Below are 57,671 nucleotides of genomic sequence, written 5' to 3' on the forward strand. Positions count from 1 at the left end.
TCTGACCACAAATTATGGGTCAAACAGCGCATACCGCTTTGGCAGCCAGTGTTGGCGCCTTGGCAACGTGTTGCATCAACCGATTCATCAACTGCGGTAATAATGTCACCAACAGAAATAACACCGGCTTCTCGCCCTAGTAAATAGCCGCCACCAGGCCCTCGAACCGAACTTACCAAGCCATTTTTACGCAGCCGAGCAAATAATTGTTCAAGGTATGACAAAGAAATTTCTTGTCTCTGTGAAATATCAGCAAGGGCGACAGGACCAACACCTGTGTGCAGCGCAACATCAAGCATCGCTGTAACGGCATATCGGCCTTTTGATGTTAATTTCATAACGCCCCCTGCACAAAGAGTGCAAATTTTAATTACCAGAGTAAATTAGTCAAGTATTATCACTTGATAAAAATTTGATTTAAAAACATATCGCTCAAAGTGAATGTAGTTAACAAATTTTTAATACCTGACCTGTTTGGTCAAGTATTGTCTCCATTGTAATTACCTGAGTAATTTAGTCAAGTATTAGCCAGTCATTTAAACACCCGTTTATATAACTAATTGCTATACCTTACTTAGGAATCGATTTATTTATAGAGGTAAGAATACCGCGCAAAATATTCATTTCAGCCTCTTCTGGGCGTGCACGGTTAAATAAACGACGAAGCTTTGTCATCACAATGCCTGGGTGCTGTTTGATAATAAAACCTGTGTTATAAAGTGTTTCTTCTAGGTGATCGTAAAATAACTCTGTTTGTTTTGAGTTAGGGTAAACGGTGTCGTCTTGTGCTTCTTGCTTAGGTTGCTTATTTAAAAATGCCATACGTGTTTCGTAAGACAAAGTTTGCACAGCCATAGCAAGATTTAGCGAGCTATATTCTGGGTTAGCTGGAATGCATACATGATAATTACACAGCTGTAGCTCTTCGTTAGTTAAACCACTGTTTTCACGGCCAAACACTAATGCCACAGGACCATTTTCAGCTTCTGCCACCAGCTTTTCACCACACTCGCGAGGCTCAACCATAGGCCATGAAAGCGTGCGCGAACGTGCGCTTGTACCAATGGTTAATGCACAATCAGCAATAGCATCTTCAAGCTTTTCAACAATCACTGCATTACCTAATACATCGCTGGCACCTGCAGATAACGCACTTGCATGGCTATCAATTTCACAAGCAGGATCAACTAAATAGAGTTTTGATAAACCCATTGTTTTCATTGCGCGAGCCGCCGAACCTATATTACCTGAGTGTGATGTGTTAACTAAAACAACGCGAATATCGTCTAAGATCATTGCTGTGCTTCTTACTAATGCCAAAAAATTGCGCGAATTCTAACATAAAAGCTTAAAAAGATCCTAGATCCTTAAACCCGATCAACATACCTGATAAGGGTGTTTAAACCATGGCCGCTTTTACATACACATCAAAACGGTTCTTTTTAGTTTTAATTTGCATACTGGGGGTTTTGTCATTTAAAAACGGGGCGTAATCAGGGCGCTTAACCACCACTCGCTTGCTAGCAAGTGGGTAGGCAAATTCAAGTAAATCATCAGCGTCGGTATCTGCACCTACTAACTCTTGAAATACGCGCATTTCTTTTTTTACTAAGGCTGACTTTTCACGGTGTGGGAACATAGGATCTAGATAAACCACATCGGGCATGCTTTCACATTGGGCAAGTAACGTATGGCTGGAGCCAAACACTAAGCTCATATTGTCTTTCATCCAAGGGCCAATTTCACTGTCGCTGTAAGCTCTGTTTAAACCATCGGCCAGCAGTGCAGCAACCACCGGATGACGCTCATGTAAAATAACCTTGCACCCTAATGATGCTAATACAAAGCCATCGCGGCCCAAACCTGCGGTTGCATCAAGTACTACAGGCGTTGCCCCTTTATTAAGACCAACCGCTTTTGCAATAGCTTGCCCCTTACCGCCACCAAATTTTCGCCTGTGAGCGGCTGCTCCGGTAACAAAATCAACATTAATGGCACCTAACTTAGGTTCATCAGTTTTAAATAAACTCAGCCCTGTATCGTCATAGTGCAGGCTAAAACCTTGGCTATTTTGTTGCCAATTTACTAAACCAAAACGCGTTTCTAATTCATTTAAATACGGGCGACACTCTTTAAAGGCACACTGAATAACCACAATACACTCCGACGATAAAATACCGTCAGAGTATATCAACCAGCGAGCTTAAGCGCACTAAAATAGCTCTATGTCAGGGTCTTGGTTAATTGCAGGCTCAATGTCTTCAACTTTATGGCGTAAACTCTGTAAAAACTCACTGCGGCTTTGTGTTACTTGCTCAAACTGATATTTTATAAACGCTAAATCGCTATTGGCAGACACCAGTAACTGCATAGTATGTTCGAGCTGCGATATACATGAATCAAAATCAGCGGGGTTTAAATTATTCTTTTGAAGCTCAATAGCTGTATTTAATGCCTCTAGTTGTGCACAAAACTGCTCTGCTACAGTACTTTGCGTGATATTTTGAGCATTAAACTGGCTTATTATATCTTCCAGTGCCGTGCTAATTTGTTCAGCTTGCTGGTAATTTTTTTCGTTTCTTTCCATAGTAACGACCTTTTCATTAGTAACCTCTAAAATATGAGGAAACAAATCTTTATAACGCCCATATTTTTCGCTCTCATCGACGGGCATATTTTTAACCAGCAACGATAGTTTTGGGTAATTAATAATAGTGCTCTCGCCTATATCAACAAACCGCTGTGCATCTTTATGTTGCGCCAATAACTCCTGCACTAGTGGGCATACACCACCTTGTAAGCTGTAAAATTCACTTTTATGTTGATACCAAAATACAACCACTACATCCAAATTAAGAGGAGTAAAAAACCCTAAGAAGAACTCACTCAACGTTTGTAAGCTGTTGGCATGATAACTTTGTCCAACGTAGCGCATAATTCGACCCATATCTCCCGACTCGGTCATCGCCATTGCAGCCGTTTTATTGGCTTTGTTTATGTCGCTTTCGAGTTTGACGCACTGCTGACGATACGCATAAAGTATTTTAATACGCGCCATTAGCTCCTGTGCATTAAACGGTTTCATTATGTAGTCAGACGCACCAACGCTGTAACCTTTCACTCGGTCGATAAGCGCTTCTTTTGATGACAAAAACATAACCGGAATATCTTTTGTATCGGCATTTTGTTTTATTTCTTGGCAGACTTGATAACCCGACTTACCCGGCATTTCTATGTCGAGAAGGATAATATCGGGTTTATGTTCGTTTATTAACCTTAGCCCCTCCTCGCCCTCTTTAGCATGAAGAAGTTTACAAAACCCAGCTAGAGACTCTTCAATAATAAGGTGGGTTAATTTATCGTCATCAATGGTAAGTACTAACTTTTCCATACACAAATCCGTTTAGTTGAGTATGCTTAGAGCATAGTACGGCGTGCTGAAATTACTAACGTTTATAACCTATTATCTAAAAACAATAAAAAAGCGCCTAAAAGGCGCTTTTGTTAAATTTAATAAACGACATATTTTTAAGCTGCTATACCACTGTGGCGGAGTAACGCATCAACGCGTGGCTCGCGGCCTCGGAAGTTTTTAAATAATTCCATAGGCTCTTCACTGCCGCCTTTTTCTAGAATATGCTGCATGAAGGCTTGCCCTGTTTGTGGGTTAAAAATTCCTTCCTCCTCAAACTTAGCGTAAGCATCGGCTGATAATACTTCAGCCCATTTGTACGAGTAATAACCGGCGCTATAACCACCCGCAAAAATATGGCTAAATCCATGCTGAAAACGATTGAACTCTGGAGCGTGAACAACCGATGTACGACTGCGCACATCGTTTAATACAGCTTGGATTTGACACGGCTCGCCCGCGACATAATCGTTATGAATTTTAAAATCAAATAACGAAAACTCAATTTGACGCAGCATTTGCATGCCTGAGTTATAGTTTTTAGCGGCCAATAACTTATCAAGCAATTCTTTTGGTAATGGCTCGCCGGTTTCAAAATGGCCCGAAATAAAGCTCAGCGCTTCTTCCTCGTAACACCAGTTCTCTAAAAACTGACTTGGTAGCTCTACGGCATCCCATGCTACGCCATTAATACCTGCTACGGGAGCAGCATCAACTTGAGTCAGCATATGGTGAATACCGTGGCCAAACTCATGGAATAAAGTCGTTACTTCATTATGGGTAAACAAAGCTGGTTTATCACCTACTGCTTTATTAAAGTTACATACTAAATAAGCTACAGGGGTTTGTAACTCGCCATTAGCGCGTACCTTACGACCCATACAATCGTCCATCCACGCGCCACCGCGTTTGCGATCGCGTGCGTAAAGATCTAAGTAAAAACGTCCTCGTAGCGTGTTATTGCTATCAACAATTTCAAAAAAGCGCACATCTTTGTGGTATGTGTCAAAATCGGTTACTTCGTTTACGCTAATGCCAAATAAGCGGTTAACTGTTTCAAATAAGCCACTCAATACTTTATTAGCAGGAAAATAAGGACGTAGTACTTCATCAGAAATTGCGTATTTTTCTTGTTTTAGTTTTTCGCCATAGTAGCCAAAGTCCCACGCTTCTAACTCTGTAATTCCGTGTTTTTGTGCTGCATACGCTCTGAGTTCTGTCACTTCTTGCTCTGCTTGCGGCTTAGATTTAGCGGCTAAATCTTCTAAGAACGAAAACACTTGCTCTGGTGTTTCAGCCATTTTTGTTGCTAATGATTTTTCAGCGTAGCTTTTAAACCCTAATAACTGCGCAAGCTCATGGCGAAGTGCAAGTGCTTCTTTCATAATGTCTGAGTTATCAAACTCACCCGCATTTGGGCCTTGATCAGATGCGCGTGTGCTAAATGCGGTGTAGGTTTCTTTACGAAGTTCACGATTATCAGCGTAAGTCATAATTGGCAAGTAAGATGGAAAATCAAGCGTAAATACCCAACCGTCTAACTCTTTACTTTTGGCTGTGTCAGCAGCAAGCGCTAGTGCAGACTCGGGGAGTCCGGCTAAATCGGCTTCATCAGTAATGTGCTTGTGCCACGCTAAAGTCGCATCCATTACATTGTTACCAAACTTAGATGAAAGCTCAGATAAACGCGCACTAATTTCGCCGTAACGCTTTTGATCTTCGCTCGCTAATGCAATACCCGACAATTTAAAGTCACGCAAGGCGTTAGTAATTGATTTTTGTTGTGCTGTGGTGAGCGTTTTAAATTCGTCACTGTTGTGCAAAGCATTATACGCTTCGTATAAACCTTGATGCTGACCGACAAACGTAGAGTATTCAGAAATAAGCGGTAAACACTGCTCGTATGCTTCACGCAGTTCGTCGTTATTCATAACAGAATTTAAATGAGAAACAGGTGAAAATAGTCGCGATAGTTTATCGTCGGCCTCTTCAAGTGGTAACACTAAGTCATCCCACGTGTATGACTTTTTCGCGAGTACGTCATCGATGGCTTTTCGACAATTTGCTATTCCGTCTTTAAGTGCCGGTACTACAAATTCAGGCTTAATTTTAGAAAATGGTGGTAAGCCTTCAAGGCCAATTAGTGGGTTGCTCATAAATACTCTCTTTGCGTTAATGCATTTCATTTTTAGATTGGGTCTAAAAGTTAAAAAACAACATACTTTTTATTAATCTAGCTATTCAAAAGCCATTAATAACTACTTTTAGGCTCGGTAATAATGAAATGCCTACAGGGAATGCAATCTAAAGCGAGCCCGGTTACGTACTGCAGATATTCTGTTTGGTACTGACTTAACGTATCGTTTTATATCGATAAGGCTGTAAATGTGAATGTTTTTTTACTCAACATAGGTCATCTAAACACTCTTTATTTTTAAAACTTAATGTTATGCTTATGCGCATAAAACTCAACGCCTAAGGACTTAAAATGACACAACACTTTGATTACATTGCAATTGGCGGTGGCAGCGGTGGTATTGCTTCTGCAAACAGAGCTGCAATGCGCGGTGCTAAAGTGGCACTTATTGAAGCAAAACACATGGGTGGTACCTGTGTAAACGTAGGCTGTGTGCCTAAAAAGGTTATGTGGCACGGCGCACAAGTAGCCGAAGCAATTAACTTATATGCACCCGATTACGGTTTTAACGTTGAGGTAAAAGACTTTAATTGGAGCAAGCTAGTAGAAAGTCGTGAAGCCTACATTGGCCGAATTCATAAAGGGTACGACAACGGTTTAGCAAGTAATGGCGTTACCGTTATTAAAGGCTTTGCTACCTTTATTGACAGCAAAACAGTAGAAGTAAATGGTGAACACTACACCGCCGATCATATTTTAGTGGCTGTAGGCGGGCGCCCTACTATTCCAAACATTCCGGGCGCTGAGCATGGTATTGATTCAAATGGCTTTTTTGAACTTAATGAACAGCCTAAACGCGTAGCTGTAATCGGTGCAGGTTACATTGCCGTAGAAATTGCAGGTGTATTACATAGTTTAGGCACAGAAACACATTTATTCGTGCGTAAAAGTAAGCCTCTACGTACATTTGACCCCTACATAATTGACACGCTCGTCGATATTATGGCTAAAGAAGGTCCGACTCTTCATACTGAATGCTCCCCTAAAGAAGTAATCAAAGAAAGTGACGGCAGTTTAACTATTCATTTTGAAAACGGTTACAGCCAAAATGTTGATCAGGTTATTTGGGCCATTGGCCGCACACCTACAACAGACAAGATAAACCTTGCAGCAGCCGGTGTAGAAGTAAATGAAAGCGGTTATGTGAAAGTAGATGAGTACCAAAATACGACTGCTAAAAACGTTTATGCAGTGGGTGATATTATTGAAGGCGGTATTGAGCTTACTCCTGTTGCAGTTAAAGCAGGCCGTACGTTATCAGAACGCTTATTTAATAAAGCACTCCCTGATGATTTAAAAATGGATTACAGCCTAGTACCAACAGTCGTATTTAGTCATCCGCCTATCGGTACCATTGGTTTAACCGAGCAAGAAGCGATTTCTCAGTACGGCGCAGAAAACGTAAAAGTGTATAAATCAAGCTTTGCAGCTATGTACACAGCGGTAACTCAGCACCGACAAGCATGTAACATGATGCTAGTTTGCGCAGGAGAAGACGAAAAAGTAGTTGGCTTACATGGCCTTGGCTTTGCAGTTGATGAAATGATTCAGGGCTTTGCCGTAGCGATGAAAATGGGCGCAACTAAAGCTGACTTTGATGCAGTTGTTGCACTTCATCCAACAGGCTCTGAAGAGTTTGTTACTATGCGCTAAGCTATTTAACCTAAACTCTGGATAATAAATCGCTTAACCAGAGTTCAGGTTATTTACTAATTTAATAACGTTAAGCCCCTTACACATATGTGCTAAGGGGCTTTTTTATTAAGGTTAAATTTGCTTATTAGCTAAATAACTCAATATACTAGCGTGTGTTTATCAACATACCTACAACTGGATATTATGATTACTGATATATTGCTACACCCGTTTCTTGTTTCAATTGTTATGCTTAGTTTTGCACTTGGATTAAAAGTACTTGTTGATAAATTAGCGAGAAACCGCGCAGAAAAAAAAGACAAAGATATTCGCTACATTGCACATAACATTAAGCATTTTATTAATTTTGTGTTGGTGCTGTCGCTGTTGTTTGTGTGGTCGACTGAAATTCAAAATTTTGCGTTATCTATTGCGGCCTTTGCGGTTGCCATTGTTTTAGCTACGCGCGAGTTTATTCAATGTGTTATTGGCTTTTTTTACTTAGTCACCACACGTCCATTTAGAGTCGGCGACTGGGTGCAAGTCGGTGAATATTGCGGTGAAGTAGCAGAAACAGACTGGATAAAAACAACCATGCATGAAATCGACATGCATACTTATCAGTTTTCAAGAAAAACGATTTACATACCTAATAATAAACTCATCACCAGCCCAATTAAAAATCTAAATTATGTAAAACGCTTTGCAACACATAGCTTTTCTATTGTTCGAAAAGAGAGCTTTAACCCTTACCCAATTTACGACACGCTCTCGGTAAAAGCTAAAATGTATTGTGAGGAGTTTGAAGAACTCGCCACTCGTTACAACTCGATTATTGAGCGAAAACTAGATGCAAAAATATCGGGCCCAGCACCAGAAATACATTTTGGAACAACCGAATTGGGTGAGTTTAGAGCCCGCTTTACGCTATTTTGCCCAACCGAGCAGGCACTGGACATAGAGCATAAGCTCACTGAGTGTTTTATGGCGCTGTGGTATGAAGAAGAAATGAAGCATAAAATTGCATTAAGCGAAGTACATAACCAAGTAACTAGCTGATAGAGCGACTAGGCGCGAACGGTTTCGCGCCTAAATTTTAGCAGTTAGACCTCTAAGCTGTTCCACCTACCGTTAGCTGATCAATTTTAAGGCTCGGTTGCCCTACGCCAACCGGCACGCTTTGCCCATCTTTACCACACACGCCAACGCCTTTATCAAGTGCTAAGTCGTTACCTACCATTGAAATATGCTCCATGACTTCAGGGCCATTACCAATGAGGGTTGCACCTTTGATTGGCTGTGTAATTTTACCGTTTTCGATTAAGTAGGCCTCTGATGCACTAAATACAAATTTACCCGAGGTAATATCAACCTGCCCGCCACCAAAGTTAGGTGCAAACACGCCTTTTTTAACGCTACTGATAATATCGGCTTGGCTATGCTCGCCACCTAACATATAGGTATTTGTCATGCGTGGCATAGGTAAATGCGCATACGACTCACGACGTGCATTACCGGTTGGGTTTACCCCCATTAAACGTGCGTTTAGCTTATCTTGCATGTACCCTTTTAAAATACCATTTTCGATAAGCACATTATATGCAGCAGGAGTGCCTTCATCATCTACGTTTAGAGAGCCGCGACGATCGGCCATGGTGCCATCGTCAACGACGGTACATAGCTCAGAAGCCACTTTTTGGCCTACTTTGCCACTAAACGCTGATGCGCCTTTACGGTTAAAGTCGCCTTCAAGGCCATGGCCTACCGCTTCATGTAAAAGTACACCTGGCCAACCATTTCCTAATACCACTTCCATAGTGCCAGCTGGCGCGTCAATAGCTTCTAGGTTGACTTTAGCTTGGCGTACAGCTTCTTGTGCAAACTCCATCCAACGTGGTTTACCGTTTACCAGCTCTTTAAAATAGCCGTAATCTAAACGTGCTCCACCGCCTGCGCCACCGCGCTCACGACGGCCATTTTTTTCAAGCAATACTGAGCAGTTTAAACGAATAAGCGGGCGAATATCGGTAGCAAATGTACCGTCACTGGCCGCAATTAATACTTCTTCGTATACTGCTGACATAGAGCTAATTACTTGCTCAGCGTCGGGAGCGAGCTCTCGAATGTAGTTTTCAAGCTCGCGTAATAAACTCACTTTATCGCTATCGCTCATACTTGAAATTGGTTGATGTGGTGCAAATTGCATTTTTGCTGATACATCACTAAATACTTTAATCGTTTTATCTTCACCTGCATCGGCAATACTGCGAGCTGCTGTAGCGGCTTTGTTGAGCGCTTCTAAGTTGATAGCATCCGAATATGAAAAACCCGTTTTCTCACCGCTTACGGCACGTACGCCAACGCCGCGCTCAACATTGTATGAGCCTTCTTTTACCAAGCCATCTTCCAGTACCCACGACTCGTGATGACTCGATTGAAAGTATAAATCGGCGTAATCTACTTTGTGCTGATGTATGTAAGCGAGCGTTTTTTCGAGCTCTTCTCTATTTAGTTGGCTGTCGTGTAATAAATGCTGTTCAACCGAATTCATAATAAATGCTCTCTAAATCGTTGATGAGACTGCACAGGCATATCTCGTCTAATTTTTTGTAACGGCTCTAAATCAGCGTTAGCGCTAATAAAACCTGTACCACAGGGTAAATTACTTAAAGTACTACCCCAGGGTGAAATAATAATACTGTGGCCATACGTTTGGCGGCCATTTTCATGTGTGCCGTATTGGGCTGCAGCAACCACATAACATTGGGTTTCTATCGCTCGCGCCGCTAATAATGGTTGCCAGTGTGCTTGACCAGTCACCATTGTAAATGCACTTGGCACTAAAATAACTTCAGCACCTTTACGTGCAAGCGCAGTAAATAAGGCACTAAAGCGCAGATCATAACACACTGTTAGACCTAGTTTACCAAAGGGAGATTCAACCACAACCACATCACTTCCTGCTTGGGTAAAATCAGATTCGCGGTAACTCCCTGTTTTATCATCAACGTTTACATCAAATAGATGTATTTTATTATACGTTGCGACGCACTCACCTTGATTATTATATAAATGTGAGGCGGCATAATATTTAGTATTATTGTATGGCTCTGGTATTGTGCCTGCGTTTAACCAAATATTATGGTGTTTACATAATTGGCTTATTTGACGTTTGTATTGCTCAATGTGCTTAGCTGTTAAGAGCGTATCGTGACCGCTTTTGCTAAACACTAAAAAGGCCTCAGGGAGACATACAAGCAATGGCCGTGTTGCGGGAAGTGTGTTTAATGCTTTTTTAAGTTCTGCAATATTGTCGTCAGCATTTAAACCAGAACACATTTGTAAAGCAAATATATTGTGGTTATTAGGGGTCGCTAAATTAATCATTGGTTGCGGTTACTTCAGCATCTTTAAGTTTTAAATCGACTGAAGCTTGGGGCTGGTTTTGCGCCGCTTGTGGTAATGTAACTTCACGGCTTTTTCTATCTAGCTCCTGAACAACAGGCTCACTCATGGTGCCAGTCACTTTAAAGTTAATTTCAGAAATTACGCGCGCAGAGTGTATTACTTTATCTAGTGCCAATGCTGCTAGCCCTGTTACAGGGTTTACCATCCACGCCACAATAACGGGAATACTTGAGGTGACCTGCGGTGCAACAGCAAGATCGTAGTTAATATCAAGCGTATTTAAATTTGCGTAGCCTTTAATGGTTAAATCAGCCGGAACGCCATCCATCTTAGTGTCTTTTGTATAAGCGATACCGTTCTCTAATTGCATAGAACCTTGCATGCTGTTGTAGAAAAACCCTTTTGAAAATACGTCTCTAAAATCAAGTTTTAGTTTTCGAACCAACGAATCTAAGCTCAACAACGAAAAAACCCGTGCGCCACCATCACTAATTTCTGTTAGGTGCCCTTCTGCTAAATCCCAATCAATTTCACCACTGAGGCTCGGGACATCAAATGAGTAAGGTGCGGCTTGCCAAGCAAGATTGTAATTTATAGTGGCCTTAGAGCCCTTAATAGCCGTGGTAATATCAAACTCATCAAACAACGCGCCTATATCATCACTTTTAACTTCACCGCTTAACTGTGTGGTGCCATCTTTCCATTGCCCTTTCGTGCGCAAAATATGATCGCCTTTATCAACAACCAACTCAGAAATAACCAAACGTTTACCGTCACCAAGTAACGACGCGCTTACTTTGTCTAACTGATAGTTGGTAATTTTACAATCTGCACATTCAAACTCTATAGCCGGTAAGTTCGTCAGCCACGTTAAATCGGTGTTAGGGTCTACTTTTGCAGCCTCAGTGATGGGCGCTTCAATTTGCTCTGCAAAATTCACCCGTAAATAATCAGCGTTAAATCGAATAGGCTGGCTGCGCTGCGAGGTAGGAATAAATACACCTGCGCGCAGTTCTTTGGCGTTTAATTTTAAATACACATTGCTTTGCTCAGGAGCTAGGCGCATTTCAAAGTCATTAAACACCATACTGCTAATATCGAGCATGCCAATATTTGCGACTATCTCATTAAGTGGTGGCATAATGCCTTGTGATTCAGGGTCATCCTCGTTTTGGGCCGCACTAATTATTTGATCAATAAGATCAACCCAAGGTACAAGTTCGGTTTGCTCTAGGTTTATTGAAACGCTTAAATCTTGTGAATTTAGCCCTAAATCTTGCTTACCGATAACAAAATGCGCATTACTAAATTGCGATTTTCCATTTTCTAATATTGCATTAAAATAAAACTGCTTATTTACCTGTGCAGTTATAAGGTTTGAAATGTCATCGCCTTGAACAACCGCATCAAGAACCCACGGTTGTGTCTCGGCTTTTTTGTATGGTGCTGGCAATTTACTTGTTAACCCAACAAGGTCAGATTTAACCTGTGCACGATAATTAAACCCTTGCTCGGTAAAATTAAGCACAAGTCCAATATCAACTGCACTTTGCCCTTCTAGTGACCCTTTTAAAATACCTTGCCCGCTATCGATTAAAGTATTGGCATCAAGTTGTGCATTAATATTTATGTTTGCTTTGTAGTCACTCGCTTCACTTTGGCTGTTGTAATTAAGTGCCAGCGGCATCCCAAGCCATGTAGCAGTGGCATTTTTAAGTTCGATATTATCGTTTTTAAAGTTAAGCACGCCGGTTAAGTTATTTAACGCAATACCGGGTGTGGCAATAAATACAGGTAAATCATCTAGCTTAACAGTGCCGCTAACACTTGCACCACCTTCAAACTTTGAACCTACCAGTAACTCAATGCTGGCATCTGCTTCACCTTGGCCTTGTATTACCTCAAAAATATCAGCTAGCGGGCTCGCAATGGGCGTGGTTTTAAAAAAGGTGTACAGGTTTTCCATCGGTGCTTTTTTATCTATTTGCACCACAAGCTCATCGGCATTCATTAAATCGTTAATGCTAACTTTAACGCTGTTACCCACATCTAAATTAACCAAAGAGCCTTGTTGGCTGTAAATATCCATGCGTTCATTAGCAAAATGTAGTTTTACCTTTGCATCTGTTACTGCTGGCCACTGCGGGTCAAACTGGTACGTGGCATTGTCAATTTGAGCAAGTACATCAAATTGCCCTGAGCCATCTTTAAATGGAAATCCTGATAACGGCCCTGCGAATAGAACCTGCGCTTTTGATATTTCACCGCCTTTTATAGCCCCGTTTAAGTAGCTAACTAATTCTGGGCTCATCGCTTTTAACGGAAAATAATGACCGGCGATACTGGCATCCTCTGCAAATGCCTCTGCGTATAAATCAAGACGCGGTGTATCACCAAAGCTCAGCTGCATTTCTGCGGCTAGCGTTACCTCATTGTTATCAAACCAAATATTATCACTGCTAATACGCCAGTTATTATTTTGCTTTGCGAGGTCTAATTCTATATTGAGCTGGTTATAATTAATGTTGTCACTAAAACTATCGCCAGTTAATAAAGTGCCGTTTTCGCCAAATAAGCTGATACGGCCTTTATCTTGATTTAATAAACCGCTTACGCGTAAACCTTGCGCAGCAGGCACTGAATTAAGCTCTTGCCAGCCTATGTTATTGGCGTTAAACCATACTTGCCACTGCTGGTTACTCTCGTAATTAACGTACGCCTGCTGTATTTGACCACTTGGTTTGCGTTTTAAAAACGCGTCGAGAGAGTCAAAATTTGTCAGCGCTGCCAAGTTAGCCAGTAGCGCTATATCTATTTGATTTAACCAAATTTGATTATTTTCACCAAGTTGAGCCTCAAACTCTAAGCTTGGCCATGTCGTATTATTGTTATTAAACGCTAAACCAGTGCTTTTTAAAAACCAATTACCTTGCTCGGGATAAAGATGAAAGCCACCTTCACTTAAACTAACTTGCTGGCTTTGCGCTTCTTTAAACCAAGTAACAGAACTAGGCAGCCACTGCATTTTTATATCGTCAATTAGGCCTTTTTCAATTTTTAACCACGCCTGTAAATTGATATCGCTAGTTAATTGTTGTTTTTCAGTATTTATATATTGCGCCAACCAATTAGACACATCCACCTTATTGGCTTGGACATACATATTGCCAGCAACTTCTTCCAAGCTTTCACCTTTGAGAGCAATGCGTGCGTCAAAGGTGCCCACTGTGATGCCTGGTAAAGCTAATGTTCCGCTACCTAAATGTTGAGACTCTTCATTTTGCCAAATGATATTTTCAAGTAGGAGTTTTCGCTCTTTGTTATCGTCTAAAACAAAATTAATACTGGAGTTTTCTATTGCAAAATGACCGGTATTACCTAAAAACAGCCCTTCTATAAGCTCTTTTTGCTCAAACGAAACATCATCTTGGTTACCGCTTTCAAACAGGTCTGCCACGTTTACCGTGGTATGAAAGCCATTTATAACAAAGTAGTTAGACTTTAACTGCAGGGTTTTAATGCTTTCCCATAAATTAAGCTCTAAGCTGGTTTTTGCAATAGTAAGGGAAATTGGCGCAGTTTCGTTGTCTTTAAACGATAGATCTTCAAGCACAAGGGCTGGGCCATTTCCCTGCCAGCTTGCTGAAATAGCGCCAATAGACAAACTAATAGCAAACTTTTCGTCTAGGTAGGTTTCTATATCACCTTTGTAATCATTTGCGTAAGGGAGTGTGTACTTTAATATTGAAACAATAACGGCCAGTAATACTAAAATTATGGCGCAGGTTTGCCATAACTTTCTAAAACAAAAAAAACAGACCGCTTTTGCATTCATTACATCATTACCACATCAAACTGTTCTTGGCTGTATAAGCTTTCTGTTTGTATGTGTACTTGCTTACCTATAAATAGTTCAAGCTCCGCAAGATTGTGGTATTCATCATTAAGTAAGGCTTCACTTACTGCTGGGGCTGCATAAACCATAAATTTATCGGCTGCGTAGGCGCGGTTTACGCGAACAATTTCACGTAATATTTCGTAGCATACCGTTTCGACTGTTTTTTGTGAGCCGCGCCCTGAACATGCCGGGCATACATCACATAAAATATGCTCTAAGCTTTCGCGAGTGCGTTTTCGGGTCATTTCAACTAGCCCAAGTGCCGACAAACCATTGATATTTGTTTTAGTGCGATCTTTAGCTAGCGCCGACTCTAACGAATGTAACACACGGCTTTTATGCTCTTCGCTGACCATATCGATAAAGTCGATAATAATTATTCCACCTAAATTACGAAGCCTTAACTGACGCGCAATGGCCGACGTTGCCTCGACATTAGTGTTAAAAATAGTCTCTTCTAAATTACGATGGCCGACAAATGCACCGGTGTTTACGTCAACCGTAGTCATCGCTTCTGTTTGATCAATAATGATGTACCCGCCTGACTTTAACGTGACTTTGCGATGCAACGCTTTTTGCACTTCGTTTTCTACATCGAATAGGTCAAATATAGGTCGCTCACCCGGGTAGTACTCTAGTACCTGTGAAAGTTGCGGCACAAATTCTTCGGTAAAAATTTTTAGCTCTTGGTAGGTAAGCTTTGAGTCAACACGAATACGTTCCATGTCTTCACCTACGTAATCACGCAGTGTTCTAAAGGCAAGCGTTAGGTCTTCATGTAATATGGTTGCTTTACTGGTTTTTTTACGACGTGCGGTTATTTTTTCCCATAATTTTCTTAAAAAACCAGCATCGTGCCTTAACTCTGCTTCGCTTGCACCTTCAGCCGCGGTACGTACTATAAAACTGCCATTTTCATCGCCATATTCAGCAACAATTTTTTTAAGTCGAGATCGCTCTTCTTCAGTTTCTATCCGTTGGCTTACACCAACATGCGTTGCGTCTGGCATAAATACTAAGTAGCGAGATGGAATAGTGATGTCGGTAGTGAGTCTCGCGCCTTTCGTGCCTAATGGATCTTTAACCACTTGCACCATAATGTATTGACCTTGGCGCACTAACTCTCGTATATCTTGCACTTTCTTTATTGGTACGTCGTCAACACCTTCAACAATGGAGGCACTGTTTACTATGTCAGATGCATGTAAAAATGCGGCTTTTTCTAAGCCAATATCAACAAAAGCGGCCTGCATTCCAGGTAAAACGCGGCTTATTTTTCCTAGATAGATATTGCCAACAATGCCTAGGTTACCAATTCGTTCTAACTGAATCTCTTGAAGCACACCGTTTTCGATTAGGGCAACACGACTTTCACTCGGTGTTACGTTGATCAGTAATTCTGTACTCATGCTACCCTCTTAAAAATGCGTGTAATAATTGTTCAGTCTCATATAAAGGTAAACCGACAACACTAAAATAGCTACCCGCAATATGCGTAACAAAGCGACCACCTAGCCCCTGAATACCATAACCACCGGCTTTATCTTGCGGCTCACCACTTTGCCAGTAGGCTTTAATCTCTTCATCGCTCAGTTTTTTAAATGTCACATCGGTACTGATAACTTGGCTAAGCACTTTATCTTCAGTCGCAAAAGCAATAGCGGTTAGTACCTGGTGAGTGTTTCCAGACAAGCGTTTAAGTGTATGCGTAAAATCGGCTTCATCGCGTGGTTTACACAACGATTCATTATCAATAACAACGACTGTGTCACTACCTAGTACTGGCCGGTCTGTGTAACCAAGCTTGACACCTGAGCAAGCTTTTAGCCTCGCTAAGCGCTCTACATAGGCATGAGGAAGTTCATTAGGGAGTTGGCTCTCGTCTGCATCAACACTAAATTGCGAAAATTCGATACCAAGTTGAGCCAATAGCTCTTTACGACGAGGAGAAGCTGATGCCAGATATACGGCAGTATTCATTATCTGATCCTAAAATGTCTGCGGTATTTACGAAGTAATAAAAACACCCAAAACCAACTAATCATGCCAGTAAATACCGGCCATAAGTATTGTGGGTTAAAGTAAACACCAAGCAAAAAATGGTTTAGCCAAAACTGCATTAAATGATACAGCGTTAAAAACAAACCAATTAACAAACTTTGCTGCCAAAGCGAGAAGTTACGAATTTTTTGAAAGTTACTTGCGGTAATAAATATACATACCGAAAATGTCAGCGAGTTAACACCTAAAGGTGAGCCTGACGCTAAATCAATGAGTAAACCGACCACCCAAGCAGTACCAATATTCAACCGATGTGGCACGGCCAATGACCAATACATAAGTACTAATAAGACCCAATCCGGTCTAAATGGTTCAAACGAAAATGGCAACGGCATTAGCGCCATAATTAAAGCAAAAAATATGCTCAGCGCAATTAACAATGAATAACGGTTAATCATCGTTTATTTGCTCCTGCTGACTGCGCCATAAAATTACAAGTAAGCGAATACGGTCAAGCAACGCAATAGGCTCTGCATATACTTGTGCAAATGGACGACCTTCATCTCGGTTAATCTCTGTAACAATGGCGACAGGGTACCCCTCAGGAAATGTGCCCCCAAGCCCTGAAGTCACTAATACATCACCAATACGCACATCTAAGCTGTGTGGAACATGCGAAAGCTTAACCACATTAATTTTACCAATGCCTTCAACTACGGTTCGTACGTCGTTTCTAAGTATGCGCACAGGTGTTGCGTGAGTTGTATCGGTCATCAATAATACGCGCGACGTAGTGGAACCTACTTTAGTAAGCTGCCCTACCACCCCCATTTCGTCTATTACCGCTTGTCCTTCGCTTATGCCGTCTGTAGTACCACGGTTAATAACAACTTGATGACTGTAGGGGTTTGAGTGAACCGATAATACTTGTGCAATAATTTTACGATTAGATTGTTTTGCTGACGAACCAAGTAATGCACGTAACTTTTGGTTTTCTCTGGCTAAAAATTGGTACTGTTGCAACTGCTCACTTTGTAGCATTTGCTTTTTTTTCAGTGCTTCGTTTTCAGTAAGGAGTTGGTCTCGCGTGTGTAAGCTTTTAGCACCAATGCTAAATAACTCATAAGGTAAGTTGGCAACATAAATAAGCGGGCTAACCAGTGTATTTAAACTGGTGCGCACAACGGTTCCACCTTCTGTGTACCTATCTCCAGCTATGAGTACGATACTCAAAAGCACTGCGACAAAAAGTCGCAGTTGCAAAGAGACAGTGCGCCCAAACATTAATTTCATTAGTCGTAACTAAAAACGTCACCACCGTGAACATCAATCATTTCTAATGCTTTACCGCCGCCACGTGCTACACACGTTAATGGGTCGTCAGCAACAACAACAGGAATGCCTGTTTCTTCCATTAATAAGCGATCTAAATCTTTTAATAGTGCACCACCGCCAGTCAGTACCATACCATGCGCAGAAATATCTGATGCAAGCTCTGGTGGCGATTGCTCAAGGGCAACCATTACTGCACTTACAATACCCATTAGAGGCTCTTGAAGCGCTTCTAAGATTTCATGTGAGTTAAGCGTAAATGAACGTGGAACACCTTCAGCTAGGTTACGGCCACGTACTTCGATTTCAATTGGCTCATCTGTTTTAAACGCAGAACCAATTTGGTGCTTAATGTTTTCAGCGGTTGCTTCACCAATTAAACTACCAAAGTTACGGCGTACATAGTTAATAATAGCTTCGTCAAATTTATCGCCACCAATACGTACTGATGATGAGTAAACCACACCATTTAGTGAAATAATAGCAACTTCAGTTGTACCACCACCAATATCAACAACCATAGAGCCTGTTGCTTCTGATACCGGTAAACCCGCACCAATTGCCGCAGCCATTGGTTCTTCAATTAGGTAAACTTCTCGAGCGCCAGCGCCCATTGCAGATTCACGAATTGCGCGTTTTTCTACTTGCGTTGCACCACATGGTACACAAATAAGTACGCGCGGACTTGGGCGCATAAAGTTATTGTTATGCACTTGCTTGATGAAGTGTTGTAACATTTTTTCTGTTACATAAAAGTCAGCAATTACACCGTCTTTCATTGGGCGGATTGCTTTAATATTACCCGGCGTACGACCTAGCATCTGTTTTGCTTCGGTACCTACCGATGCAACACTTTTAGGGCCACCAGCACGCTCTTGACGGATAGCAACAACTGAAGGCTCGTTTAGAACAATACCTTCTTCTTTTACATAAATTAGGGTATTGGCTGTACCCAAGTCGATCGACAGATCGTTAGAAAAAATACCACGGAGTTTTTTAAACATGAGGCTGGATGACCTTTGAAATACGTTCTTATATTAGCTGCCTCACTTTAACATGCTCATTTTGATGAGCAATATAAAGTGCAGCGCCTTTGTGAATTTGTTAAAAAAGGAAGCAATGCTTCCTTATAAATTTATCTCTCGCGAACTAAGCGAAAACCAATGTAGTTTGATCTAAAATCAGGCGCTAAAATTAATCGTGTTGATACGCGTGCAAGGCTTGGTGCAAAGTTCCATGCCCCGCCTCTTACTGCCACATCCGATTCACCTGATTTTTTACCGGTCCATTCCCATACGTTACCTACCGTATCGTAAAGTCCAAACGCATTTGGAGAAAAAGACCCAACCGGTGCTGCGCGCTTGTTTGACCATTCACTACCACACCAACCACAGTTAGCTAGGTTTTTACCAATTTCGTTACCCCAAGGGTACTCAGTTTCTGTACCTGCACGAGCTGCATATTCCCACTCAACTTCGCTAGGTAAACGAAATTGCTGCCCTGTCTGGCCAGATAACCAGTCAGCATATGCTTTTGCATCGTTATAAGTTAAACATACAGCCGGAAAGTCACTGCCCTGTTCAAAGCCAGGATTGCGCCAGTTTAAAGCCGCTTCCCATACTGGCTCGCCATTTAAATAATATGCGCAGCCTTTATTTATTTCTGCTTCTGTTTTATACGCCGTATTAGCAACAAATTTTTCATAGTCGCCTACAGTCACTTCCTTGCTTTGCATAGCAAAAGAGTTAGCAATGGCTTTTTCAATAACGGGGCGCTCATTAGCTAATCCGTTACCATTGATATCACCCATTTTAAATTTGCCAGCAGGAATAACCACAACAGGTGTTTCTACATTTGCGTTTAAAACGTTAACATTTTCGCTTACTCTGCGTGTTTGTGTTTCTGGTTGCTCGCGAGTATAGGTCGGTGCAGCAATCGACTTAGGCTTTTTTACTAAGTTAGCATTAATTGTTTGCGCTTTATTTAGGTTTACACGTGCTTGGTAAGGCTTGTAACCTAATTTACGAATTTCAATTTCATGCACACCTTTTGGTAAACGCGTAATTAAACGAGTAGAACCAAAGCTTACACCGTTAATGAATACTTCATCATCGTATACATTAGAGCGAAGTGTTAACTCTACCGACTGATCTTTTTTTTGTTCAACAACCGTGTAATCAGACTTAGACTGAACTGGCTGCTTAACAGAATAATCGCGTACAGGCTTGTTGTTTAAACGCGATACCGAAACTGTATTGTTATTATCCGCGCTATTGCTGAATGTTAACTGACTATCTGAATAGGTAGTGCCATAAGTTGGCTGGTAAGCTGTATTTAGCGGTGAACCGTATTCTGAACAATAACGGTTATCTATACTTAATAGGTTACATAAACGGCTGCTATTCACTTCGCCGCGCATTGAAACGCTTAAGTTAACGTTGTAATTACCTTGGCCGCTAAACGCACTATTAACCACATGGCTACTTAAAATTTGTACTTGCGCCCCTGCTAAATTGCGTTTTGGTTCAACTATGCGCTCTTCGGTTAAGTTTGCAAAAATTTGATCTACAAAGCGTTTGGTTGCTTTTTGTAAACCCATTTGCTGACCACGTTGCTCACAGGCTGCAAGTGTTTCGGTGCGCTTACAGTTTATTGTATGGTTAACCTCAAGCGTACCTTCACGCGTAAACTCGTTACGCAAGCGCTCAACACGAGCTGTTGTTAACTGCTCTTTTAAACTTTCTAAGGTATTTAGTAAAGTGTGCTTAGCAACTCGTATTTGCTCAATATCTTTTCGGTGAGATGCAATTGCCGCCAACTGCATAGAGATATCATCTTTATTTTGCTTGTGATCAACTACCGCCTGTTGATAGCGAGATTGAGCACTTGTAATATTTATTGATGGATCATCAATTAAACGGCGATACATTTCGTTCATCGCGTCGAGCGCTTGGTTTTTTTCTTTATCTAGCTCAGTTGAACGAGAACGAAGTAGCTCTAATTGATTTTGTAACTGACTTTCTTCTTTTAAATGTTTATCAAGTATTCTTGTCGAGTTATCGTATTCTGTCTGTTTAACACTAATCTCTGACTCAATTCCAGTTACGGTAGCTGTGTCTTGTGCAAATGCACTACTTGCTAACAAACTAGCTGTAATTAACAGAGATAAAGGAGTAATTCGCATATATTCCAGTCCCAAAAAGCGGCAATTATTTGGTCGTTATTATTTTTTTATAATTAAAGTCTTATGCTATGTACTTGCAGCGCAAAACACAAGCTTTGTTCAATTATTATCTTAGTTTACAACTATTCGCCCGTTTCACGCTAGTAAATAACCTGATCATTTACTCTAAAGCCGAAAAATTGTGAAACAATGCTTAGATTCTCATTAAATTCATAAACTTACACTTAACAGTGAAACTATTTTATTTTAGGTTATTGATCACCGTTAAGTGTCACTTTGTATTAAAGCTAGCGTATTTGCGTTATTTAACCGTTAACCATTAAAAATAACGTTATCAAATAAACTAGCAAACTTATAAACACTTATTTTTTGTACTAACACTCAGACGTAAATACGCTTAAAGCGGGCGCAGTAATTATATTTTGTTTAGTGTTTTTTTTGGCTTCAACATATTCAATACGGCAATTATCTACTGCAGAATAACTGTTGGGATAAATAATAGCTTTTGCAACTTGTGGGTTGCTAGTAATATTAAATTCCCCAGTATTATCACTCGCAAACTTAGTATCTAAAAATGCTTTAAAAGCGGCCTCGGTTGCAGCAGGGTAGCCGTAAACAATATCAACCATGTTTTCTGAATCAAGCTCGATACTAGCATTAGCTTTATTATGCACATTTTTTATAATGGCTTTTCCATGCACAACGCTTATTTCAGCTTGAATTGATACTTGCAGTGTTTCAAGAATGGATGCGTGTGCCTCACCTTGAAGGTTTAAAAAGCGCGGGGCAAAATAAACAGCTAACGCACCAAAAGTGACAATAACAATTATTAGCTGCAGTAACGAAAAGCCAACCTGTTTTTTTATAAGTATTGTTTCTTGAAATTGCTTCTTCATAACTAAACTCCCTTTACAATTGGTTAACTTTAAAACATGTTTGCCAATCTAGCTACTCAAAATTTAATCAACGCACTGTTACACACAACAATCCGTCGTAATTTTGCATAGCCCCTTTTGTTTATAAGCTATAAAATTGGTCATGTATTTTATTAATCCTTTTAATTGAGAAAAAATGCCTGCATCTTTCAAAATAAATGAAACCACTATTACGCAAACAATTGATGATCCGTGGTTAAAAAGTAAAGGCATTGAGTTACTAGTAAAACGAGATGATTTGCTTCACCCTCTAATAAATGGGAATAAGTGGCGCAAACTAAAATATAATTTATTAAAAATGCAGTCGCAGAATAAAACTGAGCTACTTACTTTTGGTGGGGCGTTTTCAAACCACATACATGCATGCGCCGCAGCTGGAAAAATCTTTGGTTTAAAAACACATGGGATTATTCGCGGGCCTAACTTAGATCTAAGCAACCCAACAATTCAATTTGCACAGCAGTGTGGCATGCAGCTTCATGTTGTTAATCGCATTGAATATAAGTTACGAAACGATTCACAATACCTTGCTGAGCTTCAAGAGAAGTTTCCAGATGCGTATATTCTTGCCGAAGGCGGGACAAATACCTATGCAGTACCCGGTTGTGCAGAGCTTGCACAAAGTTTACCAGAACACGATTACCTAATTTGCCCCACAGGAAGCGGAGGGACATTAGCAGGGTTAATTGAGGGGAGTAATACAGCAACACAAATAATAGGAATTGCAGTTTTAAAGCAAGCGCAATATTTAATAGATGAAGTCCGGGAGCTAAGCTGCAAAGCAAAGTCACAAACTAACTGGCAATTACTTTGCGACTTTCATGGAGGTGGTTACGGTAAATTTACCCCTGAGTTATGGGCGTTTTGCCAATATATGGATATTACACATAATTTACCATTAGAGCCTATTTATAGTGGTAAAATGATGTACGCAATATGGAACCTAATAGAGCAAGATTATTTCCCTTCTGGCAGTAAAATAATTGCGATTCATACCGGTGGCTTGCAGGGGCTAAAGGGTCTTAAATACAGAAAACTAATTTAGGCATACTTCTTTTCGGTTAAGCCCCATTGCATAAGGCGTTAATTTACAAAGCTTAAATATTTTAATGAAAAACAGCCTGAGTTAGCTCTTGTAAAGGCTCCGAAAAATAAAAACCTTGTGCGCCAGCAACGCCCAATTTAGTTAACATAATGAGCTCTTTTTGAGTCTCAACGCCTACGGCATAAACAGGAAGGTTTAGCATTTTACCTGCATCAACAATCTCTTTAATACATTTTTGATTATGCGATTTTTCATTAACTAAGTGAACGAGTTCATAGCTTAGCTTTAGGCCTATTACCTCTTCACAGTGAATAAGCAAAGGAATGTTTTCACTCGTTTTTACATTATCAATAATAATATTAGATCTGTGTTTTTTTATTGTATTTAACGTAGTTGATAACGCATTTTTGTTGTTGCAAAAGAGAGACTCACTCATTTCAAACTGTAATTGACAGCTTAGATTAAGCTTATCCATTTGCATGGTTAACCAGCTCCAAAACTTATCGTTAAGCCAGTTTTTAGGATGCATATTAATACTTACGCTCAAAGGCGACTTCTCTGCCATTACAAGTGTTAGTATTTGCGACAATACCGCCTTATCTAGAATTAACGCGTCATCTTTACTCTCAACTTGGTTAATAAAATACTGAGCCGCTAGTAATCCATGCATGTCGTGTCTTACTCTAATTAACGCCTCATGCTGGATAATATCACCACTAATCAGATCGAAAACAGGCTGAAAAGACAGCATAAATTTATTTTTCTTAATATTGTTTATAACCTGCTCATTACAAAATAACACTTCTTGGCTTTTGCTCAGCGCCAACCGGTGACGGTGTAATAACATACTATTTTTTGAAAGCGTTAGGGCCGACTGCGCTATTTGCAAAACCTTTGATTGATCAGCTCCTAGACGAAAATTACACGCACCCAATTTAACATGCTTACGAGTCGTATTTTTTTGATGGCTTTGGCACACATTAAAAATTATTTTATGCAAACGCTCCGTGTACCGATCAAGCTCTGCAATAGGTACGTTGTAAAGCATAATGGTTAGCTTGTCTGGATTAATAAGTTTCACAGCTACTTTTTTTATCTCTGGAATACCTTTTAGAATAAAAACTTTAAAACTAGTTTCTAAGTCGGTATTTTTGTCAAACTTACACTCCCAACTGACCAAAACAAACAAACTATGATACTGTTCAGCGGCAGCATATAGTGAGGCTAACTCCTCACTTTCAACATTTTTAACCACATTTAAATTGGAAATACTACTAGTCAATTTTGTCGGCTTGTGATGACGACTTCGGTGTTTTAATTTTCTAAAGTTAGCAGCGCTTCCCCAACGGTATAATGATATAGCGGCACCCACTATCACCAGGTTAAGTAAAATAAATAAGTAGCTTTCCATTATCCACACAGGTGAATGGTAAAGGCCTAAGTTCAATGTTTTATATGAAAACACCTCAAGCTGCGGCTTTATAATGTTTTTAAAGTGGAGGGAAGACGACTCAGGTGCAAGCATAAAGCCATTGCTTTGTGCTAAAACAGACAGTGTTTTTTGATTCAAAGGGGCATTTAATTGTAACTCATAAACTTGCTTTGTGAGCTGCTGGCCAGCGCTATGTACTTTTAAATGTAACGCATTGCTTAAAATGAGGTTAAAGCCAATAAGCGATACAACAAGCATGACCAAACAAATCGGCTTAAAATATCTTAATAACCAATACTGCCCCTTAGACATAACTCACCCACACGTAATATTAGTCACTAAAGTGTTGTTCAAAAAAGCCATAAGCACAAGGTAGCCAATTAACTTTAAATGTAAAACAGTACTTAAGCTAATTACCATTATTAGCAACACGAGAAAATTGGCTAACATTGATGGAGTGAAAGACATAAAAAAGCCGCTTAATAGCGGCTTTCTATAATTTATTTCAACATTCTTTCTTTGGTTAGAACGGTAGTATCCGTAAAATTTCACAACACTAGCCAAGCGAGTGACTGAGTGAATGAAAAAATCTATATAAAATAAGGGTAATCAACCAGCAAACCACTTTCTTATCACACTCTAATTTTACACTTATAATTTTTTCGTAAACATAATAGTGAACCAGCCCCTAATTAAGCGTATTGCAACGTTTAAATTGACACTTTTCAATTTAAATAATTTACGCTGATTCCATCAGCGGTACTCATTCATCCATGAATTTTTGCAGTGTGTTTAACCATAACATTTGAGTACGACTTGTTCCAACAATTCGGGATTGATGTTAACGATAAACATCGAATTGTCACTGCAACCATGCGGCTATGAAGAGCCTCTTAGTGCAATAACAGACATTGGCACAGAGCTACGATTTTTAACTTTTACGTTTGCTCGCTATAAAAGTACAAAGAGAAATGAACATCACTATTACTGTCAATACTGGCGGTTTTGATTGAAATGGTAATACTTCAGCAGGTACGTTTGGCGATAAATGAACATAAACTGCGACAGTCATAATAACCAAAGTCAACAATGTAGCACTCTTAAGCAATATCTCAGCGGTGTTAGCGGAGATTAACTTATCTTTGGTTAATACCAGCAAATACATTATACCTGCGGTAATTTCACCCATTTGTCCTGCAAATTTGGCGAGTTTAGGCAATGGCAAGCCACTTAACTCAACTTGAGAAGCGAACATCGTAGCAAAAGGTTGAAAGAACTTTGCTGTTCCACCTAACACCATAAAGCCACCTAATAGCGCAATTACGAAGGTTTGGATCTTGTTTCCTGTACTTGCGTTTGAACGAAAAAGGTAAGCTATTGTGATTAATGCCATTGTACTAATCATACTAACTTCCAATAGAACTTGAGTATTCATCAGGTCAACTCCAATAAAGAAAACTATTTATCATCCTGTAAGAAGCTTAAGCTTCTTCTGGCTGTAAAAGGAATTTAGTAACAAACAATCTAACGATCGGTGCAACTACTGCTAAAAGTAATAATGCGGGTGGTACTACTTGTGCAATAGCCGCCCCCCAAGCAGCAAAGAAATCACCATCAAGTGGCAAATTACGATAGGCCATTATTCCAGACATTCCTAATAACATGGTTGGTAGCACCATAGACATCATTAACGGATATTGAAATTTACGTGGAAACTTTTTCATCTTTAACTCCAAAACTATTCACTTAATTTAGTCACTGCGACTAATCAATGAAGCTATTCTAATCGCTTGCCATCCATTCAAAAATAGACAATAATGCATTTTAAGAATACATATATGTAGCCATGAGTTAACTGCAAGTCTGAAGGTGGGAATATGATAAATACAAAACAAATGACTAACTTATATTGGTTTTGCTTATCTGTTGAATCTGGAGGTTTTGCTGCTGCAAGTATCAAAGCTAAAACCTCTGCACCTACGGTTTCCCGGTCAGTTGCTCATCTTGAAGAGCAACTTAATGAAAAGCTTCTTCATAGAGACGCGAAAAATTTTAGACTTACCAATGCTGGAGAGGAAGTCTACAAGAAGTTTTCTCATGTTTTCGCTCAACTAGATGAACAATGGCTCAGCTTATCAAATAGCCAAGGAGAGCTTACTGGAGATATTCATATCTCGTGTCCTGAGCCTTTTGCTGATTTCTTTTTACAACCGTTAGCCATAGAGTTTATGAAGCTGCACCCCAACGTAAACATTTTCGTTCACTTTGCCTCTGATGCTGAAGGTTTTATCGATGAACAAATTGATTTGGCGATTGTTACCATGCCAGCTACATCGCCAAACTTAGTGCAAAAAAGGTTATTTGAGGCCGAACTAGCCTTGGCTGCTTCCCCTGAATATTTAAGACGCCACCCTGCACCGGATTCGGCAGAAGCACTGCTAGGCCACCAACTATTGGCGGGCAATAATTTTCCTTATTGGCATTTAAAAGAAGAAGACAAAACGATAAAAATCCCCGTAAAACCTAAGTATGCGATTAACAGCTTACGGTTGAATATTCAGGCAGCTATTGCTGGAGCAGGCATATGTTTATTACCTAAAGTGGCACTAAAGCGTTTAGCAGAAAATAACAAGCTAACTCCAATTTTACCCAAGGTAGAGTGCCCAACTGGAACGGCATACATTGTTTGGACTGACAGAAAAATGATTTCTTCCCGTGTGGTAACTTTTCGTGATGAAATTTTTAACAATATGAACAAAGGAGCAGAAAACTTGTGGGGCGCTATGTTTCAATAAAAGCTTATATATCTGCACCGATGCTCTTAATATAAGAACCGAGCAGATTGTGATCGGTTCTTAGCAAGTTACTCAACTAGTGTTTTTAGTGCCTCTTTTAGCTTAAATTCATTCGCTCTTAAACGAACATCTTCAGCTTGGTCTATCCACCGAATAATTCCATCTTCATCTATTAACAAAGTTGTTGGAATTGCCATAGGTTTATATTTCATCACCATAGGAAACGGCAAACCAAAGAACGTTTTGCTAGATGCACTTTCACCGCCTAATGCTTTGTGATGTTCAACACCAAATTGGCGAATTACCGTTAGCTCAGGATCAGACAATAGCGTATGGCTTAACTGATCTCTTGCTTGGTGCTTTTTAGCTGATTGAATATCATCATTTGAAAGCGCAACGATGTTGACATTATATTCATCAAAAAGAGGCTTCATTTCTTCAAACATTTGTAGCTCGGTACTACAGTACGGACACCATGATCCCCGAAAGAACTTTAATAACGTTCTTCGGCCTTTAAGTTGGTTAGCGTCATATACCGTACCATCGATATCCTTAGCTTGAAATTGAGGTACTTTGTCGCCTACTTTTATTTGCAAATTACCTAGAGGAGGCTTCGCTTCTTTAAAAGTTATGATAAATACCGTTGTCATCATTAAAGGCATGGCAGACAGTAATATTACAAGTACTGACCCAATGGATAGTGATTGAACAGTTAGAAAGATCGCGATAGCGCTAAACAATGAACCAATTGCAAGTGCAGTAATAAATAGTACTGGCACTTTAGGTGTTCTGCGCTTTTTAACTTTGGCAAAATACAAAACTGCGCCTATCGCTGTAGTCAAAAAACCAAGTAAGCTAAATAAAATATCTAAAGTCATGACGTTAGAACCCATGCTGCTGGGCTAATTCTTGCAACACTTGCTTAAAATTTTCTTGGGGCTGCGCACCTGTTAGTGCGCTTGTACGGTCAAAAACCACCGTTGGTACACCACTAACGCCTAGTTGCTGCCACTGAGCTTCAAGTGTTCTAACTTTTTGTTTTATTTCTTCATTGTTTAGCGCTGCTATTGCTTTTTCTCTACTGATACCCACAGCACCTGCTTCTTCCAACAAGACCTCTTGTTTTGAAACATCTTTTTTCTCAGTAAAGAATGCTGAAAACAAACGCATCTTTAAATCCATCTGCTTACCTACACTATGGGCATAATCAAGCAGTATGTGGGCATCAAAGGTGTTAACTATTTTCATGCCATCAAAGTAGTTAAACTCGAAGCCATAATTAACACCAGCTTTGGTAATATTAGCTCTGGCTCGATCACTATCTTCTTTTGAAGAGCCATACTTTCTCGCAACATGAGCACGTAATTCCTCGCCCTCTGATGGCATATCAGGGTTTAATTCAAAAGGCTGCCACACTATGTCAACGTTATCTTGAAGACCTAACTCTTCTATTGCTGCATTTAGGTGATTAAAACCAACAATGCACCAAGGGCAAACAACATCAGAAATAATGTCGAGTTTAATTTTTTTAGTCATTATTCAGCTCCAATGGAAAAGCTTGCATCACACAAGCTACTAAAAAGTATATTGAAAAAGTTTTATAGACGTTTAGTATCTAATGCACCGTTTAGGATTTTTTGCATTGAAAGTGACATCATTTTGCGAGGGGTTAAATCAGCCATAAACGCCATAATATTATTGCGCAAACCCGGCACGGTCAAAACACGTTTACCAACACCTTGCAAACCAACTTTTGCAACTTCCTCTGGCGACCTAGCGTCCATTGGCACTTTTTTCCAATTAACACCAGTGCTCACTGCCATAGGAGTTTGGGTTAAGCCCGGAGAAAGAATACTCACATCTACACCCTTCGACTTAAGCTCTCCGTAGAGTGATTGACCAAAGTTTATTACGAATGCTTTTGAACCCGCATATGTTGAGAAGTAAGGAGAGGCCATTTGACCAAACATGCTTGCAACCAACAAAATTCCGCCTTTACCCCGTTCAATCATCGTTTGACTAAAGTGGTGACTTAGCTCCATAGTAGACATCACATTGACTTGCAATAGTCGCTTTTCTGCTTCTAAATCATTCTTTTCAAATGCACCATTGGTTTCCAACCCTGCCGACAAAGCCAACAATCCGATATCGTGGCTAACGGCTTTAATTTTCTCGACACCTTGCTCACTGCTTAGATCAGCAACAATGATATCTGTTTGAATGTTGAAATCATTCTTAAGCTGTTGTGCATAATCCTTTAATTCTTGTTCTCGTCTTGCAACAAGAACAACATCCATACCATCAGCAGCTAATTGTTTAGCCATCTGCTGACCAATACCCGATGTAGCACCTGTTATCAGTGCCCACCCACCATATTTTTGCTTAAAATTAAAAGACATAATGCTTGCTCCTAAAAACTCTTTCTAGTGCTCACCTCGTCACAGAGACGAGGTAAAATTTGACTAATTTATGCTCGTACTATTTAGTCCAAGCAAATTTTGCGAACATAGAGTCAACCGGTGTTTTAGCTACGTGGTTAACATAGTTACTGATTACTTTTTGTGATAAACCAAGAATAATTTCAATCACTTGTTGCTGACTGTAACCAGCAGCGAAAAACGCTTCCATTTGCTCGTCAGATACGTTGCCGCGCTCACGTACCATAGCTAAGGTAAAATCATGTAATGCTTGTAATTTGGCTGTCGGCATTGGTTCGCTGTTACGCAATGCTTCAGTTAATGCAGGATCAACTTTCATTGAATGTGCGATTGCTGTATGAGCAGGAACACAAAAAGTACACTCATGCTCAACATTAATGGTTTGCCAAACAACAGTTAACTCTTCTGCATCAAATGAAGTTGACATAAATAACTGATGTAGCTGTTGGTAAGCTTTTAGTGTTTCTGGTGACTCAGCCATAGCTGCATACAAACCCGGTACAGCACCCATCTGCTTAACTGCACCTTCTAACATTGCTTTGCTTTTCTCTGGTGCTGTTTCTACTGTGTGAAATGTAAATTTGCTCATTTTATTTCTCCAAATATCTTAGGCGAGTGCCTAACCTGTCTGTCATGTATATGTGGCGTAATACTTACTTCGCCTCGTTGATGTGGTGTACTTTAAATCAACTTGAACGATCGTTCAAGCATTAATTTGAGCGATCGTTCAAATAGATAGCCCTTTCGAAGCTATCTACCTGAATTAATTAAACATAAAAAATTAAAAAATTTTCAAACAATCCCTTAATGGGATATTGGTTATTTATCGCTTTACCTTGACTCGATAGAAACTTATAATTGAACGATTGTTCAAGTGGTCTTTATAGGTAGATGTAATGGCAAAGACAGCGAAATTTGATCGCCAAGAGGTGATAGATAAAGCAACTAATCTTTATTGGAAGAAGGGCTTTCACGCAACTTCAATGCGTAATTTACAAGATGAGATTGATATGCGTCCCGGTAGCATATATTCAGCATTTGGTAGCAAGGATGGTTTATTTAAAGAAGCATTAAGAAATTATACCGATATTGGATTAGCTCAGATGCAAAGCCTTGCAGAGCAAAATAAATCCCCCATAGATACACTGAAAGCATTTGTTAAAGCGCTAGTCATTGATACACAGACTGATGCGCCAAATGGTATGTGTATGCTATCAAAAACTTTAGGTGAATTGACCGAGGAAAATCAAGAGCTGATTGATGTGACTAAAAACCACCTTGGTGAAATTGCTGATGAAATGGTCGTATTGATTGAGCAAGCTAAAGCTAATGGCGAAATAGATAAAGCTAAAGATGCCCAAGAACTCGTGGAGCATATTCAGATTCAAATAGCAGGCTTACGTACATTTGCGAAAATAAATAGTGATAAGCAGCTACTAGACAAAAAAATAGAAGCCATATTTATTAATTACCCATTTTAGTCTTTATTATTTATAAGGAAGTAAGCATGCCGCAGCAAGTTATCTTATTTGACATCAATGAGACTATCTTAAACTTAGCTCAATTAAGGCCTAAGTTTGAGCAGTACTTTGGCAACGAACTATTCTTGGATACTTGGTTTTCAATGTTACTCCATTCATCTACCGTATGTTTAACAACCAAGGTAAACACAAACTTTAAAGACTTAGCAGTGGCGAGCTTAAATGCACTCGCTGGTCGATTAGATAAATCGTTAACTAGTGAGCAAAGTTGCGATGTTATAAGTACATTAGCAAATTTACCTGCGCATGATGATATTAAGCCTGCATTGGTTTTATTGAGAAGTGTGGGTTTCAAGCTTGTTGCTTTCTCAAATTCATCTGAAACTTTACTTAAATCTCAGTTAAAAAATGCTGGATTAACCGAATATTTCGATAACGCTATTTCAGTTGAAAACACAAAGACTTTTAAGCCATCCGAAGATGCTTATAAATATGCCGTTGAAAAGCTAAATGTCGCTTCTCATAACGTGACATTGGTGGCCGCCCATGACTGGGATACCCATGGCGCTTTATGCGCCGGATTAAATGCGGCTTTCTTAGACCGATTTAACGCACCATATAACCCAACTTATAAAAAACCAGCAATTATTGGCAATTCGATGGGGGAAATTGCAGATAAGCTGATTGGGTCAAAGTGACTATAATTCAGCGTCCGTTGTTCGCTCTTTAGAGACGTATATTATTGAGATAATAATTCAACTAAATAACTATTTCGCTTATGCGAGTTACTATGCGCTTCTGTGATAATCCTTAAATCATGCAAACTACCAATTATATGGATCTCAGCCTCGGCTCTTGTTATTGCTGTATACAGCCAAGCTCTATCTACGATTTTTCCTTTTTGTAAGACTATAATAATTCGAGGAAATTGCGACCCTTGAGCTTTATGAAGTGTTATTGCATAACCCAGTTCCATGCAATCCAATACAGATTGGTTAACCTCTATCACCTCACCAGTATCTAACGTTACTTCACCGTAGGTATCACCAGAAAAATTAACACTGGTTAGCGTACCAAGAGAACCATTTTGTATGCATTTATCGTAGTGGTTTTGAGTAAAAAGTATTTGATCATTTAGTCTTAGGTTTTGAAAGTACTGCTCTCCGTGCATAGTGAATTCCAACAACTCACCATCAGGGTTAACTGCCTCTTGCGTTAACTTGTTTATATCAGCAACTAACTTCTTAGTTGGAGCCATGATTCGACTATCACTAGGTGATTTCTGGTATAGGTCACAGCATACTCTGGCTATGTCTTCTCTCTCAGTTTGATGAAAATATACTGCTCCCGATGAAAGGTTATCAGGAACAATTCCTTGATTAATCAATTTTGAATATTCAGGGATTCCTGTTGTGCCTTCTTGCCGTTTTACTATATCAAGTTTGGTATTAGTAATTGTTTCGGCAAGAACGATATCAGCCAGCACTTTACCGCAACCAATAGGCGGAAGTTGATCTGGATCACCAGTAAAAATAATCCTGACTGATGGGTGTATGTGATTCACTAAACGGTACATCATTGGCAAATCAATCATACTAGCTTCATCAATTACCAACAGATGTTTCTGTTGCTCTGAAGTTGGCTCTATAGGCGCTTCTCGTAACAACTTGGCAATAGTTGATGTGATAAAACCGATAGACTCATGTAAACGCATAGCGGCTCTACCACTTAGCGCTACAGCGTGTATTTCAAACCCCATTTGATAGTATGCTCGAAGCGCTGTTCTCAGTACCGTGGTTTTACCTGTTCCTGCACCACCAGTGATACAACTAATTGCGTTATCTAAGCACGTTGTAACAGCCTCAGTTTGCTTTTGCGTTAATTCATAAGGTAACTCACTAACAGCTTTCAGGTAGGCGCTGTTGGCTTTTTCATCATAAAGGTCTGTTTGCTCAGATAGCTGTTTTAGTCGTTTAGTAACGACATTTTCCATCAGCAACTGAGCTGTAGGGTGATAATTTCCCGTTTCAGTGTTGAGGATGTATTGCGCTTTATCGTAACCAGCTTTAAAAGCTTGGCTAACGAGTTCTTTGTCTTTAAGTAGTTTTGTTAGCCTTGGACGCAGATCCGTTTGTGATGTATAGGTATGGCCTTTTTCAATTTCCTTTCTAATTGCTATTTCTATGGCTGCACTCAAGCGTTTGTCATCGTCTTTTTGTATGTTTAAGCCCGATTCTGCGTTTGAAGCGATTAAATCAATATCTTCAAATGACATGCCAAAACCCACCAAAATGTATGGGTTATGTTTTATCGCTTCAATTGAATTTTCACTATGATGTTTTAACAGTCGTTGTTGAACAGTGGCTGGAATTTTCCGTTCAGACATCCAGTTACAGAACCCTAGGTTTTTATATTTTGCATAACCCTTGAACAAAGCATTGATTGATTCGTCACTGAGAAGCTTTTTAAGGCGTAATCGAGACTCAGCGTTGTCATTACTAGCAATTGAGTGGAAATCTTTGCCTAATAACTCCCAGAGCGCCCTAGCTTTACTTTCACCGATACCCTTAAAGTCATTTTCTTTAGCAATAAACTTGATTAGTTGCTCACCTGTCTCTGGCAACTGACATTCAACGTGCGCTGGTGACTCGTATGTATGCTGCTGCATTACATAGTCACCTGTATCCATGTCTTCAACTAGCCTGTTGCCTCTGACAGACCAGTGTTGACCAATTGCAGGTTGCACGGGAATCTCGTTAGGGTGAGTCTTAATGGTGACGTAGTATTTGCCACTATTTATTTTGTATGAGTTCTTCCGCAGCGGCACACCGCTGAAAATAACCATCTTTGAGGAAGCAAATGGAATGCTAGTGACTCGGAATTGTTCTTCATGAGCTACCGAGTTCATCTTGGCATGAACCCCATTTCAGCAAGCGTTTCTGATAATTCGCCAAACCGTTTTAATCTATTTTCAAGCTCTTGAACTTTAGCTTTCAGCTCAACATTTTCGGCTTCTAGACTAGATAAGCGTTTAGAGTCTAATAACTTACGGTTGGTAGTATTATCATATTGCTTTGGCTTACTGTTAGCGCCCTTAGCGTTTTCAGTAAGCCTTGGCAAAACCCCCGTATCTCGAAGTCTATCTTCCAAGCTCTTAAGCTGCTCTTTTAGCAATGGATTCTGATTCAAAGCAGATTTTCCGCAACCAACAGCTTTAGCTATTTCGCCACGGTTTAACTGCCCTCTAAAAATGATCTGTTTAAAGTCATCATCAGATTGTGATGCAGCCCAAGCGATGAAGTCATCTACATTCTTTTGTGCTTTTTGTTGACCGTTTAAGCCTTTTCCTGTTGCCATTACGAGCCACCTGTCCTGCGCTTCAATTCAGTCAACGGTTGTTCTAACATTTCAACAGCGTCATCAAGTGAGTCTATTCTTATTCCATGTTTATAAGCGTTGAACTGCCAAAGTACGAACCTCTGCTTGTATTTCTCTATTGTTTTATTGGCTCTAGCTAACTCGGCTTCTAGTCCTTCAATTTGGGTCATCAGGTACTCTACGTCACTATCCTTACTATCCTTAGTCTTTACTTCTTCAACAGTGTTTTCCCTCAAAAACTCTTTGCGTGCAGTAAAGGCTTCCTGAATCTCTTTATAACCAGATAAAGTTTGACGAGTAACATCCTCCAATCCGAGCATAGACTTAACCTGCTCACATAAAAGAGGCCAAGTTAATTTACCTTTCCATGTATCAATTAGGTGTAATATTTCAGTGATATTGTCGCTAGTAACTATGATCTTGGGCATCGTTAAAGCTCCATCAGGTTGAATATTTCATCAGAAAAATCTATCTCTTCAGGACTTACTACATCAGTTACCAGCCCTTTCTCCCTCAACATTTCTTTAACAGGAGAGGGGTCATATTCTTCTGGAATTCTAATCGGTGTGCCATCAGCGGTATTCTCGTCTTCCAGCAAGCGGATTTTTGTTCGAATATGAGCTAATCGCCAACCTTGATTAGTTACCCAACGATCTGAACCAAAGGTGCCCATTTCATGGTCAAGTAAAGCTTTATCAAGTTGTTGTTGAATTTCCTTCTCTCTCTTTTTGAGTAAGACTAAAGAGTCACTAAAACCTTTGATACAGACCAGCTCTTTACAAGTTTCACAATCACCGTTTCGCTGACAAGGTGACATTGCATAGTCATGCTCACAAACACCAAGCTCCGTTACAATGGCAGCTCCATCCAAATCCTTGCCTATATCCTGAAAAGTCACAGGTATACGATTTTTTATTTTATCTAAAACATTGGCATCTTCTGGCAGCATTAAGGCTGCAACTTCTTCTGCCTTTTCATCTTCTGTGCGGTGATCATATTTTTTGTTATCGTCAACTTTTGCTCTTCCTGCCCAGTGAGCCAATGTCAGTGCATCCATTCCACCACTTTCCGCCATAGTGCTAAGCCAATGCCTAGCTTTATGAGTAGATAAGTCAATGTTTTCACCACTTTTCAAACTAAACCCATATTTAATCCAGATACTGCGTTCACCTCTTGCACCTCCCTGTATAAATCGATCATTAATTTGATTTACAGTTGGTATCCAAAAAGAAAAGCCTCTGGGATTAAAATCTGCGTGGAACTCATTTTCCCTATGTAAGAGCAGTGCTTCGGAAACTTTTACATGTTTGTTTTTATCCGAGTAAGGCCAGTTCGGGAACTTTTTGGTGTACTTACTGTATTCATGCTCCCCTAACACCCGGTAACTAATGCTACCACTATTGTCTTCCAATAGTTTTTCTAACCATTTTGTACGTTGGTTTTCAAGTTGTTTATAGTTTGTAGAAAGTGCAGCATTAAGTTGCTCAATTGACAAAGGCTTGTCTATTGAAAAGCCCTCAGGTGTGATACATCCGTCATGGATCATAAATTCTTCGGGGTGTTCTTCTGCAAATTTAGCCGCACTTCGTGCAGGCTCACCAATACGTTTAAGTCGCTCCACAGCATCAACTACTACATCTTGCATTTGGGTGGGAACCCATTTAACTCCCGCCTTTCCTTTTTTAGCAGGAACCCATTGCAGTCCAAGTTTCAAATCTCCTGCACGATCTTCTTCCCAAACAAGACAGTCAGTAGAAAGTGTTGTCGTTTCTGATGCTCTAGATGGGGCAACCATGAGTAGCGCATAAACGGCAGTGAAATACTCAACTTCCAGACCTAGAGTTGGTGCTTTGTTGAAAAGCTCTGCAATTAGCAACATTTCTTCACTAGTGGGTAATTTTTCTGAACGGTACTCCTTGCCTTTTTCATCAACGGTTATAGTTAAATCTTTAATTTTTTGATAGGGATTGTTCCATTCAGGTAGATTAGGGGCAATTAAATTTTCACGGCAAAAATTCAATATCAACTCCATTTGATAACCAGATTTATTTCTTGCCGTAGAATCTGACAATTGCCGATGAAACACTTCATCCAATCGTCCCAGTGCTGTGCCATCAAGCATCAAAATATCAGCGCTTCCTGTCGATAAAATCAAGGCTTCTTCAAGTACACGTAGTGCTTCCATGTGACGTTGTAAATTAGAAACTGGCTTATCTGTATAGGTATGCTTGATGTATGCTTTTGCAAAATCTATAAATGGTGCAGCTAAAGGTTCGTACTGGTAAGAATTAGAGGGCTTCAAATTCGTTGAAAAACGGGCAACCACCTTTCTTGTTCCCTTAACTGTGTCCCATTTGTTTTCATGCCATTTATCTATTCCAAATACATTTAAGTGTGTTCTGCAATTAGAAATAAATTTACTCAGATTTTGCTCAGCATTGAGTGTTGCTTTCGCCTTAAAACGGATTACATTATCAGCCATTAGTCGTGTCTCCTTGCTTTTGCTTCATTTCGGCACAAGCTTGCACTACCCATTCAACAGCCAATATTAAAGTGTCTTTAGTTGAAGCATATTGCTCACTCTTTGTCGCTTTGAGGCGAGTTTCTTTTTCAGCGTATAGGCTTTCTAAGAATTTTTCATGAGGTCCATCCAGTAAAGGTCTAAACTTTTCACAAAGATAACAAGCTTCATAACCTTTAACACAAAAGTCATTAGTACCACATGCACCGACAGCTTCATTATCATTATTCGGTATACGAGCAGATGGATCGTCGCCTCGCTCACCATCATCTAAATTTACAATGATCTCGCCTTTAAATGCTTTAGCGAATGGCGCTAGCTGCTTTCCTACGGCCTTATCAATATAAGTTACCGTATCCGCTGTGTTCTCTGTATAAACTTTAACGTTTTGGGTGTCTGACTGATCAAGAGCTTCAGCAATAATTAATGCACCTACCCCTTTTCGACCAAGATTAGTACCACGAGTGCGCCTAAAACGCCTTGCGGATAATTGAATAATTTCGCCAGTTCTCTCACTTACAGCTCGATTCAGGACATTGACTTGCTTCATATAGCCATCTCTTAATTGGCTTGTGGATATATGTAACAAATCCGAACTTAATGCCATTTCGATAGAATCAGTAATGACCTCACCGTCCAATAATTTTTCAACAGTAACCCAATCAATAAAAAGCGGAATTTGCACCATCTGGGATTTACTAAGATTAAGGTTTAATACATCAGTCAGTTTTTTTCCTTCACTTTCCGCTAAATTAAGTAGTGTGAGATATAGTTCTTCTGTTATTGCCAGTTTCTTAAACATCTCCCGAAACCCTACGCCTCGTTGCTTGGCTCTTGGAATGTTAAGATAAAAATTGGTGCTGTTTGTTTTAGGGCATTTTTCCTTTAAAAGATCCATCGCCTTTAATTGCCGTAATTGTGTGGCTCTTCTTGCTGTAGCTTGCAATGTGACTAAATAGCTGTAACAGGCTAAAGAAATTTTATCTTCTGCAAACATCCTAATAAGCTCATTGGCAACGGCTATCTGTTCATTCTGCGTTAATGCGCCTGTATATGGGCAGCGATTTGCGATGGCTACCCCTTTCTGATTTCCAGAAAGGGTCATACTTTCTAGTACATTAACAACTTCGCTACTAATTCCTTTGTATCCGTAATCATGCCAACTTATTAAAAAGCCACGAAGTGCCCCTAGATACCATTCATGTTCGTTATCTAGCATCGCACGCCAGTTTCTAATTATGTATTCATCAACTGATGTACATCCAGTATCACGCACCATTCTTTGAAATCTATGGTACATATTTAAAGTATGTTTAGCCGAAGACTCTTCGGCATATCTTGCTAAGGATTTTCTAAATCCATCATGCACAGCAGGTTCTAGTGCAAGCACTTCTTTTTGAAAGCTAATTGTTGTGTCTTTATTTAATTTCCATCTATCGGAATTAATATCGAAGCTATACCCGTCTTTAGATACTTTACTTGAAGTATCTTTTAAAACGATGCCCTTTTTTTGTGAGACAGTTGCTACACTATTATTCATTTACCGCTCCTAGCTTCCGCTGCTTTCCTGTTTAATTCTTCTTGTTCATTTAAGTTAACCTCATTCGCTTTTTTAGTTATGTGGCGTTTATTATAAGTATCGCCAGATTTTTCACTTGAATGCCCCATTTGCTGCATTCTCATTTTCGCCTCTTTACTACTATCGATAAATTCGAAGCCCTCAACTCCCGCTGCCGCCAACTCATTATTTGCATCAATTTTTTGAGAGAAGCCTTCGTTCCAATCGTGACGAAAATAGTGTGGGTGTATATCTGAAAATTTTTCGTCCACAGATTTCATTGCTGGCACTATCGTATTATCAAATGTAGAACCAGATAGCGGTTGTCCTTGAGTGTCACCTTTTCGGTGAGCGACAAAGAGGTAAGAATGCTTTTTCGTGTTTGGTGTCTGCTTGCGGTATTGTAAAATATACTTATCCAATAGCTCCGCTGTAGTATCCCTTATCTTTAATTTCCGCTCTTTCGTTTTCGCAACTCTTTGCTTTTTCTTTGGATAATGAACATCATCATGAGTCCTTCTTACCCAAAATGATTTTCCGCTACCATGCACAGTGATATCTTCTAACTTCAGAGATAGTAGCTCTCCGGCCCTAATTCCGTGTTTTTCCATTAAATGAAACATGAGATGATTTCTAAACCGTATCACCTCGTTCTTAAAAGGGTTTTGAGGATTGTCATAATGTGCAACAGCAATAAATTCTCTAACTAGCTCCTCAGGTAACGTTTTACTTTCTGTATTATCAAGAACATTTTGGCCTTTTCCTTTAGGTCGAGCCGCCCTGAATTGCTTAGTCATTTTCTTAATTTTTGCATACAGTATCGAAGAAGCTTGCTCTTTTACCGCCAAGTTCGCTAAAAAATCTAAATACTCAATAACAGAGGTCATTCGGTTGTAATGGTGGTTACGACCAACAGAAGGAATAACATCAACTAAAGTTGGACGTTCAGCTAAATTGATGACTTTATTCCGGCTGCTATTTTTTCTTGAAGTACTTATTTTAAGTTGTCTGATATCAATGGCTAGGTGTGACTTAATACTTTGAATATCATCTGTATCTAAAAATTTACCTTGCTGAAATTCTGAATATAAGTCTCTTTGATTTTCAACTTGCCACTGAAGGAACCATTTCACATGTTCGAGTTTATTAGATATGGTGTTAAATTGTTTACCATTAGATCGCAGTTTAGTTGTTGTCCATAAGGTTATGTGAAAGTGTGGCATGTCATCGCTACCCATCAAAATTGGGTAACGCTCACCATTTCCAAACACCAAAGTATCAACACTGTAATCAACCATCTTTTTTTACACTTTAAAACTTACGTTAACCTAACTATAGTGTAAAATTCAAAAAATAAAAGTGTAAAAAATAAAAAACCCAGTTTTTACATTGGGTTTGGTTTAAAACTTCAATAAAAAATGATTTATATTTACACTTTTAATTTATACGTAAGCTAAAACGGAATGTCGTCGTCAAAATCTATTGTTGGTTCCATTGGGTTTGATGCGCCGCCTTGTGGTGCATTTTGAGGCTTAGGTGCAAAACCACCTTGCTGCTGTGGTGCACTATTTTGCTGTGGAGCAAAACCACCGCCTTGTGGCTGATACTGGTTATTTTGCTGTGGTGCAGGCGCCGATTGAGGCTGTGCAGCAGGTGCAGCTTGCTGCTGTGGTGCATAACTACCTTGCTGGTTTTGATTATTTTGTGAATAGCCGCCTTGTTGGCTACCTTGATTACCTTGATAACCACTGTTTTGCTGGCCACCTTGATTGCCTTGGTAACCGCCACCACTTTGCTGGTCTCCACCGCGAGCACCTAGCATTTGCATTTGACCTGTAAAGCCATCAACAACGATTTCTGTGGTGTATTTTTCTTGGCCTTGTTGATCAGTCCATTTACGTGTTTGAAGTTTACCTTCTACGTATATTTGTGAACCTTTACGACAATATTCGCCTACAATTTCAGCCAGTTTCCCAAAAAATACAACACGGTGCCATTCAGTTTTATCAACCATTTGGCCAGTGTTTTTATCTTTATAGCTGTCTGAAGTTGCTAAGGTAATATTTGCTACACCGTTACCGTTAGGCATGTAACGAACTTCAGGATCTTGCCCTAAATTACCAACCAAAATTACTTTGTTCACACCGCGTGCCATGAAACCATCTCCTATAAACGTTAGATTAAACCAGCGACTTTTCGCGCTTGGTCTAGGTCAAATTCTTTATCATTAATCTTTAAGTAGCTACGGCTTTCGTCGCGTACTACTGTTGCTTCTATTACACCGGGTAAAGCAACTAACTGAGAAGCCAGTGTTTGGGCATGCTCCTCAGTACTTAATTTGGTCATTAAACTAATAACTTTACTTTTGGGTGGTACTTCCATTTTCCACGCAACAACAAGCCATATTAACCCAACAAGTGCCGCTGCCGCAAACACAGCTTGTGTACTTGTTGTTTGTGCGACGTAACCACCTAAAATACCACCTAAAAAAGCCCCTAAAAACTGGCTAGACGAGTACCCGCCCATGGCTGACCCTTTTTGGCTAGCAGGCGCTAAGCGCGATACAAGCGCGGGCATTGTTGCTTCTAAAAAGTTAAACGCAACAAAATAAAGCAACATACATATTGCAATTCCTACCACACTATTAATCCATACTGACATGGCAAGCATGCTGACTGTTAACAGCGCTACAGAACTTATAAATGCTTGCTTTTCTTTTTCTTTTTTTATGGCCACAATCATAATGGGCACCATTAATAGAAATGCTAAAAGCAAGACTGGAATATACAAATACCAATGTTGTTCTGCCGCTAGGCCTTCTTTTATTAGCTGGCTGGGTAACACAACAAAAATGGTTGTTAATGTTAAATGCAACAGTAATACACCGGCATTTAAGCGTGCTAACTGCGGGTGTTTAATCAGTTTTTTAATATCGCTAAAGCTTGCAAGCGTGTCGCCTTTGGGGGCTTTATTAACCGCTTTGGGCACTAAAAACGTAATAATAAAAATACCACATACCGCAAGTATTGCTGTTAGCCAAAAAACGCCAGCAACACCCCACGACGCGGCAATAATAGGCCCTAATAACATAGCAAAAGCAAAGCTCATGCCTATGCTCATACCTATAACCGCCATTACTTTGGGTCGCTGTTCGTCTCGGCTTAAGTCGCTGGCAAATGCAAGCAAAGCACTAGCAATAGCGCCCATGCCTTGTAATGCACGCCCCACAGTTACCATTTGGATAGATTCAGCTAATGCGGCTATGACAGAGCCAATAGCAAACACAACTAAGCCACCAATAATAACTTTTTTACGGCCTATTTTGTCTGACAAACGGCCCATAGGTATTTGCAACACAGCCTGCGTTAGGCCATACGCACCAATAGCAAAGCCAATCCAAATAGGTGAAAAACCGTCAAGCGACTGGCCATAAATCGCTAATACCGGCATCAGCATAAATAAGCCGAGCATTCTAAATGCAAACACACTCGCTAGCGATACCGCGGCGCGCTTTTCTCGTGAATTAAGTGAAGATGCAGTCATTATCAGCTAAATCTTACGATGTGAAAAAATTAGGCAAGGATTCTACCACAAGCTTGGCAATAATTAATCGCTTAAAGCTAAGGATTTTTCATGATCAAGGATTAATATTGCAGCGTATTATGAGATACTCAGTAAATAATTTTGGTAATTAACGAGATAGCATGGAAAACATTGAAGTCCGAGGCGCCCGTACGCACAACTTAAAAGACATCAGCCTAACCATCCCACGTGATAAATTAATTGTTATCACAGGCCTATCTGGTTCGGGAAAGTCATCACTTGCATTTGATACTTTATACGCTGAAGGGCAACGCCGGTATGTTGAATCACTTTCTGCTTATGCAAGACAGTTTTTATCCTTGATGGAAAAACCCGATGTTGATCATATTGAGGGACTGTCTCCCGCCATTTCTATTGAGCAAAAATCTACATCGCACAATCCGCGCTCTACCGTAGGTACAATTACCGAAATATACGATTACTTACGTTTAATGTTTGCTCGTGTGGGCGAACCTCGTTGTCCTACACATGATTTACCTTTAGCCGCACAAACAATTAGCCAAATGGTTGATACCGTTTTAGCGCTGCCAGAGGGCACTAAACTGATGCTTTTAGCACCAGTGGTTAAAGACCGTAAAGGTGAGCACGTTAAATTACTTGAGCAGCTTGCAAGCCAAGGCTATATTCGTGCCCGCATAGATGGCGAAGTGTGCGACTTATCAGATCCGCCGACACTTGAACTTCATAAAAAACATACTATTGAAGTGGTTGTTGACCGCTTTAAGGTAAAAGACGGTCAACAGCAGCGTTTAGCTGAGTCGTTTGAAACAGCACTTGAAATGTCGGGCGGCGTAGCAAATGTAGCTTACATGGACGACAGCAGTATTGAAGAAATGCTGTTTTCAGCCAACTTTGCCTGCCCTACCTGTGGCTATGCAATGACCGAATTAGAACCGCGTTTATTTTCGTTTAATAACCCTGCCGGTGCGTGTCAAAGTTGTGATGGTTTAGGCGTACGCCAGTACTTTGATCCTAACCGCGTAGTGCATAACCCAGAGTTAAGCTTAGCCGGAGGTGCTATAAAAGGGTGGGATAAACGCAGCTTTTACTACTTCCAAATGCTACAAGCAGTAGCGGAACATTATAAATTTGATTTAGACGTACCGTTTGAAAAGCTGGCTAAAGATTCTCAAAAAATTATTTTAGAAGGTTCAGGCAGTACAAAAATAGCCTTCAACTACCGTAACGACAGAGGCGATTTAATCACACGCAACCACGAGTTTGAAGGCGTGTTAAATAACATGAACCGTCGCTATCGCGAAACTGAGTCAAACTCGGTACGTGAAGAGCTCGCTAAATATCAAACTAGCCAAGCGTGCCCTAGTTGTCATGGCTCACGTTTACGCCAAGAAGCACGTCACGTATTTATAGGTCAAACAAACCTGCCTGCTATTACTACCATGAGCATTGGTGAAGCGATGGACTTTTTTCAAGGCTTATCACTTACGGGCCAAAAAGCTCAAATAGCAGAAAAAATCCTAAAAGAAATTCGTGACCGTTTATCATTTTTAATCAATGTTGGCCTTAATTACTTATCGCTTGAGCGCAGTGCCGATACCCTCTCTGGTGGTGAAGCGCAGCGAATTCGTTTAGCCAGCCAAATTGGCGCGGGTCTTGTTGGTGTTATGTATGTATTAGACGAACCATCAATTGGTTTACACCAGCGAGATAATGACCGTTTATTACAAACATTGGTGCATTTACGCGACCTTGGTAACACCGTTATTGTTGTTGAGCATGATGAAGACGCCATTCGCGCAGCCGATCATATTATTGATATTGGCCCTGGTGCGGGTGTTCACGGCGGACATATTATCGCACAAGGTACACGCGACGATATTTTAGCAACCAAAGACTCAGTAACTGGCCAGTTTTTATCAGGCGTACGAAAAATAGAAGTACCAAAAAAGCGTAACCCAACCGGCGATAAATGGCTTGAGCTATTTGGCGCAACAGGTAACAACCTTAAAAATGTCGATTTAAAAATTCCATTTGGGTTAATGACCTGCATAACAGGGGTGTCGGGCTCTGGTAAATCAACACTTATAAACGATACGCTATTCAAACTAGCGCATACTGAATTAAACGGCGCAACCACAGCAGAAGCTGCACCGTATAAATCAATTAGTGGTCTTGATCATTTTGATAAAGTAATTGATATTGACCAAAGCCCTATTGGCCGTACACCACGCTCAAACCCTGCTACCTATACCGGTATTTTTACGGGGATTCGTGAGTTATTTGCGGGTACACAAGAATCACGCTCTCGTGGATATAAAGTGGGTCGCTTTAGTTTTAACGTTAAAGGTGGACGCTGTGAAGCCTGCCAAGGTGATGGCGTAATCAAGGTAGAAATGCACTTTTTACCTGATGTATATGTCCCCTGTGATGTATGTAAAGGGGCACGCTACAACCGCGAAACTCTAGAAGTACAATACAAGGGTAAAAACATTCACCAAGTACTCGAAATGACCGTTGAAGACGCGCACGACTACTTTGATAAAATACCTGCAATAGCCCGTAAGCTTAAAACGCTAATGGACGTTGGTTTATCGTATGTTCGCTTAGGACAAGCAGCTACTACACTTTCTGGCGGTGAAGCTCAGCGTGTAAAACTTGCCCGTGAGCTTTCTAAACGCGATACAGGTAAAACACTGTACATACTTGATGAGCCCACAACTGGCCTACATTTTGCCGACATTGAACAACTGCTTGTTGTATTACATCGCCTGCGCGATCACGGTAACACCATCGTGGTTATTGAGCATAACTTAGATGTGGTTAAAACTGCAGACTGGGTGGTTGATTTAGGCCCTGAAGGGGGCGCTGGCGGCGGTGAAATACTTATTGCAGGTACGCCTGAAGAAGTAGCCGAATGTGAGCGCTCGCACACAGGTCATTACCTAAAGCCATTGCTTTAATACCAATAAAAAACACCAAGTAATTTAACTACTTGGTGTTTTTTTATATTTGGCTCCCAACTGTTAGCCCTTGATAAACTTTTTATTCATCCCAACTAATTTGTATAATTTGCATATCTTTGTATTTAGCACCCGTAAATAAAATTTCGTTATCTGAACTCACCTCAAAAGTGATAGGCCGAAAGTCCACGTGTGTATCTTGCACGGTACCCTCTTTTAAATTGAGCCTAGCAATTCTTGAAATAGAATCTGAGTAATAAAAATAGTCTTTGCTTACTCCATATACATTCGCCTTTCTGGCATTTTTAGGTAATGGCCAGCTTTGCTTATCTGAGAGACGAATTAACTGATCAAGTGTTATTGCGTAAGCGTTCCCTTCACTATCTGAAATGAGCTTATTGGCTTTAATGTCTTCAATTACGCGAGTATCTCGGGTTAGCAAGTTCAACTCAACGACTCTATTTTTTGAATCAAGCTGCTCAATATAAATAATACTTTCGTTATTTTTTGACCAAATATAACTCTCTATTTTTCGCCCACTTAACATCTCTAACGGGTAGAATTTTTGCGTACTTAGGTCATAAAGTGAAAAGCGCTTATTTTTTATTAATAATATACGCCTCTTATTAGGAGATACTTTTAACCCTCTTAATTTATAGGCAGAGGAGTCATCGTCGTAATTAAAAAAACTAAGTTGCTTAGTTAGCCCATTTTGAGCAATCCATAATTGGCTGCTACCAGAGCGCTCTGATACAAAAACATGCGCTGGCCCAGCTTTATTTATTACTTCAACAATACTGTAGTCGTCATTATCACTTTTATACAAAGGTTCATAAACTGGATTGTCGCCAAAGGTATCCGTTGCTTTAATTAATGAAAATGCTTGTGTTTTATTTGCTGAGTAAAACAGACTGTTAGCAGACTGAACTGCAATATAATAAGGTGAAATTGCGGGGGTAACATTTAGAGTATGTTTAATTATATTATTTTCATTAAACGTAATGCTTGAAAGGTCAGAGTCTTCAAACACAATGACGCCTTTATCATTTGAAAGCCAATCGAACGCGAAACTGATGGTTCTTCTCTTTGCCTTAAATAATCGCTTAGTCTCACGTGTGTTAAAGTCGTAACTAAATACAGAAAATGGCTGGCCTTTTTGGCTTAATATGTACGCTATTTTATTACCCGAATGAGATAAACGCGGCATTATTACACCATACATTACACCTGGCGGAGGAATAACAATCGACTCCTTTTGTAATTCTAAATCAAATTTGTATAACCCTGAGCCATATTGCTCATTTTTGTATTCGGTATAATAAACATACTCACCATTTTGATCTAATTGCGCATAACCTGTGTATCTGAGGTCACATTTTTTTATAAGTTTAGCGTCTCCAATAATAGGAAACTGGCTTAAATCAACTAATACCATTTCGCATTGCTGCTGTTTTAAGTTTGTCGCTTGTAATAGCACAGCATGTTGGTTTAGCTGCCACGATAAAATAGATACCTGAAAACCAGGGTATGTAATTTCTACTTCTCGCTGATCAGAAAGTCGCTTAACAAATGCACGATTAAAATCCTGTTCAGGTTCAACATTGGTATAAGCTAAATAGTGTTTATCTGAAGATAGCTCAGGGTGAACCTCACTACCTATATTCCACGTACTCGCAACCTTATTTACCGTAACTTGTTTAACTACATCACCAGCGCCTTCACTTGTATAAAATAGTACCAACCACACAATAGAGCAAATGCAGGTGATGACTAATAACGTATAAGCCAAAAGCGTTTTGATGTTCTTTTCTGGAACAGGTTTTGAAATAGTCGCAGCAGTAAAATCATCACTATTTGTAGTGTCAGTAGCCGAGTCAGATATTGAGTTTACAGGCTTTTCAGTAACGCTTTCTCGTGTTAACTGTTCAGGTACTACCGTAAGGCTATATCCTTTACGGTAATGCGTTTTTAAAAGCGGTGCTTTTTCAGTTGGATGAGCAAGCTGTTTTCTTAGCTCTGAGATAGCTCGGTTAATCGCGTTATCGTCTACATAGCTTTGTTGCCATACACTTTCGATTAGCGCTTGGCGAGAAACTATTTGTTGAGGCTTATTTACAAAGTGCAGTAATAACTTTACTAAAAGTGGATCTAATTCCCTTTCTAAGTTATTTGAAGTAATCACACAGCGATTACTTATAAATTGCCAAGGTCCGATTTGATAATTCATAGTCTTTAGGTATTTTTATTTTTATAAACCGTACCACATCAACTCATTATTGTGTATAAAAAGCATTTAAAACCTTATATCAACAATATAAGGTTTTACGCTAACCCATTAAATTAAAACAATTAAATACGATTAAAACCTTATCTATTAATTGCTCATAACTAGATAAGCGACTCTCAGTAAATTCAGCGATATTCTTTAAACCGTCATCAACAAGCAGCTTACTAAAAATCATTTGCGATTCTAAATTAGCTGCAATTAAAAATATAAAAGGTTTAATTATGAACAGCACAATGAAAAAAGGTCTATCTACTTTACTACTAGTAACTGCTTTTAATACTACATCAGCCTTCGCAGTTGATACGAAACAACACATATTTAAAAAGAGTGTTGAGCAGTGTGTAATTGGTGAACATACAGAAATAAACAAACCAACTAACAAAAAGCAGCAAAAAACTAACACAGTAAATGCAACTGAGTCTTTAAAAACTCATGTCGATACGCAAACACTGCTTTCTTCAATAGATGAAAAAATATCAGCTGAACTTGATTCTTCAATGAGCAAAATAAACACAGAAATTGACGAAAACCTTTCAAAAGTAACATCGTCAATTACTGCTTATTTCAGCAATATTTTATCTAACTAAAAACAACAAACTTTAAAGTATTAGGAAGTTATTATGAAAAATTTTACAAAAAAATTAGTGTCTGCCAGCGTTTTACTTGGTTGCAGCTTGGTAGCAAATACAGCACAAGCTCAAAGCTCTGTATGGCAAGTAAGCAAAGGAGATGACTCGTTATTTATTGGCGGTACTGTACATATTTTACCTAAAGCTGAAATGCCATTACCTGTTGAGTTTAATCATGCCTATGAACAAGCCGATACAATTGTTTTTGAAGCGCCAATAGCAGACCCAGCTGATACTAATGCTCAAATGCAAATGCTTGGCGCGCTTTCATATACTAATAATGAAACGTTAAGTGAAAAGTTAGAGCCTGAGGTTAAAGCTTCACTCGAAAATAAACTGAGTGAGTTTGGCGCTAACCTCGAAAAGTTAGATGGTTTTCGCCCAGCCATGGTGGGTATCGTTTTAATGTCGATGGAACTACAAAAACAAAACTTAATAGGTGAAGGTGTTGATGCTTACTATACGAAAAAAGCGACTAAAGACAACAAAACAAAAAACTACTTAGAAACAGTGGAGTTTCAGTTAGAGTTATTTAAAACAATGGGTCAAGGCAACGAAAATGACTTTATCAAACGTAACCTAGCAGAGCTAAATAACTATAATGATATGTTTAAAGGATTATTAACTGCATGGCGAGAAGGTGATACCGACACACTAAATAAGGTAGCGGTTGAAAAAATGCAGAAAAATGACCCAAACAGCTACAAGCAGCTATTCAAAGATAGAAATAATAATTGGTTACCAAAAGTAGAGGCAATGTTTAATAACGATAGTAATGAGTTTGTACTTGTTGGGGCTGGACACCTTGTAGGCGAAGATAGCTTGCTTACATTACTTGAAAATAAAGGCTACAGCGTTTCATTAGTGAGCATTAATAACGCACAAGAAATTACTGCAAAAGGAGCCGAATAATGGATAAAACAGACAAATTAGCAGTATCCCTGCTGTTTTTATTTGGGTCTATCATGTTGATATGTGCAATATAAAAAATGCCGCTAATAAGCGGCATTTTTATTTCGATAAACCTATCCGCGTGGAATAAACCCTAATGCATCGTATACCGACTTTAGCGTTTTCTCGGCACGTACACTGGCTTTTTCAGCTCCAGATTTCATTATGTTATCAAGTAAATTTTGATCTTCTCTAATTTCTTTAAAGCGAGCTTGAATTGGTTCAATCATGCTTACTACTGCATCGGCTGTATCTTTTTTAAGATGACCGTACATTTTACCTTCAAACTCTGGTACTAAGTCTTCTATTGAGCGCTTAGTCGCTACGCTTAATAAAGTAAGTAAGTTAGATACACCTGGCTTTTCAGTTCGGTCAAAGTAAATACGCGCTTGCTCGTCTGAATCGGTCACTGCTTTTTTAAGCTTTTTCTCAATCTTTTTAGGCTCATCTAATAACATAATGTAGCCATTTGGGTTTTCGTCAGACTTTGACATTTTCTTGAGTGGATCCTGTAGGCTCATTACACGCGCCCCAAACTCAGGAATGTAAGGCTCAGGCAGCTTAAAAACGTCACCGTATAAATTATTAAAGCGCGTCGCTATGTCACGCGTTAGCTCTAAGTGTTGTTTTTGATCTTCGCCTACCGGTACCTGATCGGCTTGATAAAGTAAGATATCAGCTGCTTGTAATACTGGGTACGAAAATAAGCCCACGTTTACATTGTTAGCATGCTTTGACGACTTATCTTTAAACTGGGTCATGCGGTTAAGTTCACCCATTTGCGCGTAACAATTAAGTACCCACGCTAACTGTGCATGTTCTGGCACTTGAGACTGAACAAATAACGCTGACTTTTCAGGGTCGATACCACATGCAGCATACAACGCAACACCATCTAGTACACGAGAGCGTAATAACTCAGGTTCTTGGCGAACGGTGATAGCATGCAAGTCAACCAACATAAAGAAACTTTCGTGATCTTCCTGTAACTTTAGCCACTGGTTAATAGCGCCAACATAGTTGCCTATTGTCATACCACCGGTTGGCTGAATGCCGCTTAAAACTACTGGTTTACTCATGATTTTCCTTTATTTACTTAATTATTAATATTTAACGCTGCGTTAGAACAGGTATTATATCTAAGAAGTTATCGCATAGGTACTGTGGATTATAATCAGCAAGGTTTTCACCTTGATTATAGCCATAGCCTACTGCAATTACATCAATACCCGCCGCTTTTGCAGCAAGTATATCGCTTTTAGAATCGCCAATCATTATTGCTTTAGAGGCCTCAATATTTAGCTTTTTACACGCAAACAATAATGGCTCAGGTGACGGTTTTTTTGCCATATCATCGCCACAAATAATAAGCTCAAAATGATTGGTAAGTGCTAACTTATCAAGAAGTTTTTCAGTAAAAATTCGAGACTTATTAGTTATCAATGCTTTTTGCATACCACGTAAAGCTGCAAGCCCTGTTTCAACATGTTGGTATAACACGCTGTATTGGCCTACCTGTTGTTCATAATGCTTATGAAACTGTGCAATGGCTTTATTAGTTAGTGATTCATCTAAATGCTCACTAACCTGCATATCACCACTCAGTGCCCGCTTTACCAACATATCTATACCATTACCTACCCAGCTTTCGACCAAACGTTGGCTTACAATAGGAAATGCCAAGTCGCTTAATGTTAAGTTAATTGAGATATATAGATCATATACACTATCGACTAGTGTGCCATCCAAATCAAAAAATGCCGCATCGTACTGCATTATTTTACACTCTCAAGTTGCTTACGCATTTGATCAATAACTACTTTGTAGTCTGGCTGATTAAAAATAGCAGAGCCTGCTACAAACATATCTGCACCGGCCTGAGCTGCTGCAGCGATATTATCCACCTTAATACCACCGTCCACTTCTAGTCGAATATCTCGACCTGACTCAACAATTCGTTGCTTTGCCTGCGCTAACTTTTTAAGTGTATGAGGAATAAAGCTTTGCCCACCAAATCCGGGGTTAACAGACATGAGTAAAATAGTATCTAGCTTATCAATTACATGATCTAAATAGCTTAAACTGGTCGCTGGGTTAAATACTAAGCCAGCTTTACAGCCATGATCTTTGATTAATTGAATCGTGCGATCAATATGCTCACTCGCCTCTGGGTGAAAAGTAATTATTGAAGCCCCCGCCTCTGCAAACTGTGGAATGATGCTATCGACAGGCTTAACCATTAAATGCACATCAATTGGCGCGGTGATACCGTAGTCCCTTAGTGCTTTACACACCATAGGTCCAATCGTTAAGTTAGGTACATAGTGATTATCCATTACATCAAAATGCACTACATCTGCACCTGCGGCTAAAACGCTATCAACATCTTCACCAAGCTTTGCAAAATCAGCTGAAAGAATTGATGGGGCAATTAAGTATTTTTGTTCTGGGCTAAACATAGCAGATTCACCAATGAGTAAAATATTACGTTAATGTAACTCAATTGATGACGTTACCCAAGCAACTAAGGCGTAATACTGTTGCGTTTGAAGTGCTTAAGTGGCTATTTTTGACATTTAATTAATAGTCTTTATTAGAAACAAGTTTGTTATTTGAGCAGTTTTTGTTATGCTTAAAAAAGTAACAAAATATTAGGTTCAAATCATGCGCGCTTTTAAAATTGGGATATTAATTGCATCTGCATTATTAGTTATTGGGGTAGTAAATTTTACGCCAAGTTCAGGGCAAGAGTTAAGCTCGGTTAATAATTGTGCTCCGCAATCAACACACGAAATAAACACAAGTAAACCCTGTTTACATGTACTTGAAGAAGACTCTTCTTGGTTTTCTTGGATCACTGGTGATAGCCGCAGCGCTCAGTTTCACTACTTGGATTTACTTGAGTTATTAACAAGCTCAGACGACAGCAAGAAAACACCTTCTTTAAAGCCTTTATTCTAGAAAATGCGGCACTTTATTAGCGCGTTGCAAAGTGTGCTAGCCGCATTTTTTGGTGTTCAATCAGAACAAAAGCGCCGCGCAGATTTTCAAGAACACTCTATTTCCTCAATCATTGCTATTGCGATAATACTATTTATCGCTTTTGCGCTTTCAATTTATGCTGTGGTTGTTTTAGTGGTAAGTACATAGCCATTAACTCGCCTACTTTATTACGAGTTCCGCCCTTAGGGCTTATCGTCCTTTTTACTTGAATTTGATCAAGTGATGCTTGGCTGTATATTTTCCGTGTCCATACTGTATCGTGATTTGAAATAAGCACTGGGGTGTTATTTTCAAACGCCGCTTTTTCTGCCAAATTAGCTAAATTAGCCTGATCATCTAAATTAAACCCGCCCTTAGCATAAGAAGTAAACGAAGCCGTTTTACTCAAAGGGACATAGGGTGGATCGCAATAAATAACCGCGTTATTAGGAACCAGTTTAAATACGTCATCGTAGCCTAAGCATGTAAACGTCGCTTGCTGTGCTTTTTCAGCAAAAAAGTACATTTCCTTTTCAGGAAAATAAGGCTTTTTATATTTACCAAATGGTACATTAAAAATACCTTTTAAGTTATAACGGCATAAGCCGTTGTAACCAAAACGATTCATGTATAAAAATAGCATTGACCTTTCGTATACATCACGGCTTTGATTAAACTGAACTCGGTATTCGTAGTACGCATCGGGGTGGTTATTTAAATCAACGAATAGCTTTTTTGCATCACTAATAAACTCATCGGGTGAATTTCTTAATTCTTTATATAAGTTGATTAAATCAGCATTAATATCGTTAAGAATATAATGCTTAAAATCGCTATTTAGAAAAACGGAACCGGCACCAACAAAAGGTTCAACCAAGGTATCAGCATGCGAACTTGCTTGGTTTAATCGCGCGTTAATATCATCAACGAGACTGTATTTTCCGCCAGCCCATTTAAGGAAGGCTCTACTCTTTTGCTGCATTGGTTCTTTACTTCAATCTGGTGTTGCGCGATTTTACACTAAAGCGATTTATATTACTGATCAACTCGTGCAATTTCTTGTTTTATTTTACTAATTTTTTTATAAAACGGCTTATTTTTTAAGATACTTGCAGGTAGGTTTTTCATACCTTGCTGTGCATCATTCATGCTTGTAAAACTGCCGGTTGTCACCACCCACCATGTTTTACCATTTCTTTGAGTTTGATAAGTGTACGCCGTTATTTGGAGTGCATACTGCTTTATAAAATCATCTACAACTTGCTTTTGTGTTACTGCAAGTAACTGAATCACCGTATTTGAATCATTTTGCTTAGAGTACCAAGAGCTAGCTTCGTTAATGGGCAGTTGCACTGATGATGCATCAACCTCATTGTTAACTTTTGATTGCACAAGCTCTTTAACAGGTTCATCTTTTATGAGTGTATCAGAGCTAATAGGCTCATTGATCTCGTTGCCTGCATTTAAGCTTTGCATGATCGCGGATATATCGTTTTTTCTTTCACCTTCAGCGGTAGGCTGTATGTCGGCTACTTTTTCTTTTGTTACTGTGTCAGGTATAGGTGCAATAGCCTGGCTCACTGGAATAGCAGTGCTATCAACCTCAATGGTGCCTTGCTCATAATGCTTTTGCCACCAATCACTCATATCTGACTTATATAACAAGCCTATAATTAAGAACATAATGAGCAACATAAGTACCAGTAAATGTACACGCCATGATACTTTATCTTTAACTTTGACATCTGCGATGTACTCATCCTGTTGCCATGCAAGCAATAAACTAGGATTACCATTAGCTTCAGCTAAAAAAGCTTGGAAAACAGGATCTTCATCGTGAGGAAGCTTTTCAAAGTACCACCCCATTAACTGCTTACTTTCATGAAGAGGAAGCCGTTCAAGATGAATTTCGACTGCGTGTTCAACCGGCAACTTTGCAGCTGAGGCAATCATAATATAAAGAGTGATTGGGCTATTTTTAGCTAGCAGCTCCAGCTCAATTAAAAACTCTTCTGATAAGTGCCTTCCACCGTCAATAACCCATAAACAGGAGCCCGATTGTTGTTGATTAAGTAACTGATAAAAATTTTCAGACAAACTTAAATTATGATCAACCAACGGGTTGTTAAAGCTTTGCTCTAGTAGATCGCTCATTAACTGAGCGTCTGTCAATTTTGCACTCGATTGTACAAATGCTTTATTAAAGTCGTTGTATTTATCGGTAATAAAGGTTTCAAGCAGATAGCTTTTTCCTAGGCCTGATGTGCCCAGTAAAATAATAAGGTTTTGACCATATTCAAATTGCAGTGCGATTCTATCCACCAAAGCCGCACGGCTTGGTAAAATTTGTGACTGCATTTAGTGCTCGATTAATGCTCGGACTTGATCGTCAGATACATCGTCTACCAGTGCACATTGACCAAATTGAGTGGGTAAAATAAAACGGATAGTTCCTTTTTTATTTTTTTTATCTTTGCGCATATGCAATAAAAATTGTTCACTCGTCATATCTACAGGTACTTCAGTTGGTAAGTTATATTGTTTAATAACATCCACAATACGCGCTATATCCTGCTGCGTTAAGTCACCTCGAGTGTGAGCCAACTGAGAAGCTAACACCATACCCGTAGCAACAGCTTCACCATGAAGCCACTTACCATAACCCATTTGGGCTTCAATTGCGTGACCGAAGGTATGCCCCAAGTTTAGCAATGCTCTGAGACCTTGCTCTTTTTCATCCTCAGCAACGATTAACGCTTTAATTTCACAGCACCTGTAAATGATATGCTGCAGGCATGTTTCATTTAGCTGCTGTAAGTTTTCAACATTTTGCTCTAAATAAGTAAAAAGCTCGGTATCGTATATTAAACCATACTTGATAACTTCAGCCATTCCTGCCGCAAACTCTCTTTTTGGGAGTGTATGAAGAGACTGAGTATCAATAAAAACAGCTTGTGGCTGATAAAAAGCCCCAATCATGTTTTTTCCTAACGGATGGTTCACCGCTGTTTTTCCACCAACAGATGAATCCACTTGCGATAAAAGTGTTGTAGGTATTTGAATAAACGGCACGCCACGTTGATAACATGCAGCTACAAAACCAGTTAAATCACCAACTACGCCGCCACCTAATGCAATTAAACAAGTATCGCGACCACAATTATTTTGCAGTAAAAAAGCGGATATTTTTTCAAACCACTCTAGTGACTTGTATTGCTCACCATCAGGTATGATAAAGGAAAGAGGATTTAATTCAGCTAATGAATCAAGTAAGCCTTGTAGATATAAAGGTTCAATTGTGTCATTAGTAATGATGATAGGCCGACAATCACCAATATGATGAATTAGACGGCCATTATCTTGAAGTGCAGATTGCCCAATATAAATAGGATAACTTCGCTCGTCCAAATTAACAGTTAATTTAAGCATGCTCAGCTAATCCTTTATTATGTATTGGTTTTAAAAATCTAGTTTCTCAATGATTTGATTTGCAACAACTTTAGCGCTTTGCTCATCAGTGCGTACAACAAAATCAGCCACTTCTTTATATAACGGTTCGCGTTCTTCTGCTAAGCGCTCTAGTACATCACGAGGTGCTTCTTCTGTTTGCAGTAACGGGCGACGCTTGTCGCGTTGTGTGCGTGCAACTTGCTTTTCAATAGGTGTCTCTAGGTATACAACGATACCACGAGCCGAAAGCTTGTTTCGAACTTCTTTACTCATTACTGAACCACCACCTGTAGCAAGTACAATACCTTGCATTTCAGTTAAGTCGCCAATAACAGATTCTTCACGAAGTCTAAAGCCTTCTTCACCTTCAAGATCGAATACCCAGGCAATATCTGCACCCGTGCGGCGTTCGATTTCTTGATCAGAATCAACAAATTCAAGGTGTAATTGATCGGCAATGTGACGACCAATTGTGCTTTTTCCAGCCCCCATGGGGCCAATTAGAAATATATTACGTTTCTCAGCCATATCTTTTAGTACAAACGAACTCTAAAATTTGAAATAAAACCCCGCCTAACGACCTGGCCCCAAAATTAAGGAGGGGATTATCTCAGTAATTGCAGGGGTATTTCAAGTCAATTAGAATAAAAAGCCACATAACGAGCAATTAAACTAAATAATCACCCGTTGATTAACAAAAAAGTACCTTATTTTAATCTATTTGTATTTTTGGTGTCACGAAAATAAGCAATTCACGCTTTTCATTAAATTCACTGGTGCTTTTAAACAACCTACCAACATAAGGAATATCACCTAACACAGGCACTTTATTTGTAGTGTTGATTATCTGCTGTTGGAAAATCCCACCCAGTACGATAGTTTGCCCGTTTTCTACTAATACTTGTGTTTGAATTTCTTGAGTATCTATCGAAACGGCCTCACCGGTACCTGTTTGTACAGTATCGCCACGTGTATCTTGCGTGATAATTAAGTCTAAAATTACTTTATTATCAGGCGTTATATGTGGTGTCACCTCTAAACTAAGTACTGCTTTTTTAAAGCTTACCGTTGTTGCACCACTAGAAGCTGATTCTGTATAGGGTATTTCAGTACCTTGTTCAATGCGCGCTTTTTGCTGATTGGCAGCAATAATACGCGGGCTTGCAATAATCTCGCCTTTATTCTCTTCTTCAAGCGCACTTAACTCTAAATCGATTAATGTCCCGTTGGCGAGTTTTGCTATGTGGAGGCCTATACTGGCCGCTGGGTTTGTAATAGGTAGATTTACATTTAATCTATCTGTTAAGTCAGGGATTACCCCATTTGAAATGGTTTCAGCACCTTCTAAAGAACCAGATATGCCATCACTACCTTGCTGATCGCTAAATCCCCAACGAACACCTAGGTCCTCAGTTACGTTATCACGCACTGTTACCATACGAGATTCAATAACAACCTGTTGAACCGGTATGTCCAGGGTTTCAATCATACGTCTAATATTTTCTATGCTCTTAACAGTATCTTTAACGAGTAAAGTGTTAGTACGCTGATCAACCGACACACTTCCGCGTGGGGTAATGATGCTATTAATATCTGTTTTAAGTAAGTCAGCAAAGTCTTCAGCTTTGGCATAATTCAATCGCATATATTCGCTGTAAAGCGGCTCTAAATCTTCAACTTGCTGCTTTGCTTTTAGATCTTTTGCTTCACGGGCTGCAAGCTCTTCTGCTGGCGCTACCATTAAGATAGAGCCATCCATGCGCTTGTCCAACCCTTTTATACGTAATACGACATCAAGTGCTTGGTCCCACGGCACGCCATCTAAGCGCAAGGTAATGTTACCGGTAACGGAATCACTTGTTACTAAGTTAAAGTCGTTATAGCCTGCGATAATTTGTAATGCTGCACGGACTGAAATATCTTGAAAGTTTAAGGTCATTGGTCGACCTTGATACTCTTTACCACCATCTAGGTAAGCATTTTGAGTTTCATCTTTTTCAACTGTGAGGGTAAGAATATTGTCTATTTGCTGATACGTGAATGTAAACTCGGCATTAGGTTCTATAACAACGCGGCTTCGCCCTTCTTCTTTAAACGTTTCGATAGTACTAACAATGGTACCAAAGTCTAAAACATCCAACTCATAAAGTAGATCGTCCAGAATATCTGTATGGTGAAAATCTGCGTAAATTTTGCCG

At 39.6% G+C, this 57,671-nt stretch carries 50 protein-coding genes (2 of these 50 only partly in view); 11 read left to right on the plus strand and 39 right to left on the minus strand.

What is annotated here, in order from left to right; all coding sequences use genetic code 11:
* The 5 genes from iscR to prlC form a co-directional block, all read right to left on the minus strand.
* A protein-coding gene (iscR, locus tag MTF67_RS03345) for a Fe-S cluster assembly transcriptional regulator IscR (protein ID WP_006791973.1) crosses the window boundary here: on the minus strand, window positions 1-338 show its 5' portion. The gene continues 154 nt to the left of window position 1, outside the view; 338 of the gene's 492 nt are visible here — the first part of the coding sequence; it begins with the start codon at window positions 336-338; its stop codon lies off the left edge, out of view.
* 232 nt (window positions 339-570) lie between these two features.
* Window positions 571-1,296, minus strand: a complete 726-nt coding sequence (trmJ, locus tag MTF67_RS03350) for a tRNA (cytosine(32)/uridine(32)-2'-O)-methyltransferase TrmJ (RefSeq protein WP_058404652.1) — start codon at window positions 1,294-1,296, stop codon at window positions 571-573.
* Between the two features lie 103 nt (window positions 1,297-1,399).
* Window positions 1,400-2,155, minus strand: a complete 756-nt coding sequence (locus MTF67_RS03355) for a class I SAM-dependent methyltransferase (RefSeq protein ID WP_006793133.1) — start codon at window positions 2,153-2,155, stop codon at window positions 1,400-1,402.
* Between the two features lie 57 nt (window positions 2,156-2,212).
* On the minus strand, window positions 2,213-3,391 hold the full coding sequence (locus MTF67_RS03360) for a response regulator (protein ID WP_248518698.1): 1,179 nt from the start codon (window positions 3,389-3,391) through the stop codon (window positions 2,213-2,215).
* Window positions 3,392-3,528: 137 nt separating this feature from the next.
* Window positions 3,529-5,568, minus strand: a complete 2,040-nt coding sequence (prlC, locus tag MTF67_RS03365) for an oligopeptidase A (RefSeq protein ID WP_248518699.1) — start codon at window positions 5,566-5,568, stop codon at window positions 3,529-3,531.
* A 332-nt stretch (window positions 5,569-5,900) separates the two neighbouring features.
* On the opposite strand from prlC, the gene gorA reads away from it, so the two are divergent.
* Both gorA and MTF67_RS03375 read left to right on the plus strand, forming a co-directional pair.
* Window positions 5,901-7,262: a glutathione-disulfide reductase gene (gorA, locus tag MTF67_RS03370; protein WP_006793130.1), complete on the plus strand. Its 1,362-nt coding sequence runs from the start codon at window positions 5,901-5,903 to the stop codon at window positions 7,260-7,262.
* A gap of 186 nt (window positions 7,263-7,448) precedes the next feature.
* Window positions 7,449-8,303, plus strand: a complete 855-nt coding sequence (locus tag MTF67_RS03375; RefSeq protein WP_006793129.1) for a mechanosensitive ion channel family protein — start codon at window positions 7,449-7,451, stop codon at window positions 8,301-8,303.
* A 52-nt stretch (window positions 8,304-8,355) separates the two neighbouring features.
* On the opposite strand, the gene tldD is transcribed toward MTF67_RS03375, so the two are convergent.
* The 10 genes from tldD to MTF67_RS03425 all read right to left on the minus strand — a co-directional run bounded on the left by tldD (window position 8,356) and on the right by MTF67_RS03425 (window position 21,963).
* Window positions 8,356-9,795 carry a metalloprotease TldD gene (tldD, locus tag MTF67_RS03380; RefSeq protein WP_248518700.1) on the minus strand — a complete coding sequence of 480 codons (1,440 nt, stop codon included), beginning with the start codon at window positions 9,793-9,795 and terminating at the stop codon, window positions 8,356-8,358.
* Window positions 9,792-10,631, minus strand: coding sequence for a carbon-nitrogen hydrolase family protein (locus MTF67_RS03385; RefSeq protein WP_006793127.1), 840 nt, complete (start codon window positions 10,629-10,631; stop codon window positions 9,792-9,794). The genes tldD and MTF67_RS03385 overlap by 4 nt, the downstream gene beginning before the upstream one ends.
* Window positions 10,624-14,487: a YhdP family protein gene (locus MTF67_RS03390; RefSeq protein WP_248518701.1), complete on the minus strand. Its 3,864-nt coding sequence runs from the start codon at window positions 14,485-14,487 to the stop codon at window positions 10,624-10,626. The genes MTF67_RS03385 and MTF67_RS03390 overlap by 8 nt, the downstream gene beginning before the upstream one ends.
* Window positions 14,487-15,959 (minus strand): ribonuclease G, encoded by a 1,473-nt coding sequence (rng, locus tag MTF67_RS03395; protein WP_006793125.1) that lies wholly within the window; start codon window positions 15,957-15,959, stop codon window positions 14,487-14,489. Before rng ends, MTF67_RS03390 begins: the two co-directional genes overlap by 1 nt.
* 1 nt (window position 15,960) lies before the next feature.
* Window positions 15,961-16,530, minus strand: a complete 570-nt coding sequence (locus tag MTF67_RS03400; protein WP_039036275.1) for a Maf family protein — start codon at window positions 16,528-16,530, stop codon at window positions 15,961-15,963.
* Window positions 16,530-17,009: a rod shape-determining protein MreD gene (gene mreD / locus MTF67_RS03405; protein WP_006793123.1), complete on the minus strand. Its 480-nt coding sequence runs from the start codon at window positions 17,007-17,009 to the stop codon at window positions 16,530-16,532. The genes MTF67_RS03400 and mreD overlap by 1 nt, the downstream gene beginning before the upstream one ends.
* The gene (mreC, locus tag MTF67_RS03410) at window positions 17,002-17,844 is read right to left on the minus strand and encodes a rod shape-determining protein MreC (RefSeq protein ID WP_006793122.1); all 843 of its coding nucleotides are present in this window, start codon (window positions 17,842-17,844) and stop codon (window positions 17,002-17,004) included. Before mreC ends, mreD begins: the two co-directional genes overlap by 8 nt.
* Window positions 17,844-18,887: a rod shape-determining protein gene (locus MTF67_RS03415; RefSeq protein ID WP_002958401.1), complete on the minus strand. Its 1,044-nt coding sequence runs from the start codon at window positions 18,885-18,887 to the stop codon at window positions 17,844-17,846. The genes mreC and MTF67_RS03415 overlap by 1 nt, the downstream gene beginning before the upstream one ends.
* A gap of 131 nt (window positions 18,888-19,018) precedes the next feature.
* Window positions 19,019-21,067 carry a formylglycine-generating enzyme family protein gene (locus MTF67_RS03420; protein ID WP_039036274.1) on the minus strand — a complete coding sequence of 683 codons (2,049 nt, stop codon included), beginning with the start codon at window positions 21,065-21,067 and terminating at the stop codon, window positions 19,019-19,021.
* Between the two features lie 374 nt (window positions 21,068-21,441).
* Window positions 21,442-21,963, minus strand: a complete 522-nt coding sequence (locus tag MTF67_RS03425; RefSeq protein WP_039036273.1) for a type II secretion system protein — start codon at window positions 21,961-21,963, stop codon at window positions 21,442-21,444.
* A gap of 175 nt (window positions 21,964-22,138) precedes the next feature.
* Between MTF67_RS03425 and MTF67_RS03430 the strand changes: the two genes are divergently transcribed.
* On the plus strand, window positions 22,139-23,047 hold the full coding sequence (locus MTF67_RS03430) for a pyridoxal-phosphate dependent enzyme (RefSeq protein ID WP_248518702.1): 909 nt from the start codon (window positions 22,139-22,141) through the stop codon (window positions 23,045-23,047).
* Window positions 23,048-23,108: 61 nt separating this feature from the next.
* On the opposite strand, the gene MTF67_RS03435 is transcribed toward MTF67_RS03430, so the two are convergent.
* The 3 genes from MTF67_RS03435 to MTF67_RS03445 form a co-directional block, all read right to left on the minus strand.
* The gene (locus tag MTF67_RS03435; protein WP_248518703.1) at window positions 23,109-24,791 is read right to left on the minus strand and encodes an EAL domain-containing protein; all 1,683 of its coding nucleotides are present in this window, start codon (window positions 24,789-24,791) and stop codon (window positions 23,109-23,111) included.
* 619 nt (window positions 24,792-25,410) lie between these two features.
* On the minus strand, window positions 25,411-25,914 hold the full coding sequence (locus MTF67_RS03440; protein WP_248518704.1) for a hypothetical protein: 504 nt from the start codon (window positions 25,912-25,914) through the stop codon (window positions 25,411-25,413).
* A 46-nt stretch (window positions 25,915-25,960) separates the two neighbouring features.
* Entirely contained in the window at window positions 25,961-26,203 is a 243-nt protein-coding gene (locus MTF67_RS03445; RefSeq protein ID WP_153916517.1) for a DUF2798 domain-containing protein, read from the minus strand.
* A gap of 153 nt (window positions 26,204-26,356) precedes the next feature.
* Between MTF67_RS03445 and MTF67_RS03450 the strand changes: the two genes are divergently transcribed.
* Window positions 26,357-27,274, plus strand: a complete 918-nt coding sequence (locus MTF67_RS03450) for a LysR family transcriptional regulator (protein ID WP_153916518.1) — start codon at window positions 26,357-26,359, stop codon at window positions 27,272-27,274.
* Between the two features lie 68 nt (window positions 27,275-27,342).
* Here the strand turns inward: MTF67_RS03450 and MTF67_RS03455 are convergent, their stop codons facing one another.
* From MTF67_RS03455 to MTF67_RS03470, 4 genes are all read right to left on the minus strand, one after another.
* The gene (locus MTF67_RS03455) at window positions 27,343-28,152 is read right to left on the minus strand and encodes a peroxiredoxin family protein (RefSeq protein WP_194945106.1); all 810 of its coding nucleotides are present in this window, start codon (window positions 28,150-28,152) and stop codon (window positions 27,343-27,345) included.
* Window positions 28,153-28,156: 4 nt separating this feature from the next.
* Entirely contained in the window at window positions 28,157-28,810 is a 654-nt protein-coding gene (locus MTF67_RS03460; protein ID WP_153916520.1) for a DsbA family oxidoreductase, read from the minus strand.
* 62 nt (window positions 28,811-28,872) lie between these two features.
* The gene (locus tag MTF67_RS03465) at window positions 28,873-29,673 is read right to left on the minus strand and encodes an SDR family oxidoreductase (RefSeq protein WP_153916521.1); all 801 of its coding nucleotides are present in this window, start codon (window positions 29,671-29,673) and stop codon (window positions 28,873-28,875) included.
* 79 nt (window positions 29,674-29,752) lie between these two features.
* Complete coding sequence (locus MTF67_RS03470) at window positions 29,753-30,301, minus strand: carboxymuconolactone decarboxylase family protein (protein ID WP_153916522.1); 549 nt, start codon at window positions 30,299-30,301, stop codon at window positions 29,753-29,755.
* Window positions 30,302-30,608: 307 nt separating this feature from the next.
* On the opposite strand from MTF67_RS03470, the gene MTF67_RS03475 reads away from it, so the two are divergent.
* Both MTF67_RS03475 and MTF67_RS03480 read left to right on the plus strand, forming a co-directional pair.
* A complete protein-coding gene (locus tag MTF67_RS03475; RefSeq protein WP_153916523.1) occupies window positions 30,609-31,193 on the plus strand; it encodes a TetR/AcrR family transcriptional regulator in 585 nt (194 codons plus the stop codon).
* Between the two features lie 26 nt (window positions 31,194-31,219).
* On the plus strand, window positions 31,220-31,891 hold the full coding sequence (locus MTF67_RS03480; protein ID WP_153916524.1) for a haloacid dehalogenase type II: 672 nt from the start codon (window positions 31,220-31,222) through the stop codon (window positions 31,889-31,891).
* 41 nt (window positions 31,892-31,932) lie between these two features.
* Here MTF67_RS03480 and MTF67_RS03485 read toward each other — a convergent pair whose 3' ends face one another.
* From MTF67_RS03485 to MTF67_RS03520, 8 genes are all read right to left on the minus strand, one after another.
* Window positions 31,933-34,101 (minus strand): AAA family ATPase, encoded by a 2,169-nt coding sequence (locus tag MTF67_RS03485; protein ID WP_153916525.1) that lies wholly within the window; start codon window positions 34,099-34,101, stop codon window positions 31,933-31,935.
* Entirely contained in the window at window positions 34,098-34,550 is a 453-nt protein-coding gene (locus MTF67_RS03490; RefSeq protein WP_153916526.1) for a VPA1267 family protein, read from the minus strand. Before MTF67_RS03490 ends, MTF67_RS03485 begins: the two co-directional genes overlap by 4 nt.
* Window positions 34,550-34,999, minus strand: coding sequence for a hypothetical protein (locus MTF67_RS03495; RefSeq protein ID WP_153916527.1), 450 nt, complete (start codon window positions 34,997-34,999; stop codon window positions 34,550-34,552). The genes MTF67_RS03490 and MTF67_RS03495 overlap by 1 nt, the downstream gene beginning before the upstream one ends.
* Before the next feature lie 2 nt (window positions 35,000-35,001).
* Window positions 35,002-37,053, minus strand: coding sequence for an integrase (locus MTF67_RS03500; RefSeq protein WP_153916528.1), 2,052 nt, complete (start codon window positions 37,051-37,053; stop codon window positions 35,002-35,004).
* Window positions 37,046-38,632, minus strand: a complete 1,587-nt coding sequence (locus MTF67_RS03505) for a site-specific integrase (protein WP_228768559.1) — start codon at window positions 38,630-38,632, stop codon at window positions 37,046-37,048. The genes MTF67_RS03500 and MTF67_RS03505 overlap by 8 nt, the downstream gene beginning before the upstream one ends.
* Window positions 38,629-39,948: a site-specific integrase gene (locus MTF67_RS03510; protein ID WP_248518706.1), complete on the minus strand. Its 1,320-nt coding sequence runs from the start codon at window positions 39,946-39,948 to the stop codon at window positions 38,629-38,631. The genes MTF67_RS03505 and MTF67_RS03510 overlap by 4 nt, the downstream gene beginning before the upstream one ends.
* 155 nt (window positions 39,949-40,103) lie before the next feature.
* Window positions 40,104-40,805, minus strand: coding sequence for a single-stranded DNA-binding protein (ssb, locus tag MTF67_RS03515; protein WP_006793117.1), 702 nt, complete (start codon window positions 40,803-40,805; stop codon window positions 40,104-40,106).
* A 20-nt stretch (window positions 40,806-40,825) separates the two neighbouring features.
* On the minus strand, window positions 40,826-42,193 hold the full coding sequence (locus MTF67_RS03520) for an MFS transporter (protein WP_006793116.1): 1,368 nt from the start codon (window positions 42,191-42,193) through the stop codon (window positions 40,826-40,828).
* A 161-nt stretch (window positions 42,194-42,354) separates the two neighbouring features.
* Here MTF67_RS03520 and uvrA point away from each other — a divergent pair, with 161 nt between their 5' ends.
* Window positions 42,355-45,174, plus strand: a complete 2,820-nt coding sequence (gene uvrA, locus MTF67_RS03525; RefSeq protein WP_248518707.1) for an excinuclease ABC subunit UvrA — start codon at window positions 42,355-42,357, stop codon at window positions 45,172-45,174.
* Between the two features lie 82 nt (window positions 45,175-45,256).
* On the opposite strand, the gene MTF67_RS03530 is transcribed toward uvrA, so the two are convergent.
* Entirely contained in the window at window positions 45,257-47,401 is a 2,145-nt protein-coding gene (locus MTF67_RS03530) for a winged helix-turn-helix domain-containing protein (protein ID WP_248518708.1), read from the minus strand.
* A gap of 281 nt (window positions 47,402-47,682) precedes the next feature.
* Between MTF67_RS03530 and MTF67_RS03535 the strand changes: the two genes are divergently transcribed.
* Window positions 47,683-48,048, plus strand: coding sequence for a hypothetical protein (locus tag MTF67_RS03535; protein WP_006793112.1), 366 nt, complete (start codon window positions 47,683-47,685; stop codon window positions 48,046-48,048).
* 33 nt (window positions 48,049-48,081) lie between these two features.
* Entirely contained in the window at window positions 48,082-49,002 is a 921-nt protein-coding gene (locus tag MTF67_RS03540; protein WP_248518709.1) for a TraB/GumN family protein, read from the plus strand.
* 113 nt (window positions 49,003-49,115) lie between these two features.
* On the opposite strand, the gene trpS is transcribed toward MTF67_RS03540, so the two are convergent.
* The 3 genes from trpS to rpe are packed head-to-tail and all read right to left on the minus strand — an operon-like array spanning window position 49,116 to window position 51,500.
* Window positions 49,116-50,120 (minus strand): tryptophan--tRNA ligase, encoded by a 1,005-nt coding sequence (trpS, locus tag MTF67_RS03545; protein WP_006793110.1) that lies wholly within the window; start codon window positions 50,118-50,120, stop codon window positions 49,116-49,118.
* A 31-nt stretch (window positions 50,121-50,151) separates the two neighbouring features.
* On the minus strand, window positions 50,152-50,817 hold the full coding sequence (locus MTF67_RS03550; RefSeq protein WP_243532516.1) for a phosphoglycolate phosphatase: 666 nt from the start codon (window positions 50,815-50,817) through the stop codon (window positions 50,152-50,154).
* Window positions 50,817-51,500, minus strand: coding sequence for a ribulose-phosphate 3-epimerase (gene rpe / locus MTF67_RS03555; protein ID WP_010557964.1), 684 nt, complete (start codon window positions 51,498-51,500; stop codon window positions 50,817-50,819). Before rpe ends, MTF67_RS03550 begins: the two co-directional genes overlap by 1 nt.
* Before the next feature lie 205 nt (window positions 51,501-51,705).
* Between rpe and MTF67_RS03560 the strand changes: the two genes are divergently transcribed.
* Both MTF67_RS03560 and MTF67_RS03565 read left to right on the plus strand, forming a co-directional pair.
* The gene (locus tag MTF67_RS03560; RefSeq protein WP_006793107.1) at window positions 51,706-52,002 is read left to right on the plus strand and encodes a hypothetical protein; all 297 of its coding nucleotides are present in this window, start codon (window positions 51,706-51,708) and stop codon (window positions 52,000-52,002) included.
* A gap of 3 nt (window positions 52,003-52,005) precedes the next feature.
* Entirely contained in the window at window positions 52,006-52,191 is a 186-nt protein-coding gene (locus MTF67_RS03565) for a DUF2970 domain-containing protein (protein ID WP_074210163.1), read from the plus strand.
* On the opposite strand, the gene MTF67_RS03570 is transcribed toward MTF67_RS03565, so the two are convergent.
* The 5 genes from MTF67_RS03570 to MTF67_RS03590 all read right to left on the minus strand — a co-directional run.
* The gene (locus tag MTF67_RS03570) at window positions 52,136-53,005 is read right to left on the minus strand and encodes a Dam family site-specific DNA-(adenine-N6)-methyltransferase (RefSeq protein WP_006793106.1); all 870 of its coding nucleotides are present in this window, start codon (window positions 53,003-53,005) and stop codon (window positions 52,136-52,138) included. The two genes, MTF67_RS03565 and MTF67_RS03570, sit on opposite strands and share 56 nt — an antisense overlap.
* Before the next feature lie 53 nt (window positions 53,006-53,058).
* Window positions 53,059-54,381, minus strand: coding sequence for an AAA family ATPase (locus tag MTF67_RS03575; protein ID WP_248518710.1), 1,323 nt, complete (start codon window positions 54,379-54,381; stop codon window positions 53,059-53,061).
* Window positions 54,382-55,452: a 3-dehydroquinate synthase gene (gene aroB / locus MTF67_RS03580; RefSeq protein ID WP_039036263.1), complete on the minus strand. Its 1,071-nt coding sequence runs from the start codon at window positions 55,450-55,452 to the stop codon at window positions 54,382-54,384.
* A 30-nt stretch (window positions 55,453-55,482) separates the two neighbouring features.
* The gene (gene aroK, locus MTF67_RS03585; protein WP_006793103.1) at window positions 55,483-56,001 is read right to left on the minus strand and encodes a shikimate kinase AroK; all 519 of its coding nucleotides are present in this window, start codon (window positions 55,999-56,001) and stop codon (window positions 55,483-55,485) included.
* 184 nt (window positions 56,002-56,185) lie between these two features.
* On the minus strand, window positions 56,186-57,671 hold the 3' portion of the coding sequence (locus MTF67_RS03590) for a type IV pilus secretin PilQ family protein (protein WP_039036262.1). The gene runs 608 nt beyond the window's last position; 1,486 of the gene's 2,094 nt are visible here — the last part of the coding sequence; its start codon lies off the right edge, out of view; it ends in the stop codon at window positions 56,186-56,188.

Origin of the sequence: Pseudoalteromonas sp. 2CM32C (genome assembly GCF_023161925.1) — a bacterium.
Taxonomy (GTDB): domain Bacteria; phylum Pseudomonadota; class Gammaproteobacteria; order Enterobacterales; family Alteromonadaceae; genus Pseudoalteromonas; species Pseudoalteromonas marina.

Bases quoted from the DNA above. Each gene is read 5' to 3' on its own strand.
- MTF67_RS03440 (WP_248518704.1), bottom strand. From the start codon at position 25,914: ATGAATACTCAAGTTCTATTGGAAGTTAGTATGATTAGTACAATGGCA.
- MTF67_RS03540 (WP_248518709.1), top strand. From the start codon at position 48,082: ATGAAAAATTTTACAAAAAAATTAGTGTCTGCCAGCGTTTTACTTGGT.
- MTF67_RS03480 (WP_153916524.1), top strand. From the start codon at position 31,220: ATGCCGCAGCAAGTTATCTTATTTGACATCAATGAGACTATCTTAAAC.
- tldD (WP_248518700.1), bottom strand. From the start codon at position 9,795: ATGAATTCGGTTGAACAGCATTTATTACACGACAGCCAACTAAATAGA.
- MTF67_RS03475 (WP_153916523.1), top strand. From the start codon at position 30,609: ATGGCAAAGACAGCGAAATTTGATCGCCAAGAGGTGATAGATAAAGCA.
- MTF67_RS03465 (WP_153916521.1), bottom strand. From the start codon at position 29,673: ATGTCTTTTAATTTTAAGCAAAAATATGGTGGGTGGGCACTGATAACA.
- prlC (WP_248518699.1), bottom strand. From the start codon at position 5,568: ATGAGCAACCCACTAATTGGCCTTGAAGGCTTACCACCATTTTCTAAA.
- MTF67_RS03520 (WP_006793116.1), bottom strand. From the start codon at position 42,193: ATGACTGCATCTTCACTTAATTCACGAGAAAAGCGCGCCGCGGTATCG.
- MTF67_RS03500 (WP_153916528.1), bottom strand. From the start codon at position 37,053: ATGGCTGATAATGTAATCCGTTTTAAGGCGAAAGCAACACTCAATGCT.
- MTF67_RS03535 (WP_006793112.1), top strand. From the start codon at position 47,683: ATGAACAGCACAATGAAAAAAGGTCTATCTACTTTACTACTAGTAACT.
- MTF67_RS03570 (WP_006793106.1), bottom strand. From the start codon at position 53,005: ATGCAGCAAAAGAGTAGAGCCTTCCTTAAATGGGCTGGCGGAAAATAC.
- MTF67_RS03510 (WP_248518706.1), bottom strand. From the start codon at position 39,948: ATGGTTGATTACAGTGTTGATACTTTGGTGTTTGGAAATGGTGAGCGT.
- MTF67_RS03415 (WP_002958401.1), bottom strand. From the start codon at position 18,887: ATGTTTAAAAAACTCCGTGGTATTTTTTCTAACGATCTGTCGATCGAC.
- MTF67_RS03460 (WP_153916520.1), bottom strand. From the start codon at position 28,810: ATGACTAAAAAAATTAAACTCGACATTATTTCTGATGTTGTTTGCCCT.
- aroB (WP_039036263.1), bottom strand. From the start codon at position 55,452: ATGCTTAAATTAACTGTTAATTTGGACGAGCGAAGTTATCCTATTTAT.
- MTF67_RS03430 (WP_248518702.1), top strand. From the start codon at position 22,139: ATGCCTGCATCTTTCAAAATAAATGAAACCACTATTACGCAAACAATT.
- uvrA (WP_248518707.1), top strand. From the start codon at position 42,355: ATGGAAAACATTGAAGTCCGAGGCGCCCGTACGCACAACTTAAAAGAC.
- MTF67_RS03400 (WP_039036275.1), bottom strand. From the start codon at position 16,530: ATGAATACTGCCGTATATCTGGCATCAGCTTCTCCTCGTCGTAAAGAG.
- MTF67_RS03360 (WP_248518698.1), bottom strand. From the start codon at position 3,391: ATGGAAAAGTTAGTACTTACCATTGATGACGATAAATTAACCCACCTT.
- MTF67_RS03420 (WP_039036274.1), bottom strand. From the start codon at position 21,067: ATGCGAATTACTCCTTTATCTCTGTTAATTACAGCTAGTTTGTTAGCA.
- MTF67_RS03530 (WP_248518708.1), bottom strand. From the start codon at position 47,401: ATGAATTATCAAATCGGACCTTGGCAATTTATAAGTAATCGCTGTGTG.
- MTF67_RS03375 (WP_006793129.1), top strand. From the start codon at position 7,449: ATGATTACTGATATATTGCTACACCCGTTTCTTGTTTCAATTGTTATG.
- MTF67_RS03550 (WP_243532516.1), bottom strand. From the start codon at position 50,817: ATGCAGTACGATGCGGCATTTTTTGATTTGGATGGCACACTAGTCGAT.
- aroK (WP_006793103.1), bottom strand. From the start codon at position 56,001: ATGGCTGAGAAACGTAATATATTTCTAATTGGCCCCATGGGGGCTGGA.
- MTF67_RS03450 (WP_153916518.1), top strand. From the start codon at position 26,357: ATGATAAATACAAAACAAATGACTAACTTATATTGGTTTTGCTTATCT.
- gorA (WP_006793130.1), top strand. From the start codon at position 5,901: ATGACACAACACTTTGATTACATTGCAATTGGCGGTGGCAGCGGTGGT.
- rng (WP_006793125.1), bottom strand. From the start codon at position 15,959: ATGAGTACAGAATTACTGATCAACGTAACACCGAGTGAAAGTCGTGTT.
- mreD (WP_006793123.1), bottom strand. From the start codon at position 17,009: ATGATTAACCGTTATTCATTGTTAATTGCGCTGAGCATATTTTTTGCT.
- MTF67_RS03565 (WP_074210163.1), top strand. From the start codon at position 52,006: ATGCGGCACTTTATTAGCGCGTTGCAAAGTGTGCTAGCCGCATTTTTT.
- MTF67_RS03485 (WP_153916525.1), bottom strand. From the start codon at position 34,101: ATGAACTCGGTAGCTCATGAAGAACAATTCCGAGTCACTAGCATTCCA.
- MTF67_RS03495 (WP_153916527.1), bottom strand. From the start codon at position 34,999: ATGCCCAAGATCATAGTTACTAGCGACAATATCACTGAAATATTACAC.
- MTF67_RS03385 (WP_006793127.1), bottom strand. From the start codon at position 10,631: ATGATTAATTTAGCGACCCCTAATAACCACAATATATTTGCTTTACAA.
- MTF67_RS03575 (WP_248518710.1), bottom strand. From the start codon at position 54,381: ATGCAGTCACAAATTTTACCAAGCCGTGCGGCTTTGGTGGATAGAATC.
- MTF67_RS03490 (WP_153916526.1), bottom strand. From the start codon at position 34,550: ATGGCAACAGGAAAAGGCTTAAACGGTCAACAAAAAGCACAAAAGAAT.
- MTF67_RS03445 (WP_153916517.1), bottom strand. From the start codon at position 26,203: ATGAAAAAGTTTCCACGTAAATTTCAATATCCGTTAATGATGTCTATG.
- rpe (WP_010557964.1), bottom strand. From the start codon at position 51,500: ATGTTTAGCCCAGAACAAAAATACTTAATTGCCCCATCAATTCTTTCA.
- trmJ (WP_058404652.1), bottom strand. From the start codon at position 1,296: ATGATCTTAGACGATATTCGCGTTGTTTTAGTTAACACATCACACTCA.
- MTF67_RS03455 (WP_194945106.1), bottom strand. From the start codon at position 28,152: ATGACTTTAGATATTTTATTTAGCTTACTTGGTTTTTTGACTACAGCG.
- MTF67_RS03470 (WP_153916522.1), bottom strand. From the start codon at position 30,301: ATGAGCAAATTTACATTTCACACAGTAGAAACAGCACCAGAGAAAAGC.
- trpS (WP_006793110.1), bottom strand. From the start codon at position 50,120: ATGAGTAAACCAGTAGTTTTAAGCGGCATTCAGCCAACCGGTGGTATG.
- MTF67_RS03560 (WP_006793107.1), top strand. From the start codon at position 51,706: ATGCGCGCTTTTAAAATTGGGATATTAATTGCATCTGCATTATTAGTT.
- mreC (WP_006793122.1), bottom strand. From the start codon at position 17,844: ATGAAATTAATGTTTGGGCGCACTGTCTCTTTGCAACTGCGACTTTTT.
- MTF67_RS03390 (WP_248518701.1), bottom strand. From the start codon at position 14,487: ATGAATGCAAAAGCGGTCTGTTTTTTTTGTTTTAGAAAGTTATGGCAA.
- MTF67_RS03425 (WP_039036273.1), bottom strand. From the start codon at position 21,963: ATGAAGAAGCAATTTCAAGAAACAATACTTATAAAAAAACAGGTTGGC.
- MTF67_RS03505 (WP_228768559.1), bottom strand. From the start codon at position 38,632: ATGAATAATAGTGTAGCAACTGTCTCACAAAAAAAGGGCATCGTTTTA.
- ssb (WP_006793117.1), bottom strand. From the start codon at position 40,805: ATGGCACGCGGTGTGAACAAAGTAATTTTGGTTGGTAATTTAGGGCAA.
- MTF67_RS03435 (WP_248518703.1), bottom strand. From the start codon at position 24,791: ATGTCTAAGGGGCAGTATTGGTTATTAAGATATTTTAAGCCGATTTGT.